48 protein-coding genes and 1 pseudogene (1 of these 49 running past the window's edge) are annotated in these 57,671 nt (G+C 38.8%); 20 read left to right on the top strand and 29 right to left on the bottom strand.

What is annotated here, in order from left to right; all coding sequences use genetic code 11:
• The 3 genes in view from HMPREF1320_RS02110 to HMPREF1320_RS02100 are tightly spaced (at most 22 nt apart) and all read left to right on the top strand, a layout consistent with a single transcriptional unit that may run on beyond the window.
• Positions 1–379, top strand: the final stretch of a protein-coding gene (locus HMPREF1320_RS02110) for a glycoside hydrolase family 6 protein (RefSeq protein ID WP_009417268.1). It extends 722 nt beyond the left edge of the window; only the last 379 of its 1,101 coding nucleotides appear in the window; the start codon falls outside the window, past its left edge; the stop codon is at positions 377–379.
• Positions 380–401: 22 nt separating this feature from the next.
• Complete coding sequence (locus tag HMPREF1320_RS02105) at positions 402–1,172, top strand: alpha/beta fold hydrolase (RefSeq protein WP_009417256.1); 771 nt, start codon at positions 402–404, stop codon at positions 1,170–1,172.
• Positions 1,157–1,504 carry a phage holin family protein gene (locus HMPREF1320_RS02100; protein WP_002673862.1) on the top strand — a complete coding sequence of 116 codons (348 nt, stop codon included), beginning with the start codon at positions 1,157–1,159 and terminating at the stop codon, positions 1,502–1,504. Before HMPREF1320_RS02105 ends, HMPREF1320_RS02100 begins: the two co-directional genes overlap by 16 nt.
• 55 nt (positions 1,505–1,559) lie before the next feature.
• Here HMPREF1320_RS02100 and HMPREF1320_RS02095 read toward each other — a convergent pair whose 3' ends face one another.
• The gene (locus HMPREF1320_RS02095; protein ID WP_009417250.1) at positions 1,560–2,981 is read right to left on the bottom strand and encodes an ATP-dependent RecD-like DNA helicase; all 1,422 of its coding nucleotides are present in this window, start codon (positions 2,979–2,981) and stop codon (positions 1,560–1,562) included.
• Positions 2,982–3,107: 126 nt separating this feature from the next.
• On the opposite strand from HMPREF1320_RS02095, the gene HMPREF1320_RS02090 reads away from it, so the two are divergent.
• The 4 genes from HMPREF1320_RS02090 to HMPREF1320_RS02075 all read left to right on the top strand — a co-directional run bounded on the left by HMPREF1320_RS02090 (position 3,108) and on the right by HMPREF1320_RS02075 (position 6,099).
• The gene (locus tag HMPREF1320_RS02090) at positions 3,108–3,770 is read left to right on the top strand and encodes a hypothetical protein (protein ID WP_002673865.1); all 663 of its coding nucleotides are present in this window, start codon (positions 3,108–3,110) and stop codon (positions 3,768–3,770) included.
• Positions 3,745–4,587 (top strand): DUF3822 family protein, encoded by an 843-nt coding sequence (locus HMPREF1320_RS02085; RefSeq protein WP_051018406.1) that lies wholly within the window; start codon positions 3,745–3,747, stop codon positions 4,585–4,587. Before HMPREF1320_RS02090 ends, HMPREF1320_RS02085 begins: the two co-directional genes overlap by 26 nt.
• 9 nt (positions 4,588–4,596) lie before the next feature.
• Positions 4,597–5,304 carry a hypothetical protein gene (locus HMPREF1320_RS02080; protein ID WP_009417257.1) on the top strand — a complete coding sequence of 236 codons (708 nt, stop codon included), beginning with the start codon at positions 4,597–4,599 and terminating at the stop codon, positions 5,302–5,304.
• 81 nt (positions 5,305–5,385) lie between these two features.
• Positions 5,386–6,099: a DUF4197 domain-containing protein gene (locus tag HMPREF1320_RS02075; protein WP_002673868.1), complete on the top strand. Its 714-nt coding sequence runs from the start codon at positions 5,386–5,388 to the stop codon at positions 6,097–6,099.
• A gap of 388 nt (positions 6,100–6,487) precedes the next feature.
• Here the strand turns inward: HMPREF1320_RS02075 and HMPREF1320_RS02070 are convergent, their stop codons facing one another.
• Positions 6,488–7,333: a CPBP family intramembrane glutamic endopeptidase gene (locus tag HMPREF1320_RS02070; protein WP_009417309.1), complete on the bottom strand. Its 846-nt coding sequence runs from the start codon at positions 7,331–7,333 to the stop codon at positions 6,488–6,490.
• Positions 7,334–7,407: 74 nt separating this feature from the next.
• Here HMPREF1320_RS02070 and HMPREF1320_RS11735 point away from each other — a divergent pair, with 74 nt between their 5' ends.
• Both HMPREF1320_RS11735 and HMPREF1320_RS02065 read left to right on the top strand, forming a co-directional pair.
• Entirely contained in the window at positions 7,408–7,530 is a 123-nt protein-coding gene (locus HMPREF1320_RS11735) for a hypothetical protein (RefSeq protein ID WP_255347464.1), read from the top strand.
• 186 nt (positions 7,531–7,716) lie between these two features.
• Complete coding sequence (locus tag HMPREF1320_RS02065) at positions 7,717–9,033, top strand: DUF389 domain-containing protein (RefSeq protein WP_009417254.1); 1,317 nt, start codon at positions 7,717–7,719, stop codon at positions 9,031–9,033.
• A 552-nt stretch (positions 9,034–9,585) separates the two neighbouring features.
• Here HMPREF1320_RS02065 and HMPREF1320_RS02060 read toward each other — a convergent pair.
• The 4 genes from HMPREF1320_RS02060 to HMPREF1320_RS02045 form a co-directional block, all read right to left on the bottom strand.
• Positions 9,586–11,052 (bottom strand): RagB/SusD family nutrient uptake outer membrane protein, encoded by a 1,467-nt coding sequence (locus HMPREF1320_RS02060; protein ID WP_009417287.1) that lies wholly within the window; start codon positions 11,050–11,052, stop codon positions 9,586–9,588.
• A gap of 10 nt (positions 11,053–11,062) precedes the next feature.
• On the bottom strand, positions 11,063–14,107 hold the full coding sequence (locus HMPREF1320_RS02055) for a SusC/RagA family TonB-linked outer membrane protein (RefSeq protein WP_034553885.1): 3,045 nt from the start codon (positions 14,105–14,107) through the stop codon (positions 11,063–11,065).
• A 698-nt stretch (positions 14,108–14,805) separates the two neighbouring features.
• Positions 14,806–16,371 (bottom strand): RagB/SusD family nutrient uptake outer membrane protein, encoded by a 1,566-nt coding sequence (locus tag HMPREF1320_RS02050; RefSeq protein ID WP_009417246.1) that lies wholly within the window; start codon positions 16,369–16,371, stop codon positions 14,806–14,808.
• A 19-nt stretch (positions 16,372–16,390) separates the two neighbouring features.
• Positions 16,391–19,531, bottom strand: coding sequence for a SusC/RagA family TonB-linked outer membrane protein (locus tag HMPREF1320_RS02045; RefSeq protein ID WP_034553883.1), 3,141 nt, complete (start codon positions 19,529–19,531; stop codon positions 16,391–16,393).
• Between the two features lie 1,185 nt (positions 19,532–20,716).
• Between HMPREF1320_RS02045 and HMPREF1320_RS02040 the strand changes: the two genes are divergently transcribed.
• The 4 genes from HMPREF1320_RS02040 to HMPREF1320_RS02025 are packed head-to-tail and all read left to right on the top strand — an operon-like array spanning position 20,717 to position 23,030.
• A complete protein-coding gene (locus tag HMPREF1320_RS02040; RefSeq protein WP_009417295.1) occupies positions 20,717–21,586 on the top strand; it encodes a GyrI-like domain-containing protein in 870 nt (289 codons plus the stop codon).
• Positions 21,587–21,604: 18 nt separating this feature from the next.
• Complete coding sequence (locus tag HMPREF1320_RS02035) at positions 21,605–22,084, top strand: hypothetical protein (protein WP_009417280.1); 480 nt, start codon at positions 21,605–21,607, stop codon at positions 22,082–22,084.
• Between the two features lie 42 nt (positions 22,085–22,126).
• Positions 22,127–22,585, top strand: coding sequence for a hypothetical protein (locus HMPREF1320_RS02030; RefSeq protein ID WP_009417301.1), 459 nt, complete (start codon positions 22,127–22,129; stop codon positions 22,583–22,585).
• 55 nt (positions 22,586–22,640) lie between these two features.
• The gene (locus tag HMPREF1320_RS02025; RefSeq protein ID WP_009417305.1) at positions 22,641–23,030 is read left to right on the top strand and encodes a hypothetical protein; all 390 of its coding nucleotides are present in this window, start codon (positions 22,641–22,643) and stop codon (positions 23,028–23,030) included.
• Between the two features lie 88 nt (positions 23,031–23,118).
• Here the strand turns inward: HMPREF1320_RS02025 and HMPREF1320_RS02020 are convergent, their stop codons facing one another.
• The 7 genes from HMPREF1320_RS02020 to HMPREF1320_RS01990 form a co-directional block, all read right to left on the bottom strand.
• A complete protein-coding gene (locus tag HMPREF1320_RS02020) occupies positions 23,119–23,514 on the bottom strand; it encodes a hypothetical protein (protein WP_009417303.1) in 396 nt (131 codons plus the stop codon).
• On the bottom strand, positions 23,511–23,948 hold the full coding sequence (locus HMPREF1320_RS02015) for an acyl carrier protein (protein ID WP_009417271.1): 438 nt from the start codon (positions 23,946–23,948) through the stop codon (positions 23,511–23,513). Before HMPREF1320_RS02015 ends, HMPREF1320_RS02020 begins: the two co-directional genes overlap by 4 nt.
• Positions 23,949–23,964: 16 nt before the next feature.
• Positions 23,965–24,399: a hypothetical protein gene (locus HMPREF1320_RS02010; RefSeq protein ID WP_009417294.1), complete on the bottom strand. Its 435-nt coding sequence runs from the start codon at positions 24,397–24,399 to the stop codon at positions 23,965–23,967.
• A gap of 2 nt (positions 24,400–24,401) precedes the next feature.
• Positions 24,402–25,529 carry a beta-ketoacyl-ACP synthase III gene (locus HMPREF1320_RS02005; protein ID WP_009417282.1) on the bottom strand — a complete coding sequence of 376 codons (1,128 nt, stop codon included), beginning with the start codon at positions 25,527–25,529 and terminating at the stop codon, positions 24,402–24,404.
• 167 nt (positions 25,530–25,696) lie between these two features.
• Positions 25,697–26,587, bottom strand: a complete 891-nt coding sequence (locus HMPREF1320_RS02000) for a flavodoxin (protein ID WP_009417285.1) — start codon at positions 26,585–26,587, stop codon at positions 25,697–25,699.
• A complete protein-coding gene (locus tag HMPREF1320_RS01995; RefSeq protein ID WP_002673882.1) occupies positions 26,584–27,483 on the bottom strand; it encodes a lipid A biosynthesis acyltransferase in 900 nt (299 codons plus the stop codon). The genes HMPREF1320_RS02000 and HMPREF1320_RS01995 overlap by 4 nt, the downstream gene beginning before the upstream one ends.
• Entirely contained in the window at positions 27,473–27,721 is a 249-nt protein-coding gene (locus HMPREF1320_RS01990) for a phosphopantetheine-binding protein (RefSeq protein ID WP_009410297.1), read from the bottom strand. The genes HMPREF1320_RS01995 and HMPREF1320_RS01990 overlap by 11 nt, the downstream gene beginning before the upstream one ends.
• A gap of 1,205 nt (positions 27,722–28,926) precedes the next feature.
• Between HMPREF1320_RS01990 and HMPREF1320_RS01980 the strand changes: the two genes are divergently transcribed.
• Positions 28,927–31,932 (top strand): tetratricopeptide repeat protein, encoded by a 3,006-nt coding sequence (locus tag HMPREF1320_RS01980; RefSeq protein ID WP_009417274.1) that lies wholly within the window; start codon positions 28,927–28,929, stop codon positions 31,930–31,932.
• Positions 31,933–32,032: 100 nt separating this feature from the next.
• The gene (locus HMPREF1320_RS01975; RefSeq protein ID WP_034553878.1) at positions 32,033–33,787 is read left to right on the top strand and encodes a TonB-dependent receptor; all 1,755 of its coding nucleotides are present in this window, start codon (positions 32,033–32,035) and stop codon (positions 33,785–33,787) included.
• A 111-nt stretch (positions 33,788–33,898) separates the two neighbouring features.
• Here HMPREF1320_RS01975 and HMPREF1320_RS01970 read toward each other — a convergent pair whose 3' ends face one another.
• The 4 genes from HMPREF1320_RS01970 to pheS all read right to left on the bottom strand — a co-directional run bounded on the left by HMPREF1320_RS01970 (position 33,899) and on the right by pheS (position 37,979).
• Positions 33,899–34,957, bottom strand: coding sequence for an RluA family pseudouridine synthase (locus HMPREF1320_RS01970; RefSeq protein WP_009417281.1), 1,059 nt, complete (start codon positions 34,955–34,957; stop codon positions 33,899–33,901).
• Between the two features lie 174 nt (positions 34,958–35,131).
• The gene (locus tag HMPREF1320_RS01965; protein WP_002673909.1) at positions 35,132–35,743 is read right to left on the bottom strand and encodes a PASTA domain-containing protein; all 612 of its coding nucleotides are present in this window, start codon (positions 35,741–35,743) and stop codon (positions 35,132–35,134) included.
• 62 nt (positions 35,744–35,805) lie between these two features.
• Positions 35,806–36,717: an ABC transporter ATP-binding protein gene (locus HMPREF1320_RS01960; protein ID WP_009417265.1), complete on the bottom strand. Its 912-nt coding sequence runs from the start codon at positions 36,715–36,717 to the stop codon at positions 35,806–35,808.
• A 239-nt stretch (positions 36,718–36,956) separates the two neighbouring features.
• Positions 36,957–37,979, bottom strand: a complete 1,023-nt coding sequence (gene pheS / locus HMPREF1320_RS01955) for a phenylalanine--tRNA ligase subunit alpha (protein ID WP_002673912.1) — start codon at positions 37,977–37,979, stop codon at positions 36,957–36,959.
• 788 nt (positions 37,980–38,767) lie between these two features.
• Here pheS and HMPREF1320_RS01945 point away from each other — a divergent pair.
• Both HMPREF1320_RS01945 and HMPREF1320_RS01940 read left to right on the top strand, forming a co-directional pair.
• Positions 38,768–41,251, top strand: coding sequence for a zinc-dependent metalloprotease (locus tag HMPREF1320_RS01945; protein ID WP_009417253.1), 2,484 nt, complete (start codon positions 38,768–38,770; stop codon positions 41,249–41,251).
• 184 nt (positions 41,252–41,435) lie between these two features.
• The gene (locus HMPREF1320_RS01940; protein ID WP_051018408.1) at positions 41,436–42,638 is read left to right on the top strand and encodes a Bcr/CflA family multidrug efflux MFS transporter; all 1,203 of its coding nucleotides are present in this window, start codon (positions 41,436–41,438) and stop codon (positions 42,636–42,638) included.
• Positions 42,639–42,693: 55 nt separating this feature from the next.
• On the opposite strand, the gene HMPREF1320_RS01935 is transcribed toward HMPREF1320_RS01940, so the two are convergent.
• The 6 genes from HMPREF1320_RS01935 to HMPREF1320_RS11780 all read right to left on the bottom strand — a co-directional run bounded on the left by HMPREF1320_RS01935 (position 42,694) and on the right by HMPREF1320_RS11780 (position 47,121).
• On the bottom strand, positions 42,694–43,206 hold the full coding sequence (locus HMPREF1320_RS01935) for a zeta toxin family protein (protein WP_009417291.1): 513 nt from the start codon (positions 43,204–43,206) through the stop codon (positions 42,694–42,696).
• A gap of 13 nt (positions 43,207–43,219) precedes the next feature.
• Positions 43,220–44,011 (bottom strand): glycoside hydrolase family 16 protein, encoded by a 792-nt coding sequence (locus HMPREF1320_RS01930; protein WP_009417304.1) that lies wholly within the window; start codon positions 44,009–44,011, stop codon positions 43,220–43,222.
• Between the two features lie 5 nt (positions 44,012–44,016).
• Positions 44,017–44,685: a leucyl/phenylalanyl-tRNA--protein transferase gene (gene aat, locus HMPREF1320_RS01925; protein ID WP_009417278.1), complete on the bottom strand. Its 669-nt coding sequence runs from the start codon at positions 44,683–44,685 to the stop codon at positions 44,017–44,019.
• 3 nt (positions 44,686–44,688) lie between these two features.
• Positions 44,689–45,210, bottom strand: coding sequence for a DUF3127 domain-containing protein (locus HMPREF1320_RS01920; protein WP_009417263.1), 522 nt, complete (start codon positions 45,208–45,210; stop codon positions 44,689–44,691).
• A 127-nt stretch (positions 45,211–45,337) separates the two neighbouring features.
• Positions 45,338–46,777: a hypothetical protein gene (locus HMPREF1320_RS01915; protein WP_232207523.1), complete on the bottom strand. Its 1,440-nt coding sequence runs from the start codon at positions 46,775–46,777 to the stop codon at positions 45,338–45,340.
• A 134-nt stretch (positions 46,778–46,911) separates the two neighbouring features.
• The gene (locus HMPREF1320_RS11780; RefSeq protein WP_083835342.1) at positions 46,912–47,121 is read right to left on the bottom strand and encodes a hypothetical protein; all 210 of its coding nucleotides are present in this window, start codon (positions 47,119–47,121) and stop codon (positions 46,912–46,914) included.
• A gap of 619 nt (positions 47,122–47,740) precedes the next feature.
• Between HMPREF1320_RS11780 and HMPREF1320_RS01910 the strand changes: the two genes are divergently transcribed.
• Both HMPREF1320_RS01910 and HMPREF1320_RS01905 read left to right on the top strand, forming a co-directional pair.
• Positions 47,741–48,436: a DUF3784 domain-containing protein gene (locus HMPREF1320_RS01910; RefSeq protein ID WP_009417277.1), complete on the top strand. Its 696-nt coding sequence runs from the start codon at positions 47,741–47,743 to the stop codon at positions 48,434–48,436.
• A gap of 194 nt (positions 48,437–48,630) precedes the next feature.
• A complete protein-coding gene (locus tag HMPREF1320_RS01905) occupies positions 48,631–49,017 on the top strand; it encodes a hypothetical protein (protein WP_009417269.1) in 387 nt (128 codons plus the stop codon).
• Positions 49,018–49,101: 84 nt separating this feature from the next.
• Here HMPREF1320_RS01905 and HMPREF1320_RS01900 read toward each other — a convergent pair whose 3' ends face one another.
• Positions 49,102–49,353: a GlsB/YeaQ/YmgE family stress response membrane protein gene (locus HMPREF1320_RS01900; protein ID WP_009411577.1), complete on the bottom strand. Its 252-nt coding sequence runs from the start codon at positions 49,351–49,353 to the stop codon at positions 49,102–49,104.
• A gap of 593 nt (positions 49,354–49,946) precedes the next feature.
• Here HMPREF1320_RS01900 and HMPREF1320_RS01895 point away from each other — a divergent pair.
• Positions 49,947–50,573 (top strand): hypothetical protein, encoded by a 627-nt coding sequence (locus HMPREF1320_RS01895; protein ID WP_009417272.1) that lies wholly within the window; start codon positions 49,947–49,949, stop codon positions 50,571–50,573.
• Between the two features lie 55 nt (positions 50,574–50,628).
• Here the strand turns inward: HMPREF1320_RS01895 and HMPREF1320_RS10940 are convergent, their stop codons facing one another.
• From HMPREF1320_RS10940 to dtd, 5 genes and pseudogenes are all read right to left on the bottom strand, one after another.
• Positions 50,629–51,138, bottom strand: coding sequence for a hypothetical protein (locus tag HMPREF1320_RS10940; protein ID WP_009417247.1), 510 nt, complete (start codon positions 51,136–51,138; stop codon positions 50,629–50,631).
• 224 nt (positions 51,139–51,362) lie between these two features.
• A complete protein-coding gene (locus HMPREF1320_RS11830) occupies positions 51,363–51,518 on the bottom strand; it encodes a hypothetical protein (RefSeq protein ID WP_009417276.1) in 156 nt (51 codons plus the stop codon).
• A gap of 964 nt (positions 51,519–52,482) precedes the next feature.
• A pseudogene (locus HMPREF1320_RS11615) lies at positions 52,483–52,575 on the bottom strand (type II CRISPR-associated endonuclease Cas1); the annotation flags it as partial.
• A gap of 38 nt (positions 52,576–52,613) precedes the next feature.
• On the bottom strand, positions 52,614–56,894 hold the full coding sequence (cas9, locus tag HMPREF1320_RS01885) for a type II CRISPR RNA-guided endonuclease Cas9 (RefSeq protein WP_009417297.1): 4,281 nt from the start codon (positions 56,892–56,894) through the stop codon (positions 52,614–52,616).
• 181 nt (positions 56,895–57,075) lie between these two features.
• On the bottom strand, positions 57,076–57,528 hold the full coding sequence (gene dtd / locus HMPREF1320_RS01880; RefSeq protein ID WP_009417258.1) for a D-aminoacyl-tRNA deacylase: 453 nt from the start codon (positions 57,526–57,528) through the stop codon (positions 57,076–57,078).
• Between the last annotated feature and the right edge of the window lie 143 nt (positions 57,529–57,671).

Below are 57,671 nucleotides of genomic sequence, written 5' to 3'. Positions count from 1 at the left end.
CGACCATAGAGGGACTCCTCGGGCTGAAAAGTGGAGCGAAGAGTTCGTACAAACGCTCCAAAAGAAAAACTTAGGCACAAAATACTACGTGATAGACACCTCCCGCAATGGTATCGATAGCCCTAAACAAACCAATAAGGCTTATTATTACAGTTGTAACAATTTTAACGCCGCTTTAGGAGTACGCCCTACCACCAAAACCTCTGCTCCTCACGCCGACGCTTATTTGTGGATTAAACATCCTGGCTTATCCGATGGTACTTGTGCCAATGGCGATCCTGAGGCAGGCTCTTGGTATCCCGCAGTAGCAAAATCATTAGTGCAAAAAGCTATTGAAAAAGGAATTATAGAAGAGTGGAAAGTCCCTAACAACTTTTAAATTATCTTACTAAATAACTATGATGTTACATTCTCAAATTATAGGCGAAGGCACTCCCTTCATTATCCTGCACGGCTTTTTGGGTATGTCAGATAACTGGCGTACTTTGGGGCTCAAATATGCCGAAGCGGGCTTTCAAGTACATTTAGTAGACCAACGCAATCACGGTCGTAGTTTTCACAGCCCCGATTTCAGCTATCCTCTAATGGCACAAGATTTGCTTGCATATGCTGACGCTCACGGATTAAAAGTCTTTCACCTGATGGGGCATTCTATGGGAGGCAAAACAGCAATGCTTTTCGCTACCGAACACCCCGATAGAGTGCTTTCTCTCATCGTTGCTGATATGTCGCCTAAATTCTTTCCTGAGCATCACGGAGCTTGTTTACAAGGTTTAGCGTCCTTAAATTTCGATGTGATACATTCACGTACCGAAGCCGATAAAGCTCTTTCGGCTTATGTAAGCGATATAGGGGTGCGACAGTTCCTACTTAAAAACCTTTATTGGGAAACCAAAGACCGATTGGGCTTGCGCCTGAATCTCCCTGCTTTAATTGAGAATGAAAGCGAGATAGGTGCTGAACTCCCCGATAGCAATGTGTTCGAAGGTAAAACACTCTTCTTAAAAGGAGAGTATTCTGAGTATGTGATGCCCGAAGACGAAGCCCTTATTCGCACTCACTTTCCGCACGCTATTATCGATACAGTGAGCAAGGCAGGGCACTGGTTACACGCTCAAAACCCTACTGAATTTTACAATAAAACCATACATTTCTTATGCGATACTTTATAAGCTTATTCATCTCTGCAACCCTTGTTTTTGTATTGGGCTACCTAAATGTAGGTGCTCATATCGAGAACTTCTTTACAGCCCTCGTGGTAGCCTTTGTGCTCTCACTTCTCAATGGTATTGTACGCCCTATATTAGAGTTCATTGCCTTCCCTATTACCTTTATGACTTTTGGGCTCTTTTTATTTATCATCAACACTGTAATTGTGCTCCTGGCAAGCAAATTAGTAGGTGGCTTTGTAGTACACGGCTTCTGGGGCGGACTGATGTTCAGCACTTGCCTTTCGTTAGCTCAGGCATTAGCTCTTGCTCCTTTTGGAAGAGTAAGAAACTAATTATTGCCAAAGTTGAAGTCACTCAAAAAACTCATCTTTCTTCAACTCTTAATTCTCAGCCAAAATCCTCGTCTTTAAACCCTACCAAGTACACCCTTTCTTTAGCACGAGTGATAGCCGTATAAAGCCATCGCAAGTAACCTTCATCTATGGTGTCATCAGGTAAGTAAGGTTTCTCCACAAACACGGCGTCCCATTGCCCTCCTTGACTCTTATGGCAAGTTATCGCATACGAAAACTTCACCTGCAAAGCATTGAAATAAGGGTTTTCTTTCACTTTCTGATATCTTTTATAAGCCGTAGGTTCATCAGCGTAATCAGCGAGTACTTCTTCATAAAGTTGATTGCTTTGAGCCGGTGATAAGGCAGGAGCTTCACTGTTTAAGGTGTCTAATAATATAACCGTATCAAACGGAGGCATTTCGGGATAATCAATAAGCTGAGCCGATACCTCAGCAAAGCGGAAACCATAGGCTTCTGTAAAGTCATAAAGTTGTAATACCTCTATAGTATCACCATTGGCAATAAAACTCACTTGCGAATTATCCTTACACCAAAAGTAATTATTCTTAACCACCATTAGCAAGTCTCCGGCAGCTATTTCGTCTTCAACGTCTAAAATCACCCTGCGTATTTGGTTGTTCCAAGCCACCGCACGCTTGTTGGAGCGCACTATCACCGTAGTTTCTTCTGAGCCATAATCGTCATACGCCTCACTAATAGCGTCTTGTATTTCAGCCCCGTCAGTAAGTCGTATTATATCAGGGTGATGATTTATCTTAAAAGCGAACTGTTTTTCAGCAAGCGAAGAAAAGATATGTTTGCGCAAACGGGTAGCATTGTGCAATATCCCCGACTTCCGTCGCTGGCGTACCACCTCAGTAAGCGTAACCGTGAGTACTTCTTTTTGAAACTGATATTCTAAATAAGGAATATTCAGTGCAGGACTTTCGAGGGTATTAACAGGAGGCAATTGCGCAGTATCGCCTATAAGTAATAGTTTGCAGTTTTTCCCAGAATACACAAAGCGCATTAAGTCGTTTAATAATGAAGGGCGCTCAAAGAGTTGATAGTCTTTATCAGCAATCATCGAAGCCTCATCTACTATAAATAAAGTATTTTGGAGCTTATTGGCACGCAGTTTGAAGGATACATCAGTACCATCAGCTTTGGAGTAATAAATATATTTGTGAATAGTGAAAGCCTGCCTTTGGGTGAAATAGGTCATCACTTTGGCTGCCCTACCGGTAGGTGCTAATAACACCGATTGGTGGTTTATGAGCGGTAAAGTACGGATAAGACAGTTGGTGATAGAAGTTTTTCCAGTTCCAGCAAAACCTTTTAGTAAAAAAAGTTTATCAGAAGCATTCACCGAGAATAGATATTCTGTAATCTTTTGTAAAGCAACATCTTGCGAAGGAGTAGGCTCGTGTTTAAAGGCACTAATAAGGGCACTAAAAAAGGCTTTTTCGTTCATAATAAAAACAGTTCTGAGAGCAAAATTATAAAAAAAAGTTAAAATAATTTTTTTGTTTCAAAAAAAGATTGTAGTTTTGCGCAATACCAGTCAAGAAAGTTATTATTAATTTATAGAATTAAAACGATGAAAAAAATTGTAACTATTGCATTTTGGGCATTAGGTTTAGTATTTTGCTACCTAATTTACAGGTCTATCACAGGCCCTATTGAGTTCAAAAAAATTAAGGAGGAACGCTACACCGAGGTAATTAAGAAACTAAAAGATATCCGTGCAGCGCAAGATGCTTATTTGAGACTCAACGGCAAATATGCCGATAATTTTGATGAGCTTACTAAGTTCATCGAAACTGCACAATTTACTATTACTTCACAACGCGACACAAGCTGGAATGCTTTCGATGAGACTTTTAAAATTACGGTAATGCGCCAAGGTGTAGTTATTGATACTTTGGGACACGTATCAGTAAAAGATTCATTGTTTAAAAACGATAATCGTTATTTGCATTTGCGCGATTTACCTCCTATCAAAGGTAAAATTCCTGGTCAGTTTATAATGAAAACAGGAGAAATTACCGACAAGAACAATGTAAAATCTTCCGTTTTTGAAGCGTATGTGCCTAAGAGAGTGGTGCTACAAGGTCTTGATGAAGACTTAGTAGAAAAAGAAATTGCAAAAACATCGGTAGAAGATGTAAGAGGTCCTAATATTAAAGTAGGTTCACTCGAAGAGCTTACTGTAAACGGTAACTGGCCAACTTCTTATGACGCAAAAATTGCAAAGCAATAATCAGTTTAAAACGTACTTTAAGGAATTGTCCATTCAAATAAACTTGGATGGACTTTCTTTTTGTGTGTTTAACCCTGTACTCCTGTGTGTAGAGGCTATTTATAATTTTCCTATCAACTTCAGCTATAAGAGCAAAGAAGATATCGATAGGCAAATCTATTTTGTGATACAAAGTGAAGACGACCTCCGCCAAGATTTCGATACTATTAAGGTTTTACACAATACCCCTTCTTTTGCTTTTATCCCACAGTCTCTTTACGGCGGAAAAGACGAAATGCTGGAATACCTCAAATACAGTATAGATGTATCGGAGGCGGAACCCTATACCGTGGAAATTGATAGAATCATATCTATTGAAACGGTGAATGCTTATTTGCCCAACACAATAGTAAATAACGCACTACTTTCTTATTACGGTAGGTTCGACTACCAACACTTTGCTACCTCACTACTACGTATGTTCCTCAAACACTACTCTTCGCACGCTTTCGAAGTAATGTATATCTATGCCGAAGTAGGCTCTTTTTACTTTGTAGTGTTTAGAGGTAAAAAACTGTATTACTTCAATAGGTTCAGTTATGAAACCATTGAAGACTTCTTGTATTACATTCTTTTCTCTATTGAACAATTGGATATCGATACTGAGCAAGTGCCTCTTTATATCACAGGGGAAGTAGAACCTACAGCCCTGTTTTATAATAAGGTAAGGCGTTATGTGAGGTATATTTACCTCCTGAAATACCATAAGGAACATTTTGCTGCAGGAATGGACGAAGAGCTCATTCGTCGGAATTTTGTGCTCACCCAATCTTTTTAACCTATTGCTATGAAATTTTTGAACATATTGCGCAATACTTTTAAACTATACCAAAGTACTTTCGGAGTGCACCTTTTGGGCTCTCTTATTTTATTTACAGTAGTGTTTTTAGTTTACGCTTCTCTTATTACTACTATCTTCGGAATGCCTTTAGAGAATATCATAGCTCTGCAAAGCAACCCCGAAAAGCTCATCGCTTTAGTCAGTAGCCGGAGTTTTGTTATTAAATTTTGGTTCTTCTCGTTACTTGTAGATGGCATCATTACCCCTTTTACAGCAGGTATTTACAAGAACTACGCGACGGTAATCCAAGGGGAACGCGCTACTTTGGGCAACCTATTCACTTATTATCGCGCTCCTGAAACAAGTGCTATTTTAAGCCACGTTATTCTGCAAATGTGTCTTAAAACTTTTATATTAGTAGGCTTTTCTGCCGTAGGAATGTACTCGTTAGGACTTGCCTTTAACACTATCATCTCGTTAGTATTTGTACTCACTATCCCAATTATTATTTTGGAAAGCAAACCTCTTTTCAAGGCTATGGGAGAGAGTTATAGAAGAATAATGCTCGCACCTTTCACTGCCCTTATCATTACCTTCTTGGGTTGTGTTTTTGTGTTAGCAGGCTTTCTTTCTTTTGGTATAGGCATTGTGATTACCTTCCCGATACTTTTTGCGAGCATTTTCAGTATATACCTTTCAATAAATAAAAGGTAAATAATAATTTTCTGCTACTATTTACGCTACTTATACAGATGAAATAAGAAAAAGACAGTTAAAAATTAATAAAACAAATATATGAAAAAAGTAATGCTTTTGGGGCTCTTAACAATGGGCTCTTTTACTCTGAACAGTTGCGACGAATTGCAACAAGTTATGGGCAACACTACCCAAGGTGGTAGCGGATTTAATGTAGCCAGCGGACTCAAACAAGCCCTTGAAATGGGGGTAAGTAGTGGGGTGGATTTGCTGAGCAAAGACGGTGGTTATTTTAAAGACCAAGCAGTACGGATTCTCTTACCCGAAGAACTCCAGAAGGTAGATAAAACTTTGCGTTCGGTGGGGTTAGGTTCTTTGGCTGACCAAGGGCTAAAAGTACTAAACGAAGCAGCTGAAAATGCTGTAAGCCAGGCGAAGCCTATCTTTTTATCGGCGATACGAAATATGACCTTTACCGATGCGATGAACATCTTAAAAGGTGACAATACCGCAGCGACTACCTACCTAAAAAACAGCACTTATAGTTCTTTGGAGACTGCTTTTGCTCCCAAAGTGCAAGCCTCGCTTAGTGAAGTAGGTGCCGATAAGGTATGGGAGAACATTATCAATAAGTATAACCAAATACCTTTGGTAAAGCCCGTTGAACCGAACCTTACTAAATACGTTACCCAACAGGCTATCAATGGGTTATTTGTGAAGGTGGGAGATAAGGAGAAGGAAATACGCACGAACATAGCGGCGCGCACTACCCCCCTACTAAAATCGGTGTTTGCGATGCAGGACAATAAATAATAGCAAATCCCTTTCTCTGTGAGAAAGGGATTTTTTGTTGTTTAACTGTTAACGTAGCACGTGCGAGCTGTACGGATTGTTAAACTCGTGAGTTCGATGTAAGAGAAGTGTAGCTTACGCTACAGAAATTTTACAAATCTTAAAAAAAATCAAACAAATAGGTAGCAAGCTACCTTTAGACACATACTCTGCTATGCCATCTCGCAGACTACACACAGATTACACGAATTGCTCAACTAAAGCTGAGGAATTTTCACGGAATAGTAACAGAAAGACAATTGCAAATTAATGTTGCATATATCGAGCTGACGTTAAATTAGCAAATTGCGAGCCACACAGCAGTTGTGATTCGACAGGCAATAATAATCCCTGTGTAGTATATAAGTTCCTACTGTTTCTCTTTGGTAATTCTGATTTTGCGTAACCATAAACCGACACCAAGATACAACAGACAAGGAATAATCCCTGAAACGGGTGAAATGAGTATATCTTTACCCGTTTCAATGAAAATATGCTTGTCGTACATCAAGCTGTAGATGGTAGTATCCTCAATAGCGTGCATCCACACCCCAGGCCAGATAGAGCCCGTAAGGCGGAAAATCTCGGTATACATTACCGTCCACAAGGTACAGCTCACTAATGCCAACAGGCAAAAGGTTACTTTGTCGTAAGGAAATAAAGCAAATAGGCGTTCGGGTTTTATGAAGTAGAAAAAGTAAGGCCAATGCCACGAACACCACACTACCCCCACAATGAGGTAGAGCCATATATCTTTCAGCTTCAAACTGAGCAAACGAGCGGTGAGGTACCCCCGCCACGACGATTCTTCAAAGAAATTCTTTACAAATTCCGCTAATACAAAAATACCAAAACCCGCGAAGTAGTTTGTCCAATGGATTTGCACTTTCAGCCACCCAAAAAGTTCTCCAATAAGCAGGGTAAGGGCAATCACCGTAGGATAAATAAGCGTAGCCACCCCATACCACCGCAGGTTTTTCTTGATAAGTGGGCGCAGTCCTGCATCGCGCCAACCATCGCCCATAAAGGCGCGCAACACGAGCCAAGTCAGCACTGGGGCAGCTATAAAAATACCCATTCCTTTAGTACCATTGCTGGTATTGCTGAAATCGCCTGCTGTTTCCCCCGTAAGGGAATCTACCCATACGCCTAGCCAGCCACAACTGAGGGCAACGAGAATAAAAATGCATACATTTATCTTCTTGTTCTTTGTCATAATAGAAGAAGTTTTGAAAGTACAAAGATAAGAAAAAATAGCAAATTAGTAAATTTACAAATGTGCTAATTAATATGTTAGCCTTCAGTGGGTCTACAGTGGCTCTACAGTGGCTCTACAGTGGCTCTACAGTGGCTCTACAGTGGCTCTACAGTGGCTCTACAGTGGGTCTACAGTGGGTCTACACCGAACAATAATAGGTATTAAACTGAATAGCAGACGAATACATTTGCTACTTCATTTAATATCTTATAGTTTTGCGCCACTAATCGACAAATTGACATATTGGTTAATTGATAAATTATGCTTATCTTTGCACTTCACATAAAAAACATTAGTAGTTTGTACTAATGACTAAAAACTAACATCTAATATCTTACATTATGAGTTTTTTGAAAAAGCTTTTTAATTTACATCAGGGGGAAGAGAAAAAGGAAAAAGTAATTGAAGATATCCTTAGCAATATCTCTTTTCGTGGTGCTAATCTATGGATTTTGGCTTGTGCTATCCTGATTGCTTCTATTGGGTTAAACGTGAATTCTACTGCTGTAATCATTGGGGCGATGCTTATTTCTCCTTTGATGGGACCTATCGTGGGGGCAGGATTTGCGCTTGCTACTTACGATTTCGACCTGTTGAAGAAAACTGGCAAGAGTTTGCTCATCGCTACTGTGGTGAGTCTTATAGTATCGTTTATCTACTTCTATATCAGTCCGTTTAAAGATGTACAGTCAGAGCTTTTGGCACGTACTTCTCCTACCATTTACGATGTGCTTATCGCCTTTGTAGGTGGGTTGGTAGGAGCTATCTCCCTCACCCGTCAAGACAGAGGGAACCCTATACCAGGGGTGGCAATTGCTACTGCTTTGATGCCACCGCTTTGTACAGCTGGATTTGGCTTGGCTACGGGCAATATTAGTTTTTTTTTAGGAGCTTTCTATCTATATAGCATCAACTGTTTCTTCATTGGGATTGCTACTTTCCTCATCATCAAATACCTAAAATACACTCCTAAAAACACGGGTAATGAGGCACTCAACAAGCGTTTGCGCGTTGTTATCACCACATTGGTAATCCTTATTGTTACCCCTAGTTTGTATTTGGCATATAGCCTTTTGAAAGAGAAGGAATTCCACGAGAATGTAGCTCATTATATCACTGCCGAGTTTGAAAACAGCGGTTATACCATTATTTACAAGAAAATACACTACAATGCCTCGCCTAAAACCATTGAATTGGCTTTTTTAGATAAGAAATTTACCGATGAAGAAGTAAAAACACTACAAAGCAACCTCAAAAACTTCAAATTACATAATACCGAACTCATCATCAGACAAAAAGAGTCGGATATTGACAAAGAGATACTATCGGAAATCAACAAAAACAAGGCGTCGCTTTCTAATAAAGACATAAAGATAAATCAGCTAAAAGAAGAGTTGGCGCAATACAAATATACCGACCCTACTTTTGCTAAAGAAATAAAAGTATTGTTCCCTAATATTGAGAGTTTTTATTTTGGAAAACTGACAGATTTTTCGGGAAAAGGCAACTCTTCTCTCACTACGGTGATGCTCTACACGCCTAAAAAAGAAACTGTAAAAGGCAAAGAGGTAGCCAAAGAAGTGGATCGCCAAAAATTGCAACAATGGCTCGCTGAGAAGTTTGGCGATAAGAAAGTGATTTGCAGATTAGCAGATTAGGGAATTAGAAAATTAGCATATTAGAAGAATGAGAAAATTAGTATATTAGAAAATGAGAAAATGAAATCCCCGTGGTGTGAGCTGTACGGATTGTTAAACTCGTGAGTTCGATGTAAGAAAAGTGTAGCTTACGCTACAGAAATTTTATAAATCTTAAAAAAATCAAACAAATAGGTAGCAAGCTACCTTTAGACACATACACACATACTCTGCTATGCCAGCTCGCAGACTACACACAGATTACACGGATAGTCTTTCAATTGACAATTGATAATTGATAATTGACAAATGTGATGCGCACGGATTAGTAGCTTTGTTACTGGATTTATACAGATTGTAATACAAACATAGGCGTGACTTTGGTAGTTTTAAAAACTTTTAAATGGCTTTTGGTAAAGCAGTGACTAACTAATTTCTTTAACGCAATAGGCTGGGATAAAGTAGTGATGTTTTATAGCCAACGCTAAATAAGTAGTATAAATTATAACAACATTCGCTGCAATGCCAAAGGCATTGCAGCGAATGTATATTATATGATAGTTTAGATTTCTATTAATAATAACCAGGGTTCTGGTCTTCACTTTTTATTAAAGCAGAGTTGGAATTAAATGCTTCTTCAGGGATAGGTAATTGCCAACGATAATCACCTGCAGGAAGGGTTACCCATCTTGCTGCTGGAGGGGTACCTGTACCATCAGCAAGAGCACCTTTAGTTGCATTCCGTTGTATAGGGAGCCCAAGTCTTTTCAAGGTAAAGAAGCGATCGCCTTCAAATGCTAATTCTAAACGGCGCTCCAATAGTATTGCGTCTAATAAAGCAGTACCTGATTCATTACCGCTCACAAATCCTGAATAGCGTTGTGCTCTCACTGCATCGAGGTCGGTTAAGGCTTGAGCAGTATTTCCTAATCTGTAATTCGCTTCTGCTCGTGTGAGATACACTTCTTCTATACGAATGTATTTGCCATCTACTATATTAGCACTACCTCCATCTCTACCAAGATATTTAGAAATTGTGTTATATAACCCAGAATCATAGGTATCAGTAGAAATAGTAGTTGATTTGCGTATATCGGTATTCTGATACAATTGGTATAAATCATAGGAACAAACAAATTCAGCTTTATTTTGTCCATTTGTTTTTTGACCGTAGGCAGATCCTATTTGTATTCTATCTTTTTCAGTAAAAAGAATACGGAAAAGTACATTTTTAGTATAAGCGTCTTTCCATACATTAGCAAACTGGTCACGAGGAGCAATATTAAATGAACCATCAGCTATAGCTGCATCAGCATAATCTTTTGCTTTCTGATAGTTTCCATAATAGAGATACACTCTTGAAAGAATAGCTTTAACCGCTGTTTTATTTAGCTGACCGTCCTTTTTGGTATCGTCCATTAGGGTAAGAGCTGTTTCTAAATCGGATATAATTTCCTTATAGGTATTATCCACAGTAGTCCCATAACGGCGAGGTTTTCTTTCTGGGTCAAAACTCTTCAAGTAAGCTATCCCCATACTTTGTTTAGCATCTGCTGACTGTGTAGGGATTTTGCAATATACGCGTGCTACATCAAAATGACCAATAGCTCGAAGAGCTAAGGCTTCTCCTTTTATAGCATTTTTTACAGCATCGGTAGCCTGTTTTAGGTTATCGAGATTATCCAAAATGTTGTTGGCTCTACTTACAAGAAGGTATCCTCTTTTATAGAGATTATAACCATTCTCAGTTTTATTGTAGCGCATCTCGTATAAGGTACGAAAAGTTCCTCTACCTTTAGGATTATAGGTAAGATTGTCCGAAAGGATATCTGGGCATATAAAAAGCCCTCCGTTATTGTGATAGTAGCCATAATTTTGGAAACTTGTATATACACCTTTTAAGGCGGTTTGTGCTCCTTCGACAGTAGAGAAGAGTTTTTCTGATTCTATCCCATCATAAGGTTCACGGTCTAAATCACAAGCCATAAATAATATGGTAAGTGATAATAAAAGTCCTAATTTTTTATATATTTTTTTCATAGTTATACGATTAAAAAGTTAAGTCAAGTCCCATTGAGAAAGTGCGTAAAGTAGGGTAAGAGTATAGATATATTTCACCTGAAATAAACTCTTGACCTGCTCGTAATTGTGATTCAGCAGCCCCAATGGACACTTCAGGGTCTCCTTCAAATTTCGTCCAAGTGTACAAATTTTGTCCTTGTACAAAGATACGCAATCCTAAACCATTTACAGCATCTTTAGGGAAAGTATAACCGAGTGATAGAGTTCTGAATCGCAAATAAGAACCATCTTGCAAAAATCTATCAGATGATTGATTGAAACTTGCGTCTAAGCGTGGTAATTTGTTATCTCCTGGATTTTTCCAATAATCCAAGGCGTCTTTTCTTTGATTCATATTTACATTAGCCCCATCACTGAGCAAATCTTGGGCAACTTGGTTGTAAATATAGTTACCTAATTTAAATGAAAAATCAGCATTTAAATCTATTCCTTTATAGACAAAAGAAGTGTTAAACCCTCCAAATTGTTTTGCAAAAGGACTTTTTCCTGACAATACAAACTGACTAGCGTCTTTGTAATTATTAGTTGTTTTTAGTTCGCCTGTTTCATTGCCATTTCTATCGTATAGTTTTTGGTAATAAAGTGCATCACCATTTGCGGGGTCTACTCCTGCATAACGTTTCATATAATACACAAAAGGTAGTTCACCCACTTTTAGCATACTTGAATTACCGACAGTTAAGTCATCTCTGCCATCTCCTAAACTTTCTATATTATAGCTCATAAAGGTAATGTTAGCTCCTAGATTCCATTTGAAATTAGGAGTTTTTATCACATCTCCACTCACCGAAAGCTCAATACCTGAATTTTTCATATTACCTGTATTCACGTATTGGGTATAGCCTCCTTCTTCCCAAGAGTGAGGTATTTCAAACAAGAAGTCTTCACGAGTATTGGTAAAGTAACTACCTGTTACTGACAATCGATTGCTAAAAGCTGCCAATTCTGCTCCCACATTAAAAGATTTTTGTGTTTCCCAAGTGAGGTTAGGATTGGCAATACTACTTTTGAATATAGCAGCTGGCAAATCTCCATAAGAAATTGATCGATAATACCCTTTGGCAGCATAGTCAGGAATATCCCAGTTACCAGTGGTACCATATGATACCGTTAGTTTAGCGCGATTAAGCCATTCGGCACTTTTCATAAACTCTTCTTTGGCAATATCCCAACCAGCTCCTACACTCCAGAAGTTTCCATAACGATTGTTTTTTCCAAAGCGTGAAGCTCCATCTCTACGTACTGACCCTGTAAGGCTATATTTTTCATTGTAATCATAGTTTAGAGCAGCCGCAACTGAGAACATCGCACTTTCAGATTTTGTAGTTTCTACATCTTCAGGCTTAGCCCCATTATCTTGGGTCGTTAAGAACTTAGACATATATCCTTTACTATTCAAATAATAAGAGTGATAATAATTATCAGTATATTCAGTGAATAAGGTGGCATTAACATTGTGCTTGCCAAATGATTTTAAATAGGTGAATTGGTTGAGCCAAGTATAATTATACCTATCACTTCCTGAATCGGCTTTGGATCCAGGGTTTGTCTTACTTCCTGTTATTTGGTCTAATATAGAACCTGGCTGAACGTAGTACTCTTTTTTGTAACGTTTATAGTTAGCCGAATAACGTGTAGTGAAAGTAAGTGCAGGAGTTATATCATAACTCGCAAAAGCACTCGCTAAAAGCTGAGTTGTTTTTACTTCTTCTGGTTGTGCTTGAAGAGCTTCTATGATAGATAGTACTTGTGATCCCACCTCATATACGTACTCTCCTGTTTTTTTATCTTTTATAAACTGACCTGTATTTTCATCTCTTTCATATATATTTTCGTACGGATTGTACCAATACATTGCCGCAAAGGGGTTCTGTTGGTTATATCTATCACGAGGTTCGTCTGTTTTAGTTTGTGACAAACTCGAAGTAAAACCAAATTTCACTTTATCAGTCATCTTTGTATTGAGATTTAAACGAGCTGTATAGCGATTAAAACCATCTAAGTATTTCAATATACCTGTATTTTTATCCCAACCACCTGATATAAAATAATTAGTGTCTTCTGATGCTCCTGAAGCCGAAAGCATATGTGAAGTAATAAAGGTTGTTTTCAAGATATTCTTTTTCCAATCATTGTCATAACTGATGAGTCTCTCTTTCTTATCAGCTGTTCTTCTATAAGTATTTGGGTCTACAGCTTCTTCATAGCGTATTTTTTCTTCAGCATTCATCATTTCAAAAGGATCTGGAGCTTTGTCTCCAAAGCCTGTACGAGCTGTATAGGTGAACTTTGTACGTCCTTTTTTCCCTTGCTTGGTAGTAATCAATACTACTCCATTAGCCCCACGCGAACCGTAGAGAGCAGTTGCCGACGCATCTTTCAATACTGACATCGATTCTATATCGTTGGGGTTTAGTATATTCATATCGTCTTTATCTACAAATACTCCATCTACTACATATAATGGTTGCGATTTATCTCCTCCTTTTACATTTAAGGATACGGCACCACGCACTTTCATATAGGCTGTTTGTCCTGGTTTACCATTTAAGGCAGTAACATCTACCCCTACAGCTTTCCCCTGTAGCATATTATCCACAGAAGTAGACGGATTTAACTTACTTAAGTTTTCAGATCCAATAGTCGTTACCCCGGCAGAGACTGCATCCTTTTTAGTTTGCATATAACCTGTTACTATTACCTCGTCAATCACTTGGGCTTCTTCTTGCATTACTACATCAATGCGACCTGAAGTACCAACTTTGCGATTTTGGGTTTTCATTCCTAAGAATGAGAACTCTAAGGTCTTACCTGGAGCAACCTTGATGCTATAACGACCATTAAAGTCGGTTTGAACACCGTGTTGTTCTCCTTTTACTACTACAGCTACGCCCATCATTTCAGTTCCACTAGCATCGCGTACTGTTCCTGTCACTTCTCGTTCCTGCGCCCACGAGAAGCCTTGCACTATTAGTATTAAAAATAGTGCGAAAGATACTTTGTTTAATCTCATCTTCTATAACATTATTTTATAAACTGGTGCAAAGGTAGAAAAGTTTTCTGTTAAGTTCCAAATTTACCCTTAACAAATTTACTCATTTTGTTTGTAAAAAAATAGATGAGAAAAAAAATCATAAAAACGCGATTTCTTTGCGTTTTTTGCAATAAAATAGGCATTTCTTTGATGAAAACGCAAAGAAATGCCTATTATGCACTGTTTTTATGCAAAATTATTTCAGTAAAAAAACAGTGTTTTTGTTACAAAATAACCAATAGAATGTTACAAATATCACAATGAGGAAATAAGGAAATGAGAGAATTTGGAAATTATAAATTAACGTGAGTCCGATGTAAGAAAAGTGTAGCTTGTGCTACAGAAACCTTACAAATCTTTAAAAAAATCAAACAAATAGGCAACAAATTGCCTGAAAATCTCGCACAGATTACACGGATTGCACGGATAGTCTTTAATTTGACAATTGACAATTGATAATTGACAAATGTGATGGGCACAAATTGGCAACTGCGTCGCTGGATTTCACAGATTACAATATAAACATAGGTGTGACTTTGGTAGTTTTAAAAACCTTTAGATAGTTTTATGAGGGAATTATAAGTTATAAGGATCAGATCACTCTTATATAAATACAAAAGAGGCTGTTTATAATTTTATAAACAGCCTCAAGTATATTGATGATAAATATTGATTACTTAGGGTAGAGGGTTAAAATCAGTTTCACTTGCAGGAACATCAAACCACTCTAAATATTGATAGTCTATAGTACAAGCCTCGGTAGTACCATCGGCGGCGACTACTACATTGGCATTGGTACGACCTCCTCCTTGAGCTACGGGTTTGAGAATGCCCCAACGGCGTGCATCATAGAAAGAAGTCCCTTTAAGGAACAAGCCTATACGGCGTTCTTTGCGGAGTTCTTCAAGAGCTTGTTCCTTGGTTAAGCCTGTACCTGTCACAGCTGTAAGTCCAGCTTTTTGGTAAGTACGCACTGCATCTATGTGAGCTAGACCACCATCAATATTGTTATTTCTGATTTTTACTTCAGCGAGCATCAATTGGTTTTCTTCATAAGTACCTGCAAAAGGTAATTCTACAACACCAGCACTAGTACTTGCGTAATCACCTCCATTTTTAAGAGTGTAGCGAGTACCTATACCATAACCACGATCTCGAGGGTTAAAAAGAGCACTACTTCTTCTTAGTACATTTCGGGTATAGCGATTATCCCCAGCCTTAAAATCTTGCACTAAACGCTCAGAAAGGTATTCCCATCCTACGAGAATCCTATAAGGAGTCCAAGCGGTTTCACTTACAAAACACAAACTGCTAGGTGTCATAGATCGCATTATAAAAATCTTATCTCCTTGCTGGATACCATTATTAACTAAGGTTTCTATTTGAGATAAATCAGTAGCTGTAAGGTCTGAAGCGTATTTGTTTGCTAGAATGTTACGCGCCATATAGGTATTGATATTGCGGATAAACATTTGAGGAGTTATAATTCCTCCATTGCCTTCTTTAAACTGAGAAGGAATAAAAGTATCTATCAATGCACTATATGTGGTATCGTTTTCTGGAATAGTTGCTAAAATGGCTTTAGCTTGTTCAAAGATACGATTGGCTTCAGTGATTATTGCTTCGTGTGATTGGTAGTTACTGCTAAGCACATTGTATTCATTAGTAATCACTCCCTTTGCATAAAGAGATCCAATACGAGAGTAAGCAAAGGCTTTCCACCATAAGAACCAAGCTTGGTAGGTTTTTTTCTTTACCTCAGCGTTATCTCTAAAGACCACCTCATTATTATCAAGGAGTTTAAGAGCTAAATTACAATGTCCTAATACACCATACATAGCCATCCATTCATTATTGAAAGCATTTTCATTCCCATTTTCTCTGATATTTAATTGTTTCAACACAGCTCCTTGAGTTTTTCCTCCTAACAAAGAAGATTTAATAACAGAGCCATCGGGACGTGTAATGCTAAATATTTGGTTACTATAACAGAATCCAAAATTAAGAGCGACAGCAGTTGTGGCATCTCCCATCAAATTATGAAGGGTAAGCGCAAACCAAGCGTAATAATTAACCCCTCCTTTCATTGGAGCATATACTCCTAAAGCAAATTTCTGTATACCTTCTTCTGTTTCAAGATTTTCCAAACCAGGTTCATTAGGATTCTGTAGTTTAAGAGAGTCCTTACTACAAGCAATAGATAGTAAGGCTACTATAGTGATTATTATATATATCTTTTTCATCGTATTTCGGTATTAAGGGTTAAAATCTAACATTAAGTGCCATCGTAACAGTGCGCATATTAGGAAAAGTGTACAAATCGATACCACGATAGAGCGGATTGTTGAGTGATACCCCTACGGCTTCAGGGTCTAAACCTGAATAGTTAGTAAAGGTAAGCAAGTTTCTTACTGAGGCGGTAAGTGTCAATCCTTTGATAAAGGTTTCTTTTAGGATATCGGTCATATCATAAGAAAGAGAGACATTGCGCACTCTTACATACGAACCATCTTCTATAAAATAAGAAGTGGCTTGTCCCTTGTTATACAAAGATACATAATAGTTTGTATAGGGTAAATTCTTATCTACAGGTATAGGTGTATCAAGGTCACCGTGCGTTCTATTGAAATACATACGTTGTTTTGTACCATTGTAAATATCACCTCCTTTTGTCCAATCTACTTGCACAGAAAAGGTCAATTTTTTGGCAAAGGTAATATCATTAAAGAACGACATTGTAAAATCAGGAGTAGCATCGCCCATTTTTTCCTGTTCAGTACTAAATATTACTTCTTTGCTTTGTTTATTTACTACCATTCCGTTTACCAATTGATAATTGTTCAAATCAGCATCAACGATATAACGTTCACCTTTAGAATTAGTTTGAGTAAGTGAGCTGAGTGGCTTGTACCCAAAGAAAGTACCTACGCGTTCACCTTCATTGAGAGTACTTTGCCCTCCACCTGTTATACCTACTACAATACGTTTGCCGTTAGAAATTTTATCGACTACCGTTTCTCCTTTGCTAAAGCGTGCACTAAAAGTCCAATCTACTTTATCGTTGCTAAACAGTCCCAAATCCAAAGAAGCTTGGATTCCGTTGCTGGATAAGTCGATAGCATTGGTAGTAAGTTCTTGAGCTCCTAAGGAAGGAGGTGTTTCGATATTATAAATTGTTCCGAACGATTTACGATCCCAATACACTACATTTCCGCTGAGACGATGGAACCAACCTTCTCCGAGACGGAATCCATAGTCTAAGCCTACTTCTAACTCTTTACTTTTTTGTACTTCCAACTCAGGGTTACGAGCCGTAGTAGGCAGGTAATAATATCCCTTATCGCCTAACTTATCATTAGAAAGAGTAATCAAACGGTCGTAAGCATCAGGTTGGATACCCGCTTCACCATAAGCCCCGCGAAGTTTCAATTCTGTAACTTTTTCTAATTTAAGTAAATCGGCTATACGGAAATACGCATCCGCACGAGGGAAAGTAAATGGTTTACCTCCTTCACCAAAAGCAGACGAAAAGTCGGAACGTACCCCTACGGATACTCCAAAAAGATTTGCGTAATCAAATTTTTGGTTCACCAAATAACCAAAAGTTACAAACTCTTGTTCAAAATCACTAGAGGTTGAAGTGTTGGCTGAGGAAATCGTAAAAGGAGGATTTACCCCATAACCTGAACCTGTAGCTGTAAGACGATAATAATTATCCTTACGCCAATCATAAGATAACTGAGTTGTAGATTGGATGGGTAATTTCCATTTTAAATCTCTTTGAAAATCAAGACGTAAATAAGCACTTAATAAGGAGTTTTGAAGGGTATGACGAATAAAACGTTCGGTAAGTTGCCCTGCTAAAGGAGAGATTCCTGAACCAGGTGTATTGGTGTTCTTTTGATTTTTAATAAATTCACTATTATCGTAACGAGTATGGTCATAACCATATTTGTAATCAAAGTCTAAGTTTTTGCTAAACTTGTAGTTAGCATTTATACTCTGTATTACACGATTATTTTCCGCTAAATTGCTTTGATTTTCATAAATATAAAAAGGCGATACTTCATTAGAGTCAGGATCGTAATGTACAGGAGATTTTCCTGCTGTATCTCTAAAGTGTAAATCTACATAAGCAGGAGTTCCTAAAGCACCGCCGACACCAGAGTAAATACTACTTCTACCATTTACTCCAGCTGTAGTATTTTTACTATTGATAAGCTGTGTATTAGAACGAAGAGTAAGCCCCTTAAACACCTCTGCTCCTACATTAGCTGATAGATTTTTCTTTTTATAACTACCATTCACAGGGCTGGTTTGATCTAACAAAGAAGCTCCTATGGCATAATCTACATTCCCAGCAGCTCCTGTAATATTTACAGAATGTTGGGTAGTATAAGCAGTTTTGTAGTACTGTTTTAAATGATCGTATGTTTTCTCTTTGTATGAATAGATATTAGCTGTTGTGTCCTTAATAGTAGGATCTGGTTTTGTCCAATATCCAGTCTCTGGATCTACCTTTATGGGTCTTTTATTTTGCCCATCAATTATATAACCCTCTTTATCAGTTTTATAAGGGTGTTTTTGTGCAAACGAAAGATTTCCTGTAAGAGCTTCATCTACACTGAGAGAAGAATTATAAGTTATTTCTGTGCGTTCTCCTTTTTTACCCTTTTTGGTAAAGATCTGGATTACCCCATTAGCTCCTTGTGCTCCATAAATAGTTGCTGCAGCAGCTCCTTGTATCACTTCTACACGTTCTATATTAGAAAGGTCTAAATCGGCTAAACGAGAAGAAACAGCACTGCTACCTGATGTTAAAGCATAGTTGCTTGTATTTACTTCTACTCCATCTACAATCACCATCGGTTGGGTAGTACTCAAAGAGTTGATACCACGCAAGATGATATTAGCTTGCTGCCCTGGTTGCCCTGAAGTAGATTGGATTTGAGCTCCTGCAATCTTACCGCTAAGGGCATCGTCTATGCTTTTTACGGGTGTACGTTTGAGGCTTTTCTCAGAAACGGCGTCTACTGAAATCGCTACTTTGCGCTTATCGGTAGCTACCCCAACACCCGTAACCACTACTTCGGTGAGCTCTTGGGCTTCTTCTCGAAGAATCACATTAATACTACGGGCTTTGCCTACCGCCTTTTCTAAGGTTTTCATACCTATTTGCGAAAAGACTAACACCGCTTTGTCGTTAGGCACTTTAATACTATAGTTTCCATTGAAATCGGTGGCTACTCCGTAAGAAGTGCCTTTTACAACCACAGTTACTACAGGCAAAGGAGTGCCTGCTTCATCTTTTACTGTTCCTGTCACTTCTCGTTCCTGCGCCCACGAGAAGCCTTGCACTATTAGCATTAAAAATAGTGCGAAAGATACTTTGTTTAATCTCATCTCTATAACATTATTTTATAAACTGATGCAAAGGTAGAAAAGTTTTCTGGTAAGTTCCAAATTTATCTTTAACAAATTTACTCATATTGTTTGCGAAAAATAGATGAGAAAAAAATCATAAAAACGCGATTTCTTTGCGTTTTTTGCAATAAAATAGGCATTTCTTTGACGAAAACGCAAAGAAATGACCTCTATACACTGTTTTTATGCAAAATTATTCGGGTAGAAAAGCACTACTTTTGTTACAAAATAACTAATAGGGTGTTACAAATATCACAATAAGAAAATGAGGTGCGAGCCGCACGGGCAGGGAAAAAAATTAGAGAATGTGAGAATGAGAAAATGAGGAAATTTGGAAATTAGTAAATTAACGTGAGTTCGACGTAAGAAAAGTGTAGCTTGCGCTACAGAAATCTTACAAATCTTTAAAAAAATCAAACAAATAGGCAACAAGTTGCCTGAAAGTCTCGTATAGATTACACGGATTGCACGGAAAGTTTTTCAATTGACAATTGATAATTGACAAATGTGATGGGCACGAATTGGCAACTGCGTTGCTGGATTTCACAGATTACAATATAAACACAACTGTAAATCAGTATTGATATATATAAAACTGACGTTAAATTAGTATGGGTTGATGGCGAAAAATGGAGAGGCTCAGAAGAAGTTCTGGGAAAGAGAGAGGCTGGAGGTTTAAACTTTGGCAAAGTGTGTGACGCAAAAGCGATGTGTTAGGGCTGTTATGGGGATTCGGAAGGAAACGGAGTCATTCGGAAGAAGGGAGGGAGGGTTTTTGGTGAAAAAAGGGTGTAAGGAGGGTGGGGTTAGCTTATAGAGAGCTTATAGGAAGCTTATACGAATCTTGGACGATTGGTATAGAAAGGGTATGTAAATGATTGGCTTATAGTATGATACAACAGCGCTAAAAATGTTAAAAACGGGGTTTCGAGGCGAAAGAAAGAGGAAGAGGCACTAGGCCTTAGGCCTTAGGCACTAGGGGGAGTGTGACGGAAAAGGGAAGTAATGACGAATGAACGAGAGGCGAATGACGAGGAGCGAGTGGCGAAAAAGGGAGAATGTGGCGACGGAAAGATGAACTTATAGAGTGAAATTAGCAAGATAGGAAAAGACTACTTTGGGAAAGTGCCGTATCTTTGCCACAGAAATTCAAAATAAATCTGTATGAAATCCATTACTCGTAACGATTACACTCAGCGTATCAACAAAGTGGCGGAATACATCAATGGTCATCTCGATACTTCTATAAAGATAAAAACACTCGCCAATGTGGCTAACTTATCTGATTTTCATTTTTGTCGCATCTTTAAAGCGCTTAAAGGAGAATCGCCCATTGCCTTTATTGCTCGTTTGCGCATAGAAACGGCAGCTCAGCTGTTACGCTATTCAACGCTTTCGGTAGAAGAAATAGCTTTTAATATAGGGTATGAAACGCCCGCCTCTCTTTCCAAAGCGTTTAAAAATCAATATGGTATTACGCCTACTCAGTATAGAACGAACAGAGATATTTATATTATGAAGAAAGAAATAAACAATCCAGAAGTAGTGCTTAAAGCTCCAAAGATAGTAGAGCTTGAGCCCAAAAGTCTTATTTACGTAGCTCTTACAGGAGAATATGGTACACTTAACTACAACAAAGCTTACGAACAATTGTGGGGTGTTGTAAAATCGCAAAAACTCTTTACCAAAGGCATTGAATCGATATGTGTTTCGTATGACGACCCTAAAATTACCGAAGCCTCTTTGCAACGTTCCGAGGTGAGTTTGGCTATTCACAAGCCGGCTAAACCCTCAGGTGAAGTGAGTTGCAAAACTTTAGCAGGAGGCAAATATGCAATCTTTTTTTATCAGGGTAGTTATACTCAGCTCTCAGCCGTCTACGATGCTGCTATGCGCTGGGTGGTAGATAGTGAATACGAAGTGCGCGATGAGCCTATGTTCGAAAAATACCTCAATGACTGCCGTCGTACCCCCGAAGAAAAACTGAAAACTGAGATATATATCCCAGTGCAAACTGCACGGGCAATTTCCTAACTTCTAATTTCTAACATTATGAATCTTACAAAAACAGAAAAAATCACAGGTATCGCTTTGGCGATTGTCTTATTATTGCTTACGCTTTCAGGGAGTGGTTACTTCTTTTTTACTCTGAAAGTAAACTTTGTGCAATGGTTGGCTTACAACGCTTGTTCTCCTAGTAGCTTGGTGTATTTAGGTTGCCTTATCGTCTTTTGGGTGACTAAAAAGACTGTTTGGCTTCCGCTTGCCTTCCTGCCAATGTACTATTTTGGTACGATGGGGCTCTTTACTTTTACGTGGAGTGGTGCTAACATCTTTGCTCAAATGTCACATATTACAATGACACTCAACCTAATTTGGGCAGGCTATGTGCTCTATCGCATTGGTGATTACAAAGCGTTTGCACAGGGTTTACTGTGGAGCATCGTTCTCTTTGTGCCTTACATTGCTTTTGTGATGTACTACTGTCGTACACACGCTGAGGAAATTAGTCAATTACTTGAAATGGCGTGAGCTATATAAGCAGTTTATATCGGATTTTAAAATAATAGCACAATGAAAGAAGCTTGTCCTGAGTGTTATGCGATAGATAGTCGCATCACGCCTTTGTTAAACCCCAAAGAGTGCTTGCTACACCACAGGCAGTATATTTGTAGTACTTGTGGCAGATGTATCTGTGCTGATGTAGATGATAAGGGGAAGTTCCGTGCTCTCTTCCCTTTTAAAACTCTTGCTATTGCTACCTTATATTTGCGTGCTGCTGAGGTAATATGGGAGCAAGCCTGCGGTATTTACGAAATAGAAGATATTAAAGGCAAAAAACAATATAAAATCTTTCCTTCTTTATCGGAATTGAAGAGTTATTTGCAGAAGAATAAGCAAAAGCGTAGCCTGCTGTCAGAGCCTTTATTGGTCACTCCTCAGTATAAGGCTTACCAACCTGAGCAGTTGCGAAAACTATCGACGGAGGAAGTAGCTATTTATATGAGAGAGAAATTAGCGAAAGGTTTGTAATTAAAAAGAGTAGTTGTGTATTTACACCAATAATAATTTAAAAAAGTAATAAACGATGAAAAAAGCAATTCTATTATTAGTAGCCTTTGTAGGAATGTTTGCTTGCGGAAAAGACGACAACAATGGTACAGAAGGAGGGGACATCTCTACGGCAAGATTTATGCCTCCAAAGTGGATTCAAGGCTCTTGGACAACCAACAACAAGCAGTTCGGTTATGCCTTTAAAACCGATGACTTTTGCCAAATAACCTTAGGTAATACCAACTGTTTTAAGGAAAAGAATCTGCCGGTTACTAATATAAAAGACCTGAAAACAAATAATACTTATAAGGTTAGCTATAAAATAGGTTCCTCTGAACAAGTTTTTGTATTCGAAAAAGAAGGAGATAAGAAGATAAGAGTAACTCATAATGGTCGTGTTGAAGGAAGCTATACCAAACAATAAATTACGTGAAATAGCGTAAGCCAAACAGTCTATTACAGTATGAAAAGTAATAGAACAAAGTCCTTTACTCTAAATGAGTAAAGGACTTTTATTTGCTTAACTCGCACAGTTCTTCCACAGTGATGCCGAACACCTCAGCATATTTTTGTAGCGTTTTAGAAGATAGTTTTTTGAATACCGAAGGTTTGGCGTGACGCTTGATAACCCATTGCCAGCGGTGCATTGCATCGGCAAGGACTGCCCAATCCATACGGTTGAGGAGCATATAATACACTATGGGGCTTTTGCGTCCTGCAAGCACATCGGCTTTTGCTTCGTCAATCTGCTCTTGCAAACGGCTGAGCGAGGCTTCTAAGGCAATGCTCTTCACCTCCCATCCCGAACTGGATAGGGTGGTGTAGTTACCTTCGTCATCGGTTACATAGCACAGTTCTGTAAAGTCCTGTAAGGCACCTTTTTCCTGAGGTAGTTCGGTTTCTTTCATTCCGTTAGATTTTTAATTACTAAGTTCATTTCAGCAGTTGCCATAAGAATATCTCCTACAAAGGCATTACAGCGCATCGAGCAGATATAATACTCATCGGTATCGAAACGAGAAAGCAATTCAGCTTCGGTGCGCACCATCTCTTGTACCTTAGGCAAGGCGAAGAGTTCCAATTTCTTAATCGCACTGATGTAACCAATCACATAGTTCGATGTGTCTTCTATACCAAAGAGAAACTGCCCCATAATTGCCGAACAGGTTTGTGCCATATTCTCAATGAGTCCTACTTCGGCAAACTTCCCCTCTTCCACAAATATGCAAGTAGGCTTCACCTCAAACTCAGTAACTACGTGTGTATTACTGATGTCGGTAATGGTATCTACCATTTGCATCGGCGGACGGTGGGGGAGGTATTTGTGGATTGATATGTTCATATTCAGGTGTCAGGATTCAGGGGTTAGGGGCAAGTACAGTTTTCATTTCGCCTTGGGCGATGAGGGTATCTCCTATAAAGGTTTGCATTGTTACGAGGGTTACATCCATAAACTCTTGGAGAATGGTGATGTGTGTTTTAAGCGTATCGCCTACTTTGGGTAACGATTGTATCTCTATGTTTTTAATCGCTCCTATATACCCCATAGGAGCAGGTTTTCCGTTGAGATAGTAGTAATAGCCTTTGTGCAAGGCGATGCTTTGGGCAATGTGCTCTATGAGTCCGCTTTCTAAGAATGTCTCTTGCTGTACAAAGAGGTTGCTGGGGACAATGGTGAGCCCTGCCACTCCCTCAGTGGGGGTATACTCCCAAAGAGCATCTACCATTACAATGGGATTGCGCTGGGGTATAAGAGTAAGAATTTTATTTTTATCTGTAATTGGTAAAACCATAGTTAAACAACCTTTAAGAAAGCATAAGAATAGGAGAATCTACCACTCTCAGGCACTGATAGCAACACGGTATCGCCCGCTTTGAGTTTCCCTGAGTGCATCAAGGCTTCTAACATCAAATAAGCGGAAGCAGAGCCTACATTGCCTACTTCGGGGAGGTTGATAAACCAACGTTCTAACGGAAGGTCGATACCTACTGTTTTGAGAGCTTCATACAAGCGTTCTTTGAAATAACAAGACGAGATATGAGGCAAGAAATAGGTAATATCATCTGCCGATAGTTGGTGTTTATCTAAGGTAGCACGCATACTCTCAGCGCCTTTTAGCAAAATATTCTCATTGAGCAGTTTCACATCTTGCTTGATAGCAAAGATAGATTCACTAAGCCACGCTTCTGCAGGATATTCACTCCAAGCCTTGAGGTTGCCATCGGGGAGCTTGTCGCCACCGGCATACATACACGCTTCGAGCTCGTGAGCATACGAATAGGCGTCCATCCACTCTATTTGCAAAGCACCTTCACGCGGTTTGTTTTCTAACAGAAAAGCCCCTGCCCCATCGGAGAGCATAAAGCGCAAGAAATCTTTTTTAAAGGCAATCGCAGGGTGTGCCTCCAATTCGGCTAAGAGTTGTACTTCATTTTCGTATTTATCGGCACGCAACCACACTGATACACGTTCAGAGCCCGTGCATACTGCATTCACACTATTGCCCGCCTTTACTGATAAGTACCCAAATTTGAGGGCATTCATTCCTGAGTTACACACCCCTGAAGAGGCATTCAGTTCTACCGAGTGTCCGCCCAAGAGTCCGTGTACCATAGCAGTGTGCGAGGGCAAAAGCACATCGGGGGTAGAGGTACCGCAAGAGAGCACCTCGATAGTATCCCAAGGCACTTCGCCGTCCAATAGGTTTTGTATTGCCAAAGCCGTAAGCTGGGCATTGTTATGTGTAGGGTTACCTTGCTCATCAAGGGCATAGTAACGGGTGAGAATACCATTGTTGCGGAGCACGAGGCGCCGGGCTTTAGAGGCATTTTGGTTTATGAGACCTAAGAAAGTCTCCATTTGCTCATTGCCAATGGGTTTGTTAGGTAAATATTTACTTGCTTTTGTTATATAGACATTCATATTTAGGTAACAGGTAACTCTCTGATATTAGTGATTTCTATTTTTAATGTGTTAAGTTTGTGTATCTACTCCCAACCTATCATTCGTTTTGATTACTGACGATAATTTTACTTTGGCAAAGGTTGAAACTTTGGCAGAGTTTACAATACTACCCTAATTATCAATTGTCAATTCTCAATTATCAATTGTTTCACCTCTCTCTCTACTTTCCAAAAGAACAGAGGGTAGGTGAGCCAGTATAGCAACCATACTATGGGCATCAGTACCCAGATAGCGATATACAAATAGATGCGGAAGCATTTCAGTAGGAATTTACGTTTCTTACTGCCGTAAATCATCTTTGCCCAAATGCCGAAAAGGCGATTGCCTTTCTTCTCTGCGGAAAGGAGAAAACGCTTATAATGCACGCCTCCGTGGGCTACTATTGCTTGTTGCAGTCCTGTGTAATCACCGGTTTGCAGGTGAGGGGCAATGAGCGTGCCGTATACGCTCGCGCCTTGTATGTCTTTATCGGCAACGCCCGCTTTGGGGAACACACCGAGATAGCGTTTGTTCTTGTCGCCCGAAAAGAGCCACTGTACAATGGTAATCACGCTGATATGATTGTGGTGCCTATCGGTAAGGGCAATATTGCCCACTAAGCGCGCCCCACACTCAGTTAAGAGTTTTTTTACTTTCTGGTGCGCCATTACCCACATATTGCGAGTGCCCGAAATGGTAATGACGGGTTTGCCTTGTAACAGTTGCTTACCTGCTTCACTCTGCAAAAAGGAATTAAACGGAATAGAAGGCGACAAATACCACACTTGGTAGCCTAATATCACCAAATCGTAATCGGTATGCACCAATTCAAAAGGCTTTAAGAGCTGGGGAATTTGCAAATACGACTCTGGGAAAGCTCCAAAAAACGCCTCATCTGTCCACGGAAAAGGAAAAGGTTCTGCCGTATCAATAGGCAAAAAGTCGATAGTTACCTCCGTGAGTGGGGATAGTACACTATCAATAATCTCTTTGAGTTGCCCCGATTGGGTGTAATATACTACCAATACGCGTTTCATTGTTCATCCCAAAAGTTGAAATAATTAAACCATTGTAGCGGATACTTTCGTAGCATCTGCTCCATATTCTCGGTATAAGCATCGAGTAGCGCTTGGGCATCGCGACTTTTCACCTCAGCTACTTGGGCATACAAGTGGTAATGCAACCTACTTTCCTTCATCACATAAACGAAAAGCACTGGCACTTTCAAGCGCGAGGCTATAAAAAAAGGACCTGCGGGAAAGGTAGCTTCTGCGCCCAACAGCGTTCCTTTGAGCGAACGCACCCCTTCAAAATATCGGTCTCCCGTAAAACATACTATCTTGTTATCGCCAATAGCATCGTTGATTTTGAAGATATGCGACATATCTTCTTTCACATAGATAAACTGATTCGAGGGTTTATTTTTAGATATCGACTCCAAATACTCCTTGATTACCGAGTGTTCCATATCGGTAGTTACGGTGCTTATCTTCAAATCAATATCTATTTTCCTGAAAAAAGGTTCAGCAATTTCAAAGTTGCCTATGTGTGCGGAAATAAGTATTCCGCTCTGTTGTTCGTCTAATAGTTTATGTAAGCTTTCTACTCCATCAAACTCATAAGTAAATTTCTCTTCCAAGCCTGCCAAGATAGCAATCTTATCAATAATAGTTTGCCCGAAAGTAAAATAATTTAAGTACAAGTTCACTACCGCTTTGAGAGGTGAATAGCCCAAGCGGTGACGGAAATAGTAATACATATAGCCATTGGAGCGCCACTCAAACAAAAAGTAGTAGAACGCTACAAAGATGAGCAAAGCATAAGCAGCATAAATACCCAAGTGTTTCATCAGCCACACAAAGATACTATAGCCTAATACGGTACCCTTAGACTTGCCTTGCCATTTCGTTTTGGCTTGTTCGTTAGCGTGCATTCACTTTATTTTCTAAGGTAGTATAAAAGTCGTTGAAGGTTACGATAGGCTTAAAATCGGCTTCTACCAATTTCACACCAAATTCTTGTTCAATCAGCACCACCAAATCCACATAATCAAGGCTATCTAATCCTAACGATTCGCGGAAGTTTGCCTCAGGGGCAATCACACTGCCTTCTACTTCAAATTCCTCAACAAAAATACGAGTAGTAAGGTCTATTATTTCCTGTCTGTTCATTCTTCTTTTTATTAGCTAATACTTTTAAGGGGCAAAGATACGAATATTTTGTCAATAACCAATTTTCCTAACAAACATCATCTCGCAAAAAGCCTAAAACTACATCGTTATAATCGAACAACCCTTCTGAAAAGTCACTTTTGCGTCACACACTTTGCCAAAGTTTAAACTTCCAGCCCCTCTCTTTCGCAGAACTTCTCCCGAGCCTCTCCATTTTTCCCCAACAACCCATACTAATTTAACGTCAGTTCTATATATATCAATACTGATTTACAGTTGTGTTTATATTGTAATCTGTGAAATCCAGCAACGCAGTTGCCAATTCGTGCCCATCACCTTTGTCAATTATCAATTGTCAATTGTCAAATGAAAGACTATCCGTGCAATCCGTGTAATCTGTGCGAGATTTTTAGGCAATTTGTTGCCTATTTGTTTGATTTTTTAAAAGATTTGTAAGATTTCTGTAGCGCAAGCTACACTTTTCTTACGTCGAACTCACGTTAATTTACTAATTTCCAAATTTACTAATTTCCAAATTTGCTAATTCTCTAATTTCTCTTCCCTTTTCCATCACTACATTCCCCCTTTTTCGTCACTCGCTCCTCGTCATTCGCCTCTCGTTCATTCGTCATTACTTCTTTTTTTCCGTCACACTCCCCCTAGTGCCTATGGCCTAAGACCTATCACCTATTCCTTTTTCTTTCGCCTCGAAACCCTCTTTTTGCCATTTTTTGCATCGCTGTATCATACTATAAGCCAATTATTTATATACCCTTCCTATACCAATCGTCCAAGATTCGTATAAGCTTCCTATAAGCTCTCTATAAGCTAACCCCACCCATCTTACAGCCTTTTTTCACCAAAATCTCTCCCTCTCTTCTTCCGAACTTCTCCGTTTCCTTTCGAGCGCTCCTAACAGCCCTAACACATCGCTTTTTCATCTCAAACTTTGGCAAAGTTTAAAACTTTGCCAAAGTTGAATAAACTGACAATCTCTATTTCCTCATTTCCTCATTTCCTCATTCTCTCATTTTCTCATTTTCCTCCCGCTTGTCGCTTCTCCCTCCTATTGCCTATGGCCTATGGCCTAAGGCCTGCTTCCCCTTCACACAAATATTTCTCCTCTTTTTATTCGTATTTCATAATTATTTCTTATCTTTGCCCCATCTATTCCTCATATCCTAACATCTAATTATTAAAACATTATGAAAAAAACACTTTTTTCAGTGCTCTCACTGATGGCGTTTAGCCCTCTGTTATGGGCACAAGAAACTGAAATGATTACCCATCCACAAAGCCAATACCAAAAGGCAGTGGAACTCTACAATCGCAAGCTCTATCAGCCTGCACAGAACTTGTTCCGAAAAGAACAAACCTCCAATCCCGATAGAGCTATTCAAACCCAAAGTGAATATTACGTAGCCACTATTGCCGCTATCCTCAATCAAGACGGAGCCGATGCGCTGGTGAATAACTTTATCGTCAATCACCCCGACTCTCCTCTGAGCTCCGAAGCCTATTTGCAAATGGCTAACATCTATTATCAGCAGGGCAACTACGAAGATGCGCTCGCTTGGTACGAAGCTATCGACGACCAAAGCATAAGCAGTAGCGATAAAGCTAAATACAACTTCCAAAAAGGTTTTTGCCTCTTCCAAACCGGCAAACAAGCCGAATCTAAACCTTATTTCGAGTCGGTACAAAACACCAAAGAATACGGTGCCAATGCCAAGTATTACTTAGGATATATCGCCTATGATAAAGACGATTATTCTAAGGCTGAAAGCTACTTCCGTGAGGTTCAAGAAGAAGATGCTTCACTCACCAAAAACGTGTCTTACTTCCAAGCCAATATGTACTTCAAACAAGCTCTTTATCAAGAAGCTATCACCGAAGGACAGAAACAGCTCGCTAAAACCAAAAATGCTCAAGAAGTATCTGAGCTCAATAAGATTATAGGCGAAAGCTACTTCAACCTCAAGAAATACAAAGAAGCAATCCCTTACTTACAAAACTATAAAGGTAAAAAAGGTAGGTTCTCCAATACCGATTATTACTATATGGGGTACGCTTATTACAAAAATAACGATTATAAAGCAGCTATCGAGCAGTTCAACAAAATCGTAGGCGGAAACGATAGCGTCGCTCAAAATGCGTATTATCATTTAGCCGAATGCTATTTGAAAACCAACCAAAAACAAGAGGCGCTTAACGCTTTCCGCAATGCCTCTCAAATGGATTTCGATAAGCAAATTAAAAAAGATGCTCATCTGAACTACGCCCGCCTCAGTTATGAAATCGGTAACCCTTACGAGAGTGTCCCCAATGTACTACAAGCATACGCTTCGGCTTATCCTAACGACCATAAAGACGAAATACAGTCGCTCTTAGTCGATTCTTATATTTCATCTGGTAACTATCAAGCCGCTATCAGTCTACTCGAAAAGTCTAACGACCCTAAGGACAAAGAAACCTATAAAAAAGTAGCCTTCTATCGCGGGTTAGAGCTTTTTAATGAATTGCAATACAACGAGGCTTTAAAATATTTGCAGAAAGCCATCGGTGGTAATTCTGCGCTTGCCGCTCGCGCTACCTATTGGGCTGGTGAAACTGCTTATCAGCTGAAAGATTACAAAGGTGCCGAATCCTATTTTACTCAGTTTCTCCATAATTCATCAGCACCTAAAACCGAAGAGTATGCCAAAGGCTTCTACGGTTTAGCTTATGCTAATTTCAATCAAAAAAACTATGCAGGTGCTATCGCTAATTTCGAGAAGTACCTCAAACAAAACCCTAAGAACAGTAGTTGGAAACACGACGCTATACTCCGTCTCGCCGATTCTTACTTCGTAACAGGTAAATACTGGCCTGCAATGGAAGGGTATAACAAACTCATCGAAGCTAAATCTTCTGACCAAGATTATGCTGCCTACCAAAAGGCTATTAGTTATGGGTTCGTAGACCGCCTCAATAGCAAAATTGAAGACTTAGAGCGTTTCGTTAAGAACTACAAAAGCTCTAATCTGCGCCCTAACGCTTTGTTTGAATTAGGGAATGCTTATGTAACCAAAGGAAATACCCAAAAAGGATTACAGTACTATCAGCAACTCGCCAAAGAGTATAAAGGCAATGTGCTCGTACCTCGTGCAATGCTCCGCGAAGGTTTAGTGTATTACAATAGGAACGAAAACCAAAAAGCCTTAACGCTTTTCCAAACTATCGCCAAAGACTATCCTAATACCAACGAAGCCTCACAAGCGGTAGCTTCCGCAAAACTCATTTATGTAGATATGGGTAACGTAAACGAATACGCATCGTGGGCTAAAGGATTAGGATATGTAGAGGTAACCGACCTCGAACTCGAAGGTGCTACTTATGAAGCTGCCGAACGACAATATATGCAAAACAATACCAAAGAGGCTATTTCAGGTTTTGAAAAATACCTTAAAGAGTTCCCTAATGGTATGCGTCGCACCAATGCCGAGTTTTACTTAGCACAAATGTATTTCAATAGTGGACAAAAGGCTAAAGCACTTACGCATTACGAAAATGTAACCAAAAGCGGTTCTAATGAATACGGCGAGCAATCGCTTACTCGTGTGTGTCAAATCCTTCTTGAAGCAGGTAGCTACCTAAAAGCTAAACCTTATCTCGAAGACCTCGAACGAACCGCTACTATCGCACAGAACAAAACTTATGCACAAAGCAACCTAATGCGCGTGTGCTATAACGAAAAACTATACGATAAAGCTATTGAATATGCCAATAAGGTATTAGAAGAAAAATCTATCGATACACGTATCAAGAACGATGCTTATATAGTGTTGGCTCGTGCTTATAGTCAAGCAGGAAATGAAACCCAAGCTCGCAAATATTACCAAGAGGTACAGAAAACCGCTACGGGTAGCCTCGCTGCCGAAGCCTTGTATTACGATGCTTATTTTAAGAATAAAGACGGTAACTACAAAGCCTCTAATGACGTAGTTCAAAAGATTGCTAAAGACTATGGCGGACACAAAGAGTTCGCTGCTAAGAGCCTTATCGTAATGGCTAAAAACTTCTACGGACTCAAAGACGCTTATCAAGCCTCTTACGTCTTAGAAAGTGTAATTAAAAACTTTAAAGAGTTTCCTGAAATAGTAGCCGAAGCCAAAAAAGAACTCGCAGTCGTAAAAGCCGAAGCCGCTAAAAGTAATTCATCAGTAAAATAATGGTTAATATTGTGGTATACACTTTGCCAAAGTTTTTGCCTGTGCGGCTCGCACCTTTGGCAAAGTTGAATCTCCCTCCTAAACCCTAATTTCTAAACAAATGAACAAACACATCACATATATTCTAACAATGCTTTTGTTCTCTGCCTCAACAATGGCAGTCGCTCAAAGCCGTAAAGACAGTCTCTCTACCAAAGTGGTAGATGTGGTAAAATCATATGCTCCTACAATCGCCGACGCCTACAAAAAGCGTGAAGATGCAAACGTAAAAGATTCGCTTACCGTTAAGAAAAAGCAAATCAACTATACCATCTATTCGGTACCGGTAGCCTCTACTTTTGTTCCCGAAAAAGGCAAAGCAGCTTCGGTGAAACCAAAAGTCGTTCGCGAAGACTATTTAGATTCTTATCTCGGTGGTGGTTTCGGTATGCTCAATACTTTTTATGCCGATGCCAATATCACTCTCCCAGTAACTGATAACAGTAACGCTTCTTTCTTACTGAATCACATCTCAGCCAATGATGATATGGACGAGGTATACACCGATACCAATTATGCGCTCTCATCGGCTGAGTTGCGTTATGATTTTCAGAACCAAGATGTACTCTGGGGGCTCAATGCCGATATAGGTCGCCGTTTGCACAACTGGTATGGTATCCGTCCCGCTTCTTATACAAGACAACAGTTGATTGGAAAAGTAGATGACGTACACCAAACCTATTTCGATTATGGTGTAGGAGGTTACCTCCAATGGTCTAATCCTTACTTTAAAGGACTTGATTTCAGCGTACGTGGGCTCTACGACCATTTCGATAGTAAAGAATTGAATGTAAAAGCACAACCCACCTTCGAAATTCCTCTTACCGATGACCAAAAAGTTCGTACCAATGTAATTCTCGATTATTACAATGGTAGTTTTACTCGTCAAAATAACTTAGTAAACGAGCTTAACAATCGTTGGATGCTCTTTGGGGTAAATCCTTCTTATCATCTATCTATCGAGAATTTGGACTTAAAATTAGGCGTTGCTTTGATGTATGTAGATGCGAACCAGTCCGATGAAAGCAAGTTTAAAGCTTATCCCGATGTAGAGGCTTCTTATCCGCTAACTGCCGATGCTATTTTGCACGCAGGTATACGCGGTATTATGCAACAAAACACAGTAGAGAAACTCACCAAAGAGAATCCTTTTCTATCACCTATGCAAGAAATTAACCCTACCAATGTGCAAGCCGATGCTTTTGTAGCCGTTAAAGGAAAAGTAACTTCCGATTTGCTTTATCGCATACAAGGAAGCTATCGCCAATACAAAGAGATGCCTCTGTTTACTACCAATTCCGAGACACCTACTATCGCTACCGAAATATTGCCTTATCAATATAACAACTCTTTTAAGTTAGTGTACGACGAAGTAAACGATATGGAGCTTTTAGCTTCTATCGGAGGAAATATAAAAGATGTTTTCTCTTTTACCTTTGAAGGAAGATATAATAACTATAACGCCCGTGTACAGAAAAATAAAACCGCTTGGAACTTGCCCAGCACACGAGTATCTCTCTTCACCGATTTTAGAATATTACCCAATCTATTTGCTGGATTCGACTTCTTTTATGTAGGAAAACGTTATGACCTCGATTACGTAACTGTTGCAAATCCTATTCCTGATAAGCTCTCTTTGGAAGGTTATTTTGATATCAATTTCCACGCCGATTACACTTTCAACAAACATTGGCAAGTATTCTTAAAAGCCAACAACCTCACCAGTGAGCACTATAAAAAATGGTTGTATTATCCTTCACAAGGCGTACAAGCCTTTGCAGGAGTGCGTTATCTGTTTAGCCTAAGTAACAAGTAACAATTATATACTAACAAAACAAACAGCGGTATGAATGCTTTATTCATACCGCTGTTTGTTTATATCCTCAATTTTTATGTCTTCTATACTTTAATCTCTCTTATTATTCCCTTAATCACTTACCATCGACTTCTTATAATTCCTCCATTTCTCTATACATTGTTGCATATCATTAGGAAGTTCACTATCAAAGCTAAGGTACTTGTGAGTAATCGGGTGTTCAAAACCTAAGGTTTTAGCGTGCAAGGCTTGGCGAGGTAATACCGCAAAGCAATTCTCTACAAACTGCTTGTATTTGGCAAAAGTTGTTCCTTTCAGAATCTTGTCGCCCCCATAACGTTCATCGTTGAAAAGGGTATGTCCTATGTGTTTTAAATGCACCCTTATTTGGTGTGTACGCCCTGTTTCTAACTTGCAAGAAATGAGTGTTACATAACCAAAACGCTCTAACACCTTGTAATGGGTTACTGCCTCTTTACCGTGAGAACCATCGGGGAAGACGTCCATTTGCAGGCGGTCTTTTAAGTGTCGCCCAATATGACCACACACCGTTCCTTCGTCTTCTTCTATATTACCCCATACAAGGGCTATATATTCGCGCTGAGTAGTTTTATTAAAAAACTGTTGAGTAAGGTGTAACATCGCCTCTTCGGTTTTAGCCACTACTAAAAGTCCACTAGTATCCTTATCGATACGATGTACCAACCCAGGACGATTGCTACTGTTGTTAGGCAAGTTCTCAAAATGATATACCAATGCGTTGATGAGCGTTCCGCTGTAGTTGCCGTGACCAGGGTGTACCACCATACCCGCAGGTTTATTTACCACCAAAAGGCTATCGTCTTCGTATACTATGTTTAAAGGAATATTCTCGGGCACCAATAAATCCTCGTGAGGAGGGTGAGGAAAAAGTACCTTTACTTCGTCGTTAGCTTTCACACGATGATTAGACTTTACAGGCTCGCCATTCACAAAAATATTACCCTGCTTGGCTGCTTGTTGCACCTTGTTACGGGTGGCGTTCTCTACAAAGTTCATCAAGAATTTATCCACGCGCAAAGGTTCTTGCCCTTTGCCCGCCGTAAAGGAGTAATGCTCGTAAAGAGAAGGAGCTCCCTCTCCGTCTGGTTCCAAATCGTCTAAATCTTCTATCTCGTCTATATCACGCATTACCTTACATTTACGCCACAAACTTTGCCAAAGTTTCTAATAGCGTGCGTACTACGCCCCTTACCAAAGTTTAAATTTATAATAGCCTGCATTGCTCACACTTGCCCGTGCGACTCACACTTGCTAGTGTGGCTCACACCGCCCGTCGTGCTACGACTGCCTGTGCGGCTCGCACTAGTCCCCCATCAGTTCTTCAATAGGTATTTCGGTAGGGATAGTATCCCGAGCCTCTAAGCCGTTGCCACACACAAGGTCTATACGTGAGGTTTTAATAAGCTTATCGCCAGGTTGTACAGGTTTACCGTCGTGTTGCATCTCCAATACCATATCCTTCCCTATATTGTTCACATAAGTAACCCTACCGATGGCAAGCCCTACCGATTGCAAGGTAGCCACTGCATTCCGGCGCGTTACTTGTATCACCTTAGGCACTGTTACTTTATGATAGCCCGACGGATTGATGTTAAGGTATATTTTGCGGTTCTTCTTTACTCTCTCGGTAGCCTCAGGCGTCTGACTGATTACCGATAGAGGAGGGTATTTAGGGTCGTATTCAGTAGAATCCAACACCTCATAACGCAATTGTTGCTTATCTAATATCACTCCTACTTCGGTAAGTGTTTTCTTGCTCAAATTCGGTACTGTAATGTACTCTCCGTGCGCCGTATAGATGCGCAAGAGTTGCAATACACACCAAACTAATATAATACACGCCACTATGGCAAAAGCAAATTGCCAAGCTAGTTTCTTTCCTGAGTTTTTTAAGAATTCTTTAATCTTTTCCATACTTTGCAAGTATTGTTATGGTGCAAAGGTACAAATATTTTTGAAAAGGACAATACAGCCCCCTACAATATCCTCAACCACACCTTCTCCCCTTTCTCTATGGGGGTATCGTTGTAGAAGTACACTTTCCCTTCTACCGAAGTAGCTTCTATAAGGTATTGTGCTCCTTGAAAATAACAGTATTGTACAGTAGCTTCCCAATCAGAGGTTGCTGTAATGGTAATCTGTTGGGGTTTGAAGAGCTTACCGTTATGCCAACTCACTTCTCCAAACAGAGAAGCAGTGTAATAATCGGTATTTTGGAAATAAACCGAAAGCGTATTGTTAAAAAACAATAGCTTCCCGTCACGCATAATAAGGGTTTTATCGGAATAAGAAAGGGCATCTTTACCGTCGTGAGTAGCCACTATACAGCTAATGTTTTGCTCTTTCAAATAGGTGAAGAGAGTGCGTTGTAGTTCGTTCTTTCTAAAATTATCCACCTGACTAAAAGGTTCGTCAAGCAATAACAATTGAGGTTCTTGTGCCAATGCCATTGCCAATGCCACACGCTGTTTCTCACCACCGCTGAGGTTCAGTGCTTTTAAGGGCGCAAAACGTTCCATTCCGACCAAGGTGAGCAACTCCATTACGCGCTCTTTTTTATAGGTTAAATCGAGGTTAGAGATAAACTTTCCTACATTTTCAGCTACCGTGTGATAAGGGCCTAACCCAAAGTCCTGTGCAAGGTATTTCATCGTTTTAAACCCAGGCACTAACTGCCAAGAAGGCCCCCTTACGCGCTCGTTGTGGAAGTGTATAGTACCTTCTTGCACATCAATAAGACCATAAATAGCTTTTAGCAAGGTACTCTTGCCACAACCACTTTCTCCCATCAGCGAAAGGTGCTCACCTTGCGCCAACTCAAAGGAAATGTCTTGCAGTATAGGGTCTTGCCCTTCATAAGCAAAAAATATATTTTTAAGGTTTAGCATTGTTTATTTATATGTAAATATTCGCGCTTTGCAAATTATGCAATTCGTATATTGCTTCCCACACTTCGGCAAAGTTTTCCTGTGCCCTAAGGACTCACACCTCCCCATTTTCCCATTTCCTCATTTTCCCATTTCCTCATTTTCCCATTTCCTCATTTCCTAATTTCCTAATTTCCTAATTTCCTCATTCCCTAATTAATCTGCCCGTGCGGCTCGCACCTTTTATCTTTTATCCGCACTTAGAGCGCACTTTTAAACTGTTCCAAGAAACGCATATCGTTCTCATAGAACATACGTATATCCCCTATTTGGTACAAAAGCATCGCAATGCGTTCAACTCCCATACCGAAGGCAAAACCACTGTATACCTCACTATCAAAACCACAGTTTTTAAGTACGTTAGGGTCAGTCATACCACAACCCATAATTTCCAGCCAACCAGTACCTTTGGTAATGCGGTAATCCACCTCGTTATTGAGTCCCCAATAGATGTCTACCTCAGCACTTGGCTCGGTAAAAGGGAAGTACGACGGACGCAAACGTATACGCGACTTGCCGAACATCTCCTTAGTAAAGTACAACAAAGTTTGTTTCAGGTCAGCAAACGATACGTTTTTATCTATATATAAGCCTTCTACTTGGTGGAACAAACAGTGTGAACGTGCCGAAATAGCTTCGTTGCGGAATACTCTACCCGGCGAAATCGTCCGTATAGGAGGCTGATGTCCCTCCATATAGCGTATTTGCACCGAGCTGGTATGGGTACGTAAGAGAATATCCGGATTAGTTTGTATAAAAAACGTGTCCTGCATATCACGAGCAGGGTGATATTCAGGAAGGTTCAGGGCAGTAAAGTTATGCCAGTCGTCTTCTATCTCAGGTCCGTCCGACACGTTAAAACCTATATTGGCAAAGATATTCACAATTTCGTTTTTAACTATCGAAATAGGGTGGCGCGCCCCGATAGGCGAAGGAGTCGCAGGACGACTCAAATCGCCGTATATACCTTTGCTTTCACTGTGTTCTTCCAAACGCTCGCGCCATTCTTGTACTTTGGCTTCTACTTTTTGTTTGAGCTCATTCACTACCTGCCCAAAAGTCTTTTTCTCCTCCTTAGGCACCTCTTTAAAAGCAGTAAAAAAGTCGTTGAGCACCCCTTTTTTACCGAGGTACTGAATGCGGAATTGTTCGAGTTCTTCCTTAGTTTTCGCGCTAAAATCTTCTATCTTAGCAATATGCTCTTTTATTTTATCAATAATCATACAGTAATACGATTTCTCTTTTGTTTTTCCCAAGACGCAAAAGTATAAATAATTTTCCATTTAGCAAATTTACCAATCTACTAATTTTTTAATTTGCTAATTCTCACATCTGCCAATTCCCCCTTTGGAGGTAGCCAGCGACAGCTGGGTATGTGTAAAGGGGGAGGGTTCTTTCGCTTTTTCCTCGCTACACTTCTCCTTTTCCGTCATACTCCTCCCTAGCACCTATGGCCTAAGGCCTATCACCTCTTCCTCTTTCTTTCGCCTCGAAACCCCGTTTTTAACATTTTTAGCGCTGTTATATAATACTATTAATCAATTATTTATATACCCTTCCTATACCAATCGTCCAAGATTCATATAAGCTTCCTATAAGCTCCCTATAAGCTAACCCCACCCTTCTAATAGCACTTTCTCACCAAAATTTCTCTCGACCCTCTTCCGTTCTTCTCCGTTATCTTCCGATGTCTCAGATGTGTCACTTTTAGGGGTATACACTTTGCCAAAGTTTGAAATTTTGGCAAAGTTAATCTCCTTTGGTACAAGCTTGTAGCTCGTACCCCATTTCCTCATTCTCTCATTTCCTCATTTCCTAATTCTCTCATTTCCTAATTCTCTCATTTCCCCATTTCCTAATTCTCTCATTTCCTCATTTCCTAATTCTCTCATTTCCTCATTTCCTAATTCTCTCATTTGCTAATTTCCTAATTATTTTCTACTTTTGCACCCCAAAATCAAATACTCTCAGATCAGACGTGTCTAACAACTCTAATCCCTGACACCTAATAATGAAAAAACACTTACTTATACTTTTTCTATCATTTACAACAATGATTTTCGCGCAGAAAATGCCTGCTGTGAAAGATACCATTACTAAAGATACTACTAAAACCAAAACAACTGAAAAACCCGAAAAAACTCCTGAGCAAAAGCGCGCTGAAGAGTACGCTAAACTCATTAAAAAAAAGGGTATTGAGCGCAACGGACTCTTTACTATCCGCAAAATTGAAGAGAAATGGTATTTTGAAGTCCCCGATTCCCTCCTCAATCGCTATTTGCTATGCGTAACACGCCTCAAAGCTGCCCCTCATAACTTCGGGCTCTATGCAGGCGAAAAAGTGAATGAACAAACCGTCTATTTCGAGCAGAAAGGCGAAAAAACACTCCTCTTGCGCTCGTTTTTAAATCTGCAAGAAGCTGGCACCGACGATAATATCTCGGTAGCTCTTGCCAATTCGAGTGCAAATCCTGTGGTGGCATCGTTCACCGTTATTGGGCGCAACCCCAAAACCAAAGCACAGCTCATCGACATCACCGATTTCTTCAAGCAAGACAACAGCGTTACCTCTTTTTCATCGAATGCTAAAACCCAAATGAAAATAGGCGCTATCGCTACCGATCGTTCTTTTGTAGACGATATACGTCCTTATCCTATCAACGTAGAGGTCAATGCTCTCAAAACCTTCAGTGCTTCACCCAGTACCATTCCGTCGGCGAACAAGGTGGGGGCTATTACCTTAGAGCTGAATATCTCTATGGTGCTTTTGCCCAAAACACCTATGCAAAAACGCCTTTTCGACCCTCGCGTAGGCTTTTTCGCTACCCGATACATCAAGTTCAGCGACCAGCAACAACGCACCGAAACTGAATATTATATCCACCGTTTCCGCTTAGAACCTCGCAAAGAAGACGTCAAAAAATATCTCAGCGGTCAGTTAGTACGCCCCAAAAAACAAATCGTGTTCTATATCGACCCTGCTACGCCTAAACAATGGCAAAAATACCTCATTTTGGGTGTAAACGATTGGAATATTGCTTTCGAACAAGCGGGATTCAAAGAGGCTATTGTCGCAAAACCTTGGCCTAACGACCCTTCAATGAGCTTAGAAGATGCCCGCTTCAACGTAATTCGCTACCTCCCTTCCGAAAAAAGTAACGCCTACGGTCCTAACATCGCCGACCCTCGCAGTGGTGAAATTATAGAATGCCACGTGGGTTGGTATCACAACGTGATGAAACTCCTCAATCAGTGGTATATGATTCAAGCAGGCGCTGTCGATAAACGCGCTCGTACTATGGAGTTCAACGAGGAACTAATGGGCGACCTCGTGCGCTTTGTCTCCTCTCACGAAATAGGACACTGCTTAGGTTTGCGCCACAATATGGGCGCCAGCAGTCAAACGCCTGTCGAAAAACTCCGCGATAAAAAATGGGTAGAAGCCAATGGACATACCGCTTCTATTATGGACTATGCGCGTTTTAACTATGTGGCACAGCCTGAAGACAATATCAGTAGCAAAGGACTCTATCCGCGCATAGGCATTTACGACAAATGGGCAATCGAATGGGGATATCGCTATTATGGCAACAAATATAAAGACGAGTATGCTGAACAAGAGGCGCTTGCCGAAATGGTTACCCAAAAACTCAAAGCCAATCCGCGATTGTGGTTCGGAGGGGAAGGCAAAGATGAAGACCCTCGTGCACAAACTGAAGACCTTTCGGACAACGTAATGAAAGCCAATACTTACGGATTAAAAAACCTCCGCTATATTGTGCAACACCTCCCCGAATGGACTAAACAACCTAACGACAAGTACGAGCATCTCGACGAAATGCAAACCGCTGCCTATATGCAGTATTTCCGCTATTTGAAACACGTGCTCAAGCACATTGGCAATAGATATGTGGGCATCATCGGTGAGAAAGAAGTTTATAAAGAAGTGCCCAAAGAAAAAGTAAAAGAAGCTATTAGCTATTTAGATAAAGAACTTTTTGAAGCGCCTTTGTGGTTATATCCTCAGGAAATAGTAGAAAAAACAGGAGCAACCCCCGATAAGAACATCATCAGTATGCAAAACCTTACCCTGAGTGTGCTTTTAGGAGAGCAAACCCTCTACACCCTTTATAACCAATCGCTCACCTCCAAAAATCCTTATCCGCTAAACGAATATCTGCAAGATGTATTCAAAGCGGTATGGAAACCCCTCAACCACCCCGATGCACGCCAAAACACTTATCGCCGTGGTATCGAACGCTTGTACCTCTCTCAAATCGATAGGCTCATCAATGCGCCTGCTGAGGCTAAAAACAGCAAAGCTGCGAGCATACAGCAAGTATCCGATGTGCGACTCTTTGCTTTACAGCATTTAGATATGATTGAGGCTTTTGCCAAACAAGCTCTTGCCAAAGAACCTGCTTCATCTATTAACCATCTACACTACCAAGAAATTGTAAAGGAAATAGAACGTATTAAAGACCCTAAGAAATAGAATCTCCCTTCGGAAGAAAAATTAAACAAATCATTTAAATGCCTGCTGTGCTATGGCTTGTTCAATTTGTTTTTATATTTGTAAGATTTCTAAGACGTAGTCTTATCTTTTATTTTTTCAAAATTTTTTGTTCAATTCTGTAGTGCAAGCTACACTTCTTTTTTCTAATTTCAAGAAACTGATAATGCAACAACAACACGAACCCAAACCTGACCTACTGTTTATCCTCATTATGGGACTCCTATCGATGCTCACCCCGCTGGCTATCGATATGTACCTCCCTGCCTTTGTGAAGATTGCTAACGATTTGAACGTATCCGAAGAGATGATTTCTCAAACCTTAGCGCTCTTTACCCTTGGGTTTGCTTTTGGGCAACTCTTCTGGGGACCTCTTTCCGATAGTTATGGGCGCAAACCTATCATTCTCATTGGGATTATCACCTCAGCATTGGTGTCGTTAGTGATTACGCAAATCCACCATATCCATCACTTTTATATACTGCGCTTTGTACAAGGCTTTTTTGGAGCATCGCCGGCGGTAGTAACGGGCGCGCTCTTACGCGACCTTTTCGCCAAAAATGAGTTCGCCCGCCAAATGTCGATGATTATGATTGTCACGATGATTGCCCCACTTATTGCCCCCGTACTGGGTGGTCACCTCACCGACTGGTTTCATTGGCATATCATCTTCTACGTGCTGATGGTTTTAGGACTCTTGGCGGCGCTCTTAGTGAGTTATAAAATCCCTGAAACGCTTCCTAAGTTCAAGCGTGTTCCTTTGAAAATAGGCAACACCTTGCGCATTTACGGCAAGCTCCTTAGCAACAAAAAGGTATTGGGGTATATTTTCTGCAATTCACTTTCCTATTCAGGAATGTTTTGCTTTATCACCACGGGCTCTATTGTGTATACCAAACTCTTTGGGGTAGCCCCTCAGCACTTTGGGTATTTTTTTCTTCTCAATGTAATTGTAATGATGACGGCAACCTCACTCAATGGCAAATTCGTCACCAAAATAGGCGTAGAAAAATCCTTGCGGTTGGGGCTTACTATCCAACTCATTGCAGGAGCGTGGCTGGTGATATGTGGTATTTTCCATTTGGGATTATGGGCTACCGTAGCAGGCGTTTCAATGTTTGTAGGTTTGGTATCGGTAGTGTCCAGCAGTGCCAATGCCGCCATTTTGGATATGTACCCCGAAGTAGCCGGTACCGCCAATTCACTCACAGGAATGTTGCGTTTTGGTATCGGTTCAGTAGTAGGAGCAGTGCTCTCGCTTTTCGCTATCACCTCCGAGCGCCCAATGGTATTTGCAATGGCAATATGTATAGGAGTAGGCGCCCTCAGCTACTTGCTGTTAGTCGCCCCTCGCACCATTAGCAAATAACTATACCGTTTCTCTGCCTCTCTAAGACTCTCCAAAACAAAAATTTCATAGTTCATCATAGCTCAATATTTACTTTATATTTATCATCAATCAGTATAAAATTAGTATTGTGTTTCTTTGCAAGGGCTAAAAACTGTGCATTATCATCTAAAATACTTTCCATTGTACACCAATCATCATTTAAACGGTTTTCTATGACTTTTGCATATTTCTTTATATCATCAAAGTGGGTTTTAATATAGTTTTCACTCATTACAAGACAATAACATTTAATATCCTCGAGATATTTTTTTGTAAAATCTTTCTCCCAGTCAAAAGGAATATATGCTCCTTCAATGATAAGATTTTGTTTGTTTTCTATGGCTGTTTTAATCATTTCACGAATAATAGGCCACATATAATCTGTAAGTGCTTTATCATTTTCTAAGGTAAGTTTAGTATAACCACTGCGAATTAATCCCATTTTTAAGTGATCTATTGATAGATATGGGTATTTATATTTTTCTAATAGTTTTTGAGCTAAAAAAGTCTTACCTGTATGTGAAGCTCCAGTAATTATAACAATCATTTTTATACCTCGTTTACCTCTGATAAAACCGCACCCAATCAATATACATTCTCACGGGTTTATCAAACGGCTTTACTTCGCCTACCCATTCACCTCCCAGTTGCATATCAATAATCAAATAAAAAGGCAAATCAAACGGGAATTGCTTTTCACTCTCCTTACCAGGCATACGCGAATAAACAAATGAAGGCAGTCCGTTTACGTAAAACCGTATCACATCTCCTTCAAAATCCACTGCGTAAGTGTTGTAGTCATCTGGATTAATAGGGAAAGAAGTAGAGTTTTTAGGTCCTGCTTTCTTTTTATATGTAAACGGCGAATGCACAGTGTGATACACAAAAGGGTCGTAATTTAAGCGTTCTATAAGGTCTATCTCTCCTCCTTCTTCAGGCCATTTAGTATCTTTGGTAACCAACCATATAGCAGGCCACGCTCCTTGCGTACCTTCTAACTTACAACGCACTTCTATCTTCCCTTTTTGGAAAAACTTCTTTTCTTTAGTCCAAACACCCGCAGTAAGGTAAGGCGAAGGATCTTTTTTTAAATCTTTATTAGTCACCCCTAAAAGAATCATCTTACCGTCCTTTATCTCAAACAAACTCGGGTCTTTGCTCATTGTGTTGCAACAGTTGTCTCCCCAACGGTTCATTTTTGTCCACACCCCTGTCGAGAAAATATCATTTCTGTCGAAATTATCTTCCCATACCAATTTCCAAGGTTTCTCGCTAACTTCCTCTTTCTTTGAACAACCCCAGCTCATAAGAGCCAACGTAAATAGTAATAATGTAAAAGGTTTCATATTCATACAGTTTAAGTTATTATTTTTTCATTCTTTATATCTTCTCTCATCTTATCCAAAAGCGCTAAAAACTCTTTGCGAGGTATTTCTTCTGCTCCCAAACGCTCTAAATACTCGCTGTATATTTGGCAATCTACCAATGCTATATCGGGGTGTGCTTGCAGGTAGGTGATAAAGCCGTATTCTGACGCATTATTGCGCTTGCTAAACATACTCTCCCCACAAAAGATTTTGCCCATTTTTAGCCCGTATAAACCTCCTATGAGCACATCTCCTTCCCACACCTCTACCGAGTGCGCTATCCCTCTTTTATGCAAGCCTGTATAGGCTTCTATCAGTTCAGGGTGAATCCACGTGCCGTCTTGGTCTTTACGCGGAACAGTAGCACACTGTCGCATCACCTCAGTAAAACAACGGTTATAAGTAACGCTATAAGGTGCTTCGCGTAGCATCTTACGCATATGCTTGCTGATATGCAATTTCTCCCGAAAGAGTACAAAGCGAGGGTCAGGACACCACCAAACTACCGGCTCTCCTCCGTTATACCACGGGAAAATACCCTCCGAATACGCCTCAATAAGTCGTTCAGGGGTAAGGTTCCCTCCTAAAGCAACAATTCCTTCCTCCGAAGCCGTATCGGGGGAAGGAAAAGATGTTTTATCGTTCGTTAAGTATATCATTCTTTAGAATGGCAAATCGTCTTCCTCAGTAGGGGCAGAAGCTCCCTGTGCGGGGTCTGGTGCACTAAAAGCCTGTTGAGGGGCTTGTGGCGGATACTGAGGGGGCATTTGTTGGTATTGTGGTGGGGCTTGCTGATATTGCGGAGGCGCTTGCTGATACTGTGGTTGTGCATATCCTTGTGGCGGATAAGCTGGTTGCCCCTGTGGTGGATATTGCCCTTGCGGAGGGGGATAGGCTCCTTGTGCCACCTCAGCATTTTCAATACGCCATCCTTGTAAGTTCACAATATATTTAGTTTCACCTTGCGGGTTTACCCATTCACGACCGCGAATATTGAAACTGATGCGTACCAATTGCCCTACCTGAAAGTTGTCGAGAAGTACACATTTTTCTTGCACAAAGTCAAAAGGGATATACTGGGGGTATTGTTCCTCAGTAGAAATCACCACATCACGGCGTTGAAAGCCGTTTTGTCCTACGGTTTGTGTAGGGCTAATCTTTATAATTCGTCCTTGAATTTCCATATTGGTATTCCTTTTTATTGCTTATTCTGATAATATTTACAAGGGCAAAGATACTATTTTTTTAGTTATCGGCAATACTTATACCCTAAAATATTACAAAACATTTTACTTTTTGCCCAAAAACATTCTATTTACAAGTCTTTGTATAATCATCTACCAACTGTATCATTCCTTCTTTCGTTTTGGTGTTGTATTTAGTAACATCTAATGAAGGACAGTTGATATATTTAGCCAATATTTTTTGTATTTTATCCGCACTCTTCGAACCAAAAGTTGCTTTATCTCCCAAATATACCGCTTTGTCAGCTCCCTTAATCTTTAAATAGTAATCCTCAGGATATCTGCTGTGTGCCAACACGTAATTGCCGTTGTTATCATACAGAATTTCAAAGAACTGAGCAGCCCCCGAAAGTACATTTAACTGTGAACCTCCGTGAGCAAAAAAGCCGTCTTCTGCACTTTTTGAACCTATAAAACAACGCTCATCTATGCAAAATTTCACACCGTCCTTCGCTTTAAAATAAGCGTCTTTCTCACCTTCCTTTTTGAATTTCATCGTTGCCCCATATGAAGTAAGATCTGATACATTCTGCTCTTTGTTAAGTATCGCTCCTACCGACTGGAATTCAATCGTAATAAGCCCCTCTTTCTTATCCCCTTTAGCATCTATCACATAACCCGGAGCATCGTAAATATTTACCGTTTGCTTTTTCGCTTCCTCCAACATTTCTTTATTTTGCTGGTCGATAGCATTCTTTCTACCTTCTAAATATTGACTAAAAGCCTCAGTCATATCGCCAAACGGATAGCCATTGGCATAAAGCCTATTCACAATTCTTTTATCAGCCACCCCTATTTTGGTAAGAGGAACAAATACCGGAAACTCTTTTTGGTCGTAGGTTTTTATAACGAAATAATCTTCGTTTTTATACGAATGATGATGCGCAGTAGCCACTACGTGACCTTTGATATCTGTTACCGTAAAATCAGTGATAACAATACCCCCATCTCCGTTTTGCACTTTGCGCGCAATAATGCCTATTTGCTTGCCGTTTTTAAGAATCGCATCTCCCTGTACCGAAATTTTATCAGCCATAGCCAAGTTATCTTCCGTTTGAATAGTATTCCGCTCTTGTTCAAACACAGCGTCCCATTTCTCTGAGAACGGACGATGAGTACTCTCAAAAAAAGCCGTTACCACCGCAGGGTCAATACCTTTTTCTGTGAGCATTCCAGTCCCCGATTTAAACACACAGTCAAGCAGGTACTTCTCACCCGAAAAAGTAAATTTCAATTTATCCGGAATTGCCACTTCCCGAATTACCCCATTAGCATTAGAAAACTCTATCCAACGGTGAGGAGCTAAATTACCTTGTGCCGTTTCAGCCGTAAGAACCACCCTGTACAACAAATGATTCGAAAGGTCACTAAATTGATATTTACCGTCCTTTTTCTCAATCTTAGCAACGGGAGTACCATTTGATAGAAGTTCACCCTTCTTTACTTTAAAATCTTGCGCACAAACATTCATTACCGAAAGTACGCCTATTAAAAATAAACATTTCATTTTATTCATCTTGAAAAAACAATTAAATTACAACCGCAAAAATAATGAATTTTGTAATATATACAAGATATATAAAAGAAAACTTTATCATTCCCCCCTTCACCCTTCTGTTTTCTCTCACTACATTCCCTCTTTCACGTCACTCGCCCCCTCGTCATTCGCCGTTCGTCTCTCGTCATTTTTTCCCTTTTCCGTCTCCACACTCCCCCTTTGAAGGTAGCCAGCGACAGCTGGGTATGTACCTCACAAGAGCAGAGTATGTGAGTAGGGGGAGGTTTGTCTCCTTTTCCAGCTTGTCCCCCTTCGGGGGTTCGGGGGCTTACCGAATAAATAACTCGCCACATTCCCCCTCTCCGAGGGAAGTCCACGAGAGATTTTCATCACATTTTCTTCGTCATTCGTCTCTCGTCATTCGTCATTTCATTATTTTTTCCGTCACACTCCCCCTATTGCCTATAGCCTAAGGCCTAGCACCTCTTCCTCTTTCTTTCGCCTCGAAACCCCGTTTTTACCATTTTTAACCCTATTGTATCATATTATCAATCAACCTCTTATATACCCTTTCTATACCAATTGTCCAAGATTCGTATAAGCTTCCTATAAGCTCTCTATAAGCTACCCCCACCCTCCTCATAGCATTTTTTCATCAAAAAACCTCCCAGTCTTTTTATGATTTCTTCCGTTTCCTTCCGAAAGCTCAGATGTGTCACTTTTAGGGGGATACACTTTGCCAAAGTTTGAAACTTTGGCAAAGTTAATCTTCTCTGGTGCAAGCTTGTAACTCGCACCCCATTTGCTAATCTCTTAATTCCCTAATTTTCTCATTCTCTAATTTCCTCATTCTCTCATTCCCTCATTTTCTAATTATTTATTGTAACTTTGCCAAAAGTTTAAACGGATTTGTTATGTTTATCTTTGTCTTGTATCATTTCTCGTATTATTAACGTATAAAACTAAACTTTTATGGATACCTTAAATTGTATTTTAGGACTGTTTTATATATTATTGGGATTCCTAATCTCAAAATTTCCTAACTTATTATCAGGCTATAACACATTGTCTGATGAAGAGAAAGAATCTTTAAAAAACACAAATTATACGCTGTATCTGCGTAATGTTTTTATTATTTGTGGATTAGCTTCTATTTTTTTTACTTTTTTGTCTCGTTCCGTTGTCTGGGATATTTGTATTTCCATATTACCAGGCTTGCTTATTCCCATTTTATCCGTACTACGATTTAATCCTATAAAAAAACAATCTTCTTCTAAAAAAACTATTTACATTGTTCTTTTCTTAATCGGGGCTGTGTGTATTTTTCTTTATTATGCAATGAGAGAAAGTGATATTGAGATTAGCAAAGAAAGAATTGAGAATTCAGGTCTTTATCATTTTAATATTAAAATCAAAGATATTGATTCAATAACTCTTGTTAACGAATTACCTAAATTTGTTCTGCGAACTAACGGCTTTGATGTAGGCATCATCAAAAAGGGATTTTTTAAAACCGAAAAAGGTGATGTATATAAACTTTCTTTACGTGTTAATACAAAACCTTACATTAAGATTTATCACTCTAAAAATCAAATACTTCTTTTGAATTATGGCGATTCTATACAAACTTTACAATTATTCAATAATATCAAAACACATATGAAATGAACCCAAATTTTATAATTTCGCCTAAAACATTAACTCTTATTACAGACATTCAGTTGTACAGCCACATAGTCGCGAATCCCTTTCAAATTTTGTAGTTTTTCCATTGATAACAACTATTAAAAATTGCATAAAGCATTAAAATGGTATAATTATTGCAATAAACTTTAATATTAATTTTTTAAATTGAATCAAGTATGAAAAAAATTATTGCTTTAGTATCAGTGATTTGTTTATCACTAGTAGCTTTTTCTTCTATATCTTGTAGCAAGAATGATGACCCAGCAGACAATGACCTTTTTGTAGGAACCTATAAAGGTGAAATTTCTTTCCTAAAAGGAGAAGAAAAAAAATCTGTTGAAAATGGTTCAGTAACAGTTGTGAAAACAGGGAATGATTATTATTTCCGTTTTTCAGATGGTATTGAAGACCTAAAAGGTGTTAGTTTCAAAAAACAAGGAGATAACACTTTAGTAAATGTAGATTTGCAAGATGGTTTAAAAGTAATTAGAATAAACGCATCTTCACTGTACATTCTGTATACTACAGATGGAAAGACCTGGATTGCTAACGCAAAAAGGTAATTCTGAAAAAGAAGTACTAAAAAAACCCCGAAAATATATATTTTCGGGGTTTTTTCATTTTTAATATGTGCTCTTCCTTCCTTATTACTTCTTTTTAAATATCAAATTTATCAAGAATAAAATAACAATAGCTCCAATAGCTCCTGTCAAGATAGCACCAATCCATCCTCCTCCAAGTGAGACGTGAAACACATCTCCTAAAAGCCAATATCCCACGATACTTCCAAGAATACCAATAATGATATTGCCTATAAGACCTAGTCCACTACCTTTATAGATAGTTCCTCCTAACCATCCAGCGATGGCTCCAATAATAAGTGTTGCGATAATACCCATAATTTTTAATATTAATTAGGGTACAAAGGTAAGAATTATCATCTAAAAAAACAAATAAAAATCATAACATTGTATTGTGTATTACTTTCAAATTTTGTAGTTTTGCGATTGATAACAACCACCATCAAAGGCGTGGAATGGAATAGCGTGTTGTGAATTGCTTTCAAATTTTGTAGTTTTGCGATTGATAACAACACGATTAAAATTTACAGAACAATGAAAAAAGTTGTGAATTGCTTTCAAATTTTGTAATTTTGTGATTGATAACAACTCACCTACGGCTTCCGCGTTATCGACAATTGTTGTGAATTGCTTTCAAATTTTGTGATTTTGTGATTGATAACAACGTATTGCAAGAGCATTTATAGCGAGAAAGTGTTGTGAATTGCTTTCAAATTTTGTAGTTTTGCGATTGATAACAACGCGAATACTGTCATTCTCTAAGTCCAAAATACGAAGATTTTAAAATTAATCTTCACGAAGTACGCTTTCTGTACAACGTCATAGAAGTACGCCAAAAAGGACGTAGCAAACGCTCTAACCGTGCCAAAGATTTTTTATAAATGAGTATTAATTTAAAACATAATATACCAATGAAAAAATTTATTCTAACACCCGTGATTGCCACACTACTTATTTCCTGTGGCTACAACCGTCAAGAGCAAATGTTATATGATTATGTAAACGACGGTACGCAAAAAGTTATAAACGCAGAGGCTAAAAATCTTGGTTTCAAAGTTAAAGAAATGAAGAAAATTAAAGAGATTACTTCTAATGATAGTCTTTCAATTTTAGAAAATAGATTATCTAATGTAAAAAAAGAGCTACTTCCAGAAATAAAAGAGAGTTTAGTTACCGCTCGTCACTTAAAAGAGACCACAGAAAATAATCTAAAAGAAGCAATGAAATTCTCTACTCAGGAAGCAAAAGATTTCGTGGTGCAATTACAAGCTACATTAGAAGATACTGACAAAAAAATTGAAGAATATCAAAAATTAGAAAAGGCATATGATAGTGATTTTGCAGGAACTGAATATGAAGAAGCATACAAAAGAGTTCAGGAGTACAAAACACTTAACAATGCTAAACTCTCAGAGGTGTATAAAGCCTCATACACTATTAAGAATCCTATACTTGGCAATATAGAGCAAACAGTAACAAAAATCTATTACACCAATAGAGAAGGTACTAAATTCATCAGTGCAAAAGATGAAGAGTAAACAAAAAAGAGCCTCGCACTTACACGGGGCTCTTTTTTTTAACAACTAAAAATAATTACTTATGAAAACACTTCCACATTCTCCAACCTATTACACCCGCCAGCAGTACCATCAATAGCCATACCCACCAGCTAACAATTCCTTTCACATCTTTTGTTTTATAAGAAAAAACCGTCGTGCTTTCTGTATTACGTAATTCATTATTAGTTGTGCTTATAGTATTTGTAAGGGTAGTATTCGCCACTATTTGGCTATTGGATAGGCTACTTTTATTCGTAATCTTCACCTTTCCACCTCTTACCCTTATAGTTTCATTATTGCCTTCACGAATTCGAGTATATGTAAGCTCCTTGCTGTTTCCTATACTATCCTTATCGCTCTCTACTGTTACCTCATACTCTTGCGAGGCGTGTGTATCGAGTTGCAAGGTTTGTTCGTTTTGCTGAAAAAGAGCTGTACTATCCTTGTACTTTATAATACGCTCTTTTTTGACTTGCTTTTGCTCGGTAGTAGTTGCCTTACGAGCCCTGCACCTCAATAGACCAAGGTTGTGAATTGCTTTCAAATTTTGTAGTTTTGCGATTGATAACAACTCTTTATCGAAGTTGAATAGGCGAGAGTAGGTTGTGAATTGCTTTCAAATTTTGTAGTTTTGCGATTGATAACAACAATAGATGGTAGAGTGCGAAAGGGTACGCTGTTGTGAATTGCTTTCAAATTTTGTAGTTTTGCGATTGATAACAACACATTAATCCTACTTCAAGCGGAGTTAATGGTTGTGAATTGCTTTCAATTTTTGTAGTTTTGCGATTGATAACAACGTTGCATTTCTCTACCATTCTTAGCATCAGGTTGTGAATTGCTTTCAAATTTTGTAGTTTTGCGATTGATAACAACAGCAGCTGCACGGCGTTCTGTCACATCTTGGTTGTGAATTGCTTTCAAATTTTGTAGTTTTGCGATTGATAACAACCTATTCTATAACCTAATGGCAGAGCAAAGTGTTGTGAATTGCTTTCAAATTTTGTAGTTTTGCGATTGATAACAACCCAACGCTGACAGAGGAAGAGTACGAGCGTGTTGTGAATTGCTTTCAAATTTTGTAGTTTTGCGATTGATAACAACACTGAAAGACTTCTTTGTCAAGAACCCCCTGTTGTGAATTGCTTTCAAATTTTGTAGTTTTGCGATTGATAACAACAAAGTGCCTTTTATAAAAATTGTAAATCTAGTTGTGAATTGCTTTCAAATTCTGTAGTTTTGCGATTGATAACAACTCACTTGGCAAATCCCGAATAACATTCAACGTTGTGAATTGCTTTCAAATTTTGTAGTTTTGCGATTAATAACAACTTATCTTAGACGAAAATGGAAAAATCATTAGTTGTGAATTGCTTTCAAATTTTATAGTTTTGTGATTGATAACAACGTGGCAAAGTAGAGTTAGGCAAGTCGTACCGTTGTGAATTGCTTTCAAATTTTGTAGTTTTGTGATTGATAATAACTCCGTCGTCCGTCGGCTAAAGAATTGGAACATTTAGAGTTGTGAATTGCTTTCAAATTTTGTAGTTTTGTGATTGATAACAACTGGTAGCCCCCGAAGCAGAGATGAAAGTTTGTTGTGAATTGCTTTCAAATTTTGTAGTTTTGTGATTGATAACAACTTATCCTTGATATGAACATTCTGGTCTGCTGTTGTGAATTGCTTTCAAATTTTGTAGTTTTGTGATTGATAACAACATAGCTGCATTAAGAGTTGATGCGCCCTGCGTTGTGAATTGCTTTCAAATTTTGTAGTTTTGTGATTGATAACAACCAATGAGTGATGATATAGTAACGGCTGCTAGTTGTGAATTGCTTTCAAATTTTGTAGTTTTGTGATTGATAACAACGCGTGGGCATATTTTGGAACAGTTTGGGTAGTGGGGTCGGTTATTTTGAGTTGTTTATCTTTCAACTTCAAATGGGCAGGATTGCCGATGTAAATAGAACGGTATAACATAGTTTAAAGGGTGTTTTATTGGTTTTTAAAAAGGGTTTTTAATATTCACCTATGCTTACAATATCGCCTAAGTGATTAATACGGACTTTTACAATATCTTTTAATCCTGACAAACCTTCTCTTTTCCAAGTAGTATTTTTTAAAACATTATCTGTATCTACATTAGTTTCTAAATGATGCCTAAAAAAATAATCTTTAGTAGCTATTTTTTGTACTCTAAACAAGTTAGGACTTATCTGTTTTTTGTTCTTAGGATCTAACAAATCTATTTCGGCAGGATTGAATCCTGTTGCTTCGTTAGGAAATACAAACATTTCATTCTGTTTCATCGTAAACAGAAATTGCCAACCTTCTGCTTGTTTATAGGTTTTATCAACAATAGGAAGTCCTTGCTGAGCTCCTACCACAGCTTCAAAGAAAGAGACAATTTGTTCCTGCAAATTACCTTCTTTATCCCTATAAATAGCCACGTGGTGGTTATTGCCTGTACTTACATAATCTACAGGAATTTCTTTCCCTTCTTTATTTAAAGTAGTTTTTCCTAAATGGTCTTTCCCTATGTGCAAAGGTTGAGCGTTGTTCACGCCACTTATAGTAACGCGTTTGATCGCAATTCCTTTTTCTTTATTGAGCCAAATAGGGTTCTTTTCTAAGTCTACAAAGGCTTTCTTAGGATCATTATCGTAGTCTTGGAGTCGCTTGATAAGAATGCGTTTTACTCCTTGGTCAATTACTTTTTCAATAGATTTCAAATCTTTGAAATTGTCAGGAGAAATATCTTTCCGAATAGAAAAATCTTCTTCCAAGTAGGTGAGATTTACTTTTTCTGTCAAAGTTTTAGTTTTTGCTTCATCTAAATAAATAGGGTTTTTAGATAGTGCGTTCTTCCCTGCAAAGGCTTTTTTAGGGTCGTTGTCATTAGCTTGCAATCTTTTTAGCAATGCTTCGCGATAAACAGGATTAGAGACTTTTGCGATAGTTTCTTTATCAAATTTTACACCTATTTTTTCTTCTTTATTGACATAATATTGGTATTTACCATATACAGTTTCTTTGTGTAGCTGACCTCGTGGCGTGAGTGTAATTTGTTGTTTATCAGTGCCAGCAGGTTTATTTGTGTTTTTGGTAACTACTTTATTTTTTGCTTTGTGCGAAATGAATATTTCTTCGAGGTGTTTTTTGGCTACTTGTCTAAAGTTAGGTATAGGTTCTATAAAAACTCTCTTATTCTTACCATTATTAGTTGGGACTTTAATTGTTTCTTTTTCCTCGATAGCTAAAATAACCGAATAATTTTTGTTGTTTTTGTCTTTTCGAGCGTTGAGATGATTGAGGTACTGTATGTAAGAAGGTTTGGTGAAAGCTACCGTAAGGGCATCCATTGCGTGGTGACGGTGGTCGTTACGCTTTGTCCAGTTCTTAATTACAGTTACTTTGTTACCTTCTTTGCGTTCCTCTACTTCGGTAAGTCCTAACGACTGATATTTAGGCATATTTAGCTCTTTCATCACATCTACCAAGCCCCAGTCTTCGCGCAATCTATCGGTGATACTTCCTGAGGTAGACAGCACATTTTTAGTTACTTGGAAAAGTATTTCTTTAGCTTTTTTGGCTATGTACTGAGTATCTCTCAGGTCTCTATTGATAAATCCATCGCCTATTTCAGAGGCTTTTTTGAGTAAATTCTTATATTTAGCAGGAGAAATGTTTTTTGTTTTATAGGCATTTTCTACTCTGTTGAGATATTGATTGAGTTCTTCTTCATTATTTAAGGAAGTGATATAATCAAAAGCAGTAGATTCTCCTTTTTTGATATTAAATTCTCTGAAAGCTAATGTTTTGTTAGAAAAACTATCATCGAACACTCGTGCCTTAGAAACGATATGTTCTATATCAATATTCTTACTGAATAATAGTTCTTTAGGAATATAGGTATTGGTATATAGATCATTATAACCATTATGGGCTAATTCTTGATATAATCGATAACGAGTAATATCAGATTTAGTAGGATTCTTGATGCCAAATTCTTTCTGAAGTATTCCGCTAATCTTTTGATGTTCTAATTTAGCTTTATTGATATTTTGGGTCATTTCATACCTCTCTTGCGCATTTTTCTTCAACTCACGAGCTAATTCAATGCGAATTTCATCGAAATGGAAGTATTTTGTAATTTTCCCTTCGGCATCTCGTTCACTGTTTTTCTCAATCAAAGCGTTCACTACATTGATCATCTGATTGAGAATCTTCTCAACCACAGGATTTCTCAAAGCGTTCTTTTTAAGTAGTGGAATGATATTTTTCAGTTCACGAGCCTCTAATTCTTCTGTGGTTAAAGATAGTTTAGAGTGCTTATAGCCTGCCTTTTCACAAGCTGTGCTATATTGATTTTCTTTTATATAAGGATATATCTTGCGGATAGCTTTAGTTGATAGGCTACCGTAATCATCTTGCAAGGTTACATTAGCGAGTATTGTAGCATGTTCCCTCTTAAAAGCGTATTTCTTTTCTAAGATTCGGTAAAGGGTTTCATTTCCAGAAGTAGAATCATCACTTTCATAGGAATAAAGCAAATGCCACAACTGATAGGAATCCTGCTCTTCAAACTCTTTTACAGGCAAAAGAGGGTCAAAATAAAGAATTTTAGTACATATTCCTAATGTTTGGAAGATAGCCTTTACTCTTTCTCTGATTTCGGAAGCTGAAAGAGGAGATTCTTCTAAAGCCCAATCGTCTTTTGTTGATTTTATTTGTAAAATATCTTTCACATCGTGAGCTTCCATTTCGACAATCTTCAAATAGGCTTCATAGAGTGCTTTTTGAGTGCGATTTCCTTCTAATTGATTGTAGTTGATTTCCCATTCTTGAGGAGAATAACCTAATAATTTCAGTACTTTATCCGATTTTAGGTCTCCTTTTAAGTTAAGTTCCTCAAAAAGAAGTTGTTTGCATTCCATATCCAAACTAAAAATCGTTTGAGAGGGTTCATTGAATAGATCTAATTCAGTAGATTTAGCAGATGATTTCTTTTTTCTAATTCCTTTTCTCTTGCAGGTAACGTTATTGAGTATTTGCCAAATCTTAAATTCTTGAAATAAAGGAGAGGATTTAGGAACAACACGAGCTCCTATGCTTTTAGTTATAGTTTTTCCGTCTTTCTCTATCTCAATTTCTTTGCTCTCAAACTCACAAAATGATATCAATCCTTTTTGAGATTTAAGTTTACGTTGATAGAAAATTACCACATCACGGATTTGCTTTTTAAGTTCCTCAGTCAATTCTTTGTGAAATGAAGCTTGAGTTTCCCAAATGCGTTCAAACTCATCTAAGTAATCCTGACGGTAAAACACTTTATTTTTAAGGCTATTATGTTTATTTTCCTGAAGCTGTGCATACAAGTATTGCCCTACTGTTTGACGATTGAAATAGAGTTCTTTACTTCTATCGGAAATAGCGCCTAAATAGCCACTTGCATTGTTCAAATTGTTATTGATTTCGGTTAAGACATAAGCTACTTCTTCTTTTGAAAGTTGTTTAGATATAGCCTCCGCACGCCACTGATAGGCTTGCAAACGAACAGATTCTCTAGAACCTTTGTTCTCTGCTGTGTCAAAATGATATCTTTTAGAAAAAGCTTTTGAAGTAGCATCCTTACCTTTCCCTTGTAATTCTTTGTAAAAACTATCTGTTAGGATATCAGGGTAAAACTGTTTTTGAAAATTCCAAACGAGGTCAAATTCTTTTTGTAAATCTGAACGATAAAAATCTGGGAGAAGTTTTTTATTTTGTTGAAGTAATTGTAGCGATAACTGTCCTGGAGTTAGGTTTTCATCATAGAGGCGCTTTGCTATAGCCATTCCATCTATTGCTTGTCCTTCGTCTTCAGTTTTTGCTTTTCTACTGCTTTTATAGCCTCGTTTTTTATTAATAGCCAGTAGTACCCTAGCGAACTCTTCTTTCTCAATACGTTCGGTAACAGCTTTAGCTCTCAATTGCCAAGTAGAATGTGTGGTATTTTTGCCATTTTCAGCTAAAATAGAGGAGGAAGTAATTAGGTTCGCTTTCTGCAATAAATCTATGAGAAATTTCCGCCTTTGTTGATAACGATCAAGATTTAACCTTGCTCCGTGTTTAAGGGTCCTATTGGCATTAGTGCTAATTGATTTTCCCTTTTCAAAGTCGGATTGTTCATCTGTGGTTAAAGAAACAATACGCACTCCTAATTCCTTAATCTCTGATTTTTCTTTGTTTTCATCTTCTACGATATGGGTAAAACCTATTGAAGTGGTACCCAAATCTAATCCTAATATATTTTTCATTGTTTTATATTTTGGTGAGGCAAAGATAACGAAAAAAAGTTAAAAGTAAAAAATAAATTAAGAAATATTTGCACATTAAAAATATTATACCTACTTTTGTCGCAGAATTTGAAAGCAATTCACAATAAGGATGATTCCGTTGTGAAAACATCTAGCGCCTCGACTATCTTCGGGGCTTTTTTTATTCCTTATTTTTTGTATCTATAAGAATAGTTACAGGACCGTCATTACACAAGGCTACTTGCATCATCGCCCCAAACTGTCCTGTGGGCACTCGTTTTCCTAACAAACTTTCCACTTGCTTTATAAACGTCTCATAGATAGGAATTGCAACTTCTGGACGTGCTGCTTTTATATAGCTGGGGCGATTACCTTTTTTAGTAGAGGCATGCAAGGTGAATTGCGACACGATAAGTACCTCGCCATCTACATCTTTCACCGAGAGGTTCATTACTCCATTATCATCGTCAAAAACGCGTAGATTCACTATCTTTGCCGATAGCCAAGCAATATCCTCATCGGTATCACTATCTTCTATCCCTACCAATACTAATAAGCCTTTATTGATAGAGGCTACCGTTTGCTTCTCTATATCCACTGAAGCGTGGGTTACTTTTTGAACAACTACTCTCATATTGAATTTAGCTATTATTAATTTGATAATATATCAATTAAAAAAAGAGCAACTCTTTATCAGAATTGCTCTTCTTATAAGAAGGCGGCGACATACTCTCCCACGTGACCGTAGTACCATCTGCGCTAAAAGGTTTAACTGCT

The sequence above is a fragment of the Capnocytophaga sp. oral taxon 335 str. F0486 genome (assembly GCF_000277665.1).
Lineage (GTDB): Bacteria > Bacteroidota > Bacteroidia > Flavobacteriales > Flavobacteriaceae > Capnocytophaga > Capnocytophaga ochracea.
Note: the sequence above shows the minus strand (reverse complement) of the source record. Positions and strands in the feature narration are given on the sequence as shown.

Bases quoted from the DNA above. Each gene is read 5' to 3' on its own strand.
- HMPREF1320_RS02105 (WP_009417256.1), top strand. From the start codon at position 402: ATGTTACATTCTCAAATTATAGGCGAAGGCACTCCCTTCATTATCCTG.
- HMPREF1320_RS02100 (WP_002673862.1), top strand. From the start codon at position 1,157: ATGCGATACTTTATAAGCTTATTCATCTCTGCAACCCTTGTTTTTGTA.
- HMPREF1320_RS02095 (WP_009417250.1), bottom strand. From the start codon at position 2,981: ATGAACGAAAAAGCCTTTTTTAGTGCCCTTATTAGTGCCTTTAAACAC.
- HMPREF1320_RS02090 (WP_002673865.1), top strand. From the start codon at position 3,108: ATGAAAAAAATTGTAACTATTGCATTTTGGGCATTAGGTTTAGTATTT.
- HMPREF1320_RS02085 (WP_051018406.1), top strand. From the start codon at position 3,745: ATGACGCAAAAATTGCAAAGCAATAATCAGTTTAAAACGTACTTTAAG.
- HMPREF1320_RS02080 (WP_009417257.1), top strand. From the start codon at position 4,597: ATGAAATTTTTGAACATATTGCGCAATACTTTTAAACTATACCAAAGT.
- HMPREF1320_RS02075 (WP_002673868.1), top strand. From the start codon at position 5,386: ATGAAAAAAGTAATGCTTTTGGGGCTCTTAACAATGGGCTCTTTTACT.
- HMPREF1320_RS02070 (WP_009417309.1), bottom strand. From the start codon at position 7,333: ATGACAAAGAACAAGAAGATAAATGTATGCATTTTTATTCTCGTTGCC.
- HMPREF1320_RS11735 (WP_255347464.1), top strand. From the start codon at position 7,408: ATGTTAGCCTTCAGTGGGTCTACAGTGGCTCTACAGTGGCTCTACAGT.
- HMPREF1320_RS02065 (WP_009417254.1), top strand. From the start codon at position 7,717: ATGAGTTTTTTGAAAAAGCTTTTTAATTTACATCAGGGGGAAGAGAAA.
- HMPREF1320_RS02060 (WP_009417287.1), bottom strand. From the start codon at position 11,052: ATGAAAAAAATATATAAAAAATTAGGACTTTTATTATCACTTACCATA.
- HMPREF1320_RS02055 (WP_034553885.1), bottom strand. From the start codon at position 14,107: ATGAGATTAAACAAAGTATCTTTCGCACTATTTTTAATACTAATAGTG.
- HMPREF1320_RS02050 (WP_009417246.1), bottom strand. From the start codon at position 16,371: ATGAAAAAGATATATATAATAATCACTATAGTAGCCTTACTATCTATT.
- HMPREF1320_RS02045 (WP_034553883.1), bottom strand. From the start codon at position 19,531: ATGAGATTAAACAAAGTATCTTTCGCACTATTTTTAATGCTAATAGTG.
- HMPREF1320_RS02040 (WP_009417295.1), top strand. From the start codon at position 20,717: ATGAAATCCATTACTCGTAACGATTACACTCAGCGTATCAACAAAGTG.
- HMPREF1320_RS02035 (WP_009417280.1), top strand. From the start codon at position 21,605: ATGAATCTTACAAAAACAGAAAAAATCACAGGTATCGCTTTGGCGATT.
- HMPREF1320_RS02030 (WP_009417301.1), top strand. From the start codon at position 22,127: ATGAAAGAAGCTTGTCCTGAGTGTTATGCGATAGATAGTCGCATCACG.
- HMPREF1320_RS02025 (WP_009417305.1), top strand. From the start codon at position 22,641: ATGAAAAAAGCAATTCTATTATTAGTAGCCTTTGTAGGAATGTTTGCT.
- HMPREF1320_RS02020 (WP_009417303.1), bottom strand. From the start codon at position 23,514: ATGAAAGAAACCGAACTACCTCAGGAAAAAGGTGCCTTACAGGACTTT.
- HMPREF1320_RS02015 (WP_009417271.1), bottom strand. From the start codon at position 23,948: ATGAACATATCAATCCACAAATACCTCCCCCACCGTCCGCCGATGCAA.
- HMPREF1320_RS02010 (WP_009417294.1), bottom strand. From the start codon at position 24,399: ATGGTTTTACCAATTACAGATAAAAATAAAATTCTTACTCTTATACCC.
- HMPREF1320_RS02005 (WP_009417282.1), bottom strand. From the start codon at position 25,529: ATGAATGTCTATATAACAAAAGCAAGTAAATATTTACCTAACAAACCC.
- HMPREF1320_RS02000 (WP_009417285.1), bottom strand. From the start codon at position 26,587: ATGAAACGCGTATTGGTAGTATATTACACCCAATCGGGGCAACTCAAA.
- HMPREF1320_RS01995 (WP_002673882.1), bottom strand. From the start codon at position 27,483: ATGCACGCTAACGAACAAGCCAAAACGAAATGGCAAGGCAAGTCTAAG.
- HMPREF1320_RS01990 (WP_009410297.1), bottom strand. From the start codon at position 27,721: ATGAACAGACAGGAAATAATAGACCTTACTACTCGTATTTTTGTTGAG.
- HMPREF1320_RS01980 (WP_009417274.1), top strand. From the start codon at position 28,927: ATGAAAAAAACACTTTTTTCAGTGCTCTCACTGATGGCGTTTAGCCCT.
- HMPREF1320_RS01975 (WP_034553878.1), top strand. From the start codon at position 32,033: ATGAACAAACACATCACATATATTCTAACAATGCTTTTGTTCTCTGCC.
- HMPREF1320_RS01970 (WP_009417281.1), bottom strand. From the start codon at position 34,957: ATGCGTGATATAGACGAGATAGAAGATTTAGACGATTTGGAACCAGAC.
- HMPREF1320_RS01965 (WP_002673909.1), bottom strand. From the start codon at position 35,743: ATGGAAAAGATTAAAGAATTCTTAAAAAACTCAGGAAAGAAACTAGCT.
- HMPREF1320_RS01960 (WP_009417265.1), bottom strand. From the start codon at position 36,717: ATGCTAAACCTTAAAAATATATTTTTTGCTTATGAAGGGCAAGACCCT.
- pheS (WP_002673912.1), bottom strand. From the start codon at position 37,979: ATGATTATTGATAAAATAAAAGAGCATATTGCTAAGATAGAAGATTTT.
- HMPREF1320_RS01945 (WP_009417253.1), top strand. From the start codon at position 38,768: ATGAAAAAACACTTACTTATACTTTTTCTATCATTTACAACAATGATT.
- HMPREF1320_RS01940 (WP_051018408.1), top strand. From the start codon at position 41,436: ATGCAACAACAACACGAACCCAAACCTGACCTACTGTTTATCCTCATT.
- HMPREF1320_RS01935 (WP_009417291.1), bottom strand. From the start codon at position 43,206: ATGATTGTTATAATTACTGGAGCTTCACATACAGGTAAGACTTTTTTA.
- HMPREF1320_RS01930 (WP_009417304.1), bottom strand. From the start codon at position 44,011: ATGAATATGAAACCTTTTACATTATTACTATTTACGTTGGCTCTTATG.
- aat (WP_009417278.1), bottom strand. From the start codon at position 44,685: ATGATATACTTAACGAACGATAAAACATCTTTTCCTTCCCCCGATACG.
- HMPREF1320_RS01920 (WP_009417263.1), bottom strand. From the start codon at position 45,210: ATGGAAATTCAAGGACGAATTATAAAGATTAGCCCTACACAAACCGTA.
- HMPREF1320_RS01915 (WP_232207523.1), bottom strand. From the start codon at position 46,777: ATGAAATGTTTATTTTTAATAGGCGTACTTTCGGTAATGAATGTTTGT.
- HMPREF1320_RS11780 (WP_083835342.1), bottom strand. From the start codon at position 47,121: ATGTGGCGAGTTATTTATTCGGTAAGCCCCCGAACCCCCGAAGGGGGA.
- HMPREF1320_RS01910 (WP_009417277.1), top strand. From the start codon at position 47,741: ATGGATACCTTAAATTGTATTTTAGGACTGTTTTATATATTATTGGGA.
- HMPREF1320_RS01905 (WP_009417269.1), top strand. From the start codon at position 48,631: ATGAAAAAAATTATTGCTTTAGTATCAGTGATTTGTTTATCACTAGTA.
- HMPREF1320_RS01900 (WP_009411577.1), bottom strand. From the start codon at position 49,353: ATGGGTATTATCGCAACACTTATTATTGGAGCCATCGCTGGATGGTTA.
- HMPREF1320_RS01895 (WP_009417272.1), top strand. From the start codon at position 49,947: ATGAAAAAATTTATTCTAACACCCGTGATTGCCACACTACTTATTTCC.
- cas9 (WP_009417297.1), bottom strand. From the start codon at position 56,894: ATGAAAAATATATTAGGATTAGATTTGGGTACCACTTCAATAGGTTTT.
- dtd (WP_009417258.1), bottom strand. From the start codon at position 57,528: ATGAGAGTAGTTGTTCAAAAAGTAACCCACGCTTCAGTGGATATAGAG.